This window comes from Microbacterium sp. SA156 (genome assembly GCF_049065455.1).
Classification (GTDB): domain Bacteria; phylum Actinomycetota; class Actinomycetes; order Actinomycetales; family Microbacteriaceae; genus Microbacterium; species Microbacterium barkeri.
Genome location: NZ_JBAKGU010000017.1, coordinates 1 through 55,356 on the forward strand (window position 1 = coordinate 1; position 55,356 = coordinate 55,356).

The window sequence follows — 55,356 nt, forward strand, 5'->3', positions numbered from 1 at the left end:
ACCGAAACCGACAACGGCGTCCTGCTCTGCTGGTGGCACCACCACCACCTCGACACCTCCGGCTGGAACATCCACATGCACCACGGCGTGCCCTACATCGTCCCGCCCCGCTGGATCGACCGCGACTGCACACCCCGCCCCGCACAAGGCTCCGCCACCCGCATACGCACCCGCCTCCGCCGCACCCTCACCCGCATCCGCACCTGACCCACCTGACCCACCACGGCATGGCGCGAGCCGCCGCGGCCGCCGACGAGAGTGTCGGGGACCGCGGGCGCGAGCGCTGAGGCGGGTCAGTCGATGCCGAGGTCGCGGCGCAGCCGCGCGACGTGCCCGGTCGCCTTGACGTTGTAGAGGGCCTTCTCGATGACGCCCTCTTCGTCGAGCACGAACGTCGAGCGGATGACTCCCTCGATGATCCGGCCGTAGCTGTTCTTCTCGCCCCACGTGCCGTACGCATCGTGCACCGCGTGGTCGGGGTCGCTCAGCAGGTCGAAGGTCAGGCCGTCGCGCTCACGGAAGCGGCGCAGCTTCTCGGGCTCGTCGCGCGAGACGCCGACCACCGTGTACCCGGCGCTCTGCAGCGAGCCGAGGCTGTCGCGGAAGTCGCACGCCTGCTTGGCGCATCCGACCGTGAGCGCCTCCGGGTAGAAGTAGAGGACGACCTTCCGCCCGCGGAGGTCGGAGAGCGAGACGCTCTTCTCATCCTGGTCGAGCAGCGTGAAGGCAGGAGCGACGGTACCGGGTTCGAGGCGCGAAGTCATAGGCTTCCCAGCCTAAGCGGCGCCGGCCGGGCGGCCGCTCTGAGCAAGCCAGGCGTCAGACGGACGCCCGGCGCGTCCAACCGCGCGCAGGCGGCCCGGATCGCCCGCGAGAAGGGGTGGATCTGAGCGGCCTGTCCTAGAACAGGTCCTCGAGCTCGACGCGCTCACCCGTCGCATCGGCGATCGCGAGACGCGCGGCGAACCAGCCGGCCATCCCGTGCACGCCCGGGCCGGGAGGGGTCGACGCCGACGCGAGGTAGACGCCCTTCATCGGGGTGCGCCACGGCGAGGTGGAGAGGACGGGGCGGCCGATCAGCTGCCGGAAGGTCACGGCGCCGCCGGCGAAGTCGCCGCCCACGGCCGACGGGTTGTACACGGCGAACTCGGTGGCGGTCGTGGCGTGCGACGCGAGGATGCGGTCGCGGAAGCCGGGTGCGAAGCGCTCGATCTGCCGCGTCACCGTCTCGGTCGCGTCGACGCTCGACCCCGGCGGCACGTGGATGTACGTCCACAGCACGCTCTTGCCCTTCGGAGCGCGCGTGGGGTCCAGGATGGACGGCTGGGCGGCGAGCACGAACGGCCGCTCGGGCACGCGCCCGCGGGCGACGGCGTTCTCGCCCGCCTCGATTTCGGCGCGGGTTCCGCCGATGTGCACGGTGGGGGAGAGGTGCACATCGGGGTGCGCCCACGGCACGGGCCCGTCGAGCGCGAAGTCGACCTTCGAGGCCCCCGGCCCGTACCGGAATCGGCGGATGGCCGCGGCCCAGGAGCCGTGCGCGTCGGGATGCGTGAGCGCGAGACGCGGCGAGGTGTCGAGGACGAGGACGTCGCCGCGCGCCGGGTCGCCCCAGTCGAGCGCGGACAGATCGTCGACCCGGCGACCCGTCTCGATCCGGCCGCCGTGCGCGCGCAGATCCTCCGCGAGAGCGTCGGGGATGGCCTGGGCGCCGCCGACGGGGAATCCCCAGCCCCCGGCATGCGCCTGGGAGGCGAGCAGCAGCCCCGCCGCCGATGCGGCGACCGAGGGCAGAGCGGTGTTCGCGTGCGCGATCACGCCCGTGAGGAGCGCGTGCGCCTCCTCGCTGCGGAACGAGTGCCGGCCGAGCGGTGAGCCGAGCTCGAGTGCCCGGAGTCCGAAGCGCACGAAGGTGACCGGATGCCGCGGCACGCGCAGCATCTGATTGCCGGTCACGTCGGCGACTGCGTCGATGTGGCGCGCGAGCGGGCGGAGCATCGCGTTCCACGCCCGGCGGTCGACCCCGAGCCCGTCGGCGGTCCGCGCGATGTCGCGCCAGGCGATCGCGGCGCGGCCGCCGTCGAGCGGATGCGCGTACGACGCGTCGGGCACGAGCCATCCGACCTTCTCGCGCATGCCGAACGCGTCGAAGAAGGGCGAGGTGAACGCGGCCGGATGCACGGCAGAGCACACGTCGTGACGGAACCCCGGCAGCGTGAGCTCGGCCGTGCGGGTTCCGCCGCCGATCCCGGAGTGCGCCTCGATCACGGTGACGTCGAAGCCGGCCCGCGCGAGCGCCACCGCGGCGGAGAGCCCGTTCGGTCCGCTGCCCACCACCGTCGCTCGCCGAGTCGTCATAGGCCCATCCTGCCAGGGGCCCGCGACGGCCGGGCCGCCGAGGTCAGACGAACGCGCTCATCCCGGTGAGGTCGCGGCCGAGCAGCAGCGCCTGGACGCTCTCGGTGCCCTCGTAGGTGTGGATCGCCTCGATGTCGGCGAGATGCTGCATGACGACGTTCTCGAGGAGGATGCCGTTCCCACCGAGCATGTCGCGCGCCGTCCGGGCGACATCGCGCGCCGTCCGCGTGCAGTGGTACTTCGCGAGCGACGCCTGCGTCGCGCGCATGCCGCCGGCCGCCTCGAGGTCGGCGAGGCGGCGCAGGAACAGCTGCATCGACGTGAGCTGGGCGAGCATCTGCGTCAGGCGCTCCTGCACCATCTGGAAGCGCGCGAGCGGGCGGCCGAACTGCTCGCGCTGCGTCGCGTACGAGAGGGCGGCCTCGAAGCAGGCTGTCGCGTGCCCGAGCGCCGACCAGGCGACCCCCGAGCGGGTCGCGAAGAGCACCGTCGTCGCGTCCTTGAACGAGTGCGCGCCCGGGAGCACGGCGTCGGCCGGCACCCGCACGTCGTCGAGGCGGATGTGCGCCTGATGGATGGCGCGCAGCGCGACCTTGCCCGCGATGACGTCGGCGGCATAGCCCGGCGCGTCCTGCTCCACGAGGAAGCACCGGACCGCGCCATGGTCGGGGTCGCCTTCGTCATCCACGCGCGCCCAGACGAACGTGATGCCGCCCGATGCGCCGTTGCCGATCCACTTCTTGGCGCCGCGCAGCACCCACCCGTCGCCGTCTCGACGCGCGACGGTCTCGAGCGACGTCGAATCCGATCCGTGATCGGGCTCCGTCAGCGCGAAGGAGCCGAGCACCTCGCCCGTCTGCAGCGGCCCGAGCCAGCGCTCCTGCTGCGCCTCGCTGCCGAACAGCGCGAGCGTGCGGAGGGCGAGCCCGCCCTGGACGGCGAGGATCGTTCCGAGCGAGCCGTCGTGCCGAGACATCTCCATGTTGACCAGCCCCGCGGCCAGCGGCGACAGGCGGGGGATGGCCGGATGATCGATGCCGTCCGCGTAGAGGCCGGCGGCTCCCAGCTCAGGCAGGACCTCGAGCGGATACTCCGCGCGCTCCCACGCCTCGCGCATGCGGGGAGCGAGGCGCTGCCCGATCTCGCGCGCGCGGGACCAGACCTCGCGGTCTTCGCCCGAGACATCCGAGAACACCGCGTAGTAGTCGATGTCCAGAACCTTCGCGACGTCGTACGTCGACACCTTCTCGCCGGGGAGGAGCTCCGTTGCCATGGCGACAGGCTAGGCAGGGGCCCCGCCCGGGATCATCTAAGCTGGAGGAAGTCTTCAAAAAGGAGCAGAGATGTTCATCGTCGCTTTGGTTCTCTTCCTCGGCGGGCTGGCGCTGTTCGGCGTCGCCTTCATGGTGCCGGCGTTCCAGGCCCTGGTGTTCGCGGCGGGCATCCTGCTCGTGTGCCTCGCCATGGCCCTGCCCATGCACACCAAGGCGAGGTAGCACCGCCCTCCCTCCGCGTGCAGGCGGCTCCGGATGATCCGGGGCCGCCTTCTTCATGCCCGCTCGCGCCGCTCACCGGGAGGCCCGCAGGGAGCGGTCACCGCGCGGTAGTAGGCTTGAGCATCGGTCGAGATCTCTCGACGTCGAGACGTTTCCACGCGTCTTGTCCCGTGGCCCCATCGAAGGAATGCAACGTGGATCTGTACGAGTACCAGGCTCGAGACCTTTTTGAGAAGTACGAGGTGCCGGTGCTCGCCGGCATCGTCGCGGACACCCCCGAGGAGGTGAAGGCGGCAGCCGAGAAGATCGGCGGCGTCGTGGTGGTCAAGGCCCAGGTCAAGACCGGCGGGCGCGGGAAGGCCGGCGGCGTCAAGGTCGCGAAGACCCCCGACGAGGCATACGAGGCCGCGAAGGCCATCCTCGGCCTCGACATCAAGGGCCACATCGTCAAGCGCGTGATGGTCGCGCAGGGCGCCGACATCGCGCGCGAGTTCTACTTCTCGGTCCTCCTCGACCGCGCCAACCGCTCCTACCTGTCGCTCGCGAGCGTCGAGGGCGGCATGGAGATCGAGCAGCTCGCCGTCGAGAAGCCCGAGGCGCTCGCGCGCGTCGAGGTGAACCCGCTGCGCGGTATCGACAAGGAGAAGGCCGTCGAGATCGCCCGCGCGGGCGGCTGGGACGAGGAGCTCGTCGAGAAGGTCGCCGACGTGTTCGTCAAGCTCTACGAGGTCTACAAGACCGAGGGTGCGACGCTCGTCGAGGTGAACCCGCTCGTGCTCACCGGCGCCGGCGACATCGTCGCCCTCGACGGCAAGGTCTCGCTCGACGACAACGCGAGCGAGGTGCGCCACCCCGAGCACGAGGAGCTCGAGGACAAGGAGGCGGCCGACCCGCTCGAGGCGAAGGCCAAGGCCAACGGCCTCAACTACGTCAAGCTCGACGGCCAGGTCGGCATCATCGGCAACGGCGCGGGCCTCGTCATGTCGACGCTCGACGTCGTCGCGTACGCGGGCGAGAAGCACGGCGGCGTGAAGCCCGCCAACTTCCTCGACATCGGCGGCGGCGCGAACGCGCAGGTCATGGCCAACGGCCTCGACGTCATCCTCGGCGACGAGCAGGTCAAGAGCGTCTTCGTCAACGTCTTCGGCGGCATCACGTCGTGCGTCGCCGTGGCGGAGGGCATCGTGAAGGCCCTCGAGATCCTCGGGGACCACGCCACCAAGCCGCTCGTGGTGCGCCTCGACGGCAACCAGGTCGAAGAGGGCCGCGCGATCCTGCAGGGGGCCAACCACCCGCTGGTCACGCTCGCGGCCGGCATGGACGAGGGCGCCGACAAGGCCGCCGAGCTGGCGAACGCCTGAGCCGGGAAAGGGACTAGAGACATGTCGATCTACCTCAACAAGGACTCCAAGGTCATCGTCCAGGGCATCACGGGCGGCGAGGGCACCAAGCACACCGCCCTCATGCTCAAGGCCGGCACGAACATCGTCGGCGGCGTGAACGCCCGCAAGGCAGGCACCACCGTCACGCACGAGAAGCCCGGCGAGGGCGAGGTCGAGCTCCCCGTCTTCGGATCGGTCGCCGAGGCGATCGAGAAGACCGGCGCCGACGTGTCGATCGCGTTCGTGCCGCCCGCGTTCACGAAGGACGCGATGGTCGAGGCCATCGACGCCGAGATCCCCCTCCTCGTCGTGATCACCGAGGGCGTGCCCGTCGGCGACACCGCGGAGGCGTGGGCGTACGCGATCGAGAAGGGCAACAAGACCCGCATCATCGGCCCGAACTGCCCCGGCATCATCACGCCGGGCGAGTCGCTCGTCGGCATCACGCCCGCGAACATCACGGGCAAGGGCCCGATCGGCCTCGTCTCGAAGTCGGGCACGCTGACCTACCAGATGATGTTCGAGCTGCGCGACCTCGGCTTCTCGACGGCCATCGGCATCGGCGGCGACCCCGTCATCGGCACGACGCACATCGACGCCCTCGAGGCGTTCGAGGCCGACCCCGAGACGAAGGCGATCGTCATGATCGGCGAGATCGGCGGCGACGCCGAGGAGCGCGCGGCCGAGTTCATCAAGGCGAACGTCACGAAGCCGGTCGTCGGCTACGTCGCGGGCTTCACCGCCCCCGAGGGCAAGACGATGGGCCACGCGGGCGCGATCGTGTCCGGCTCGGCCGGCACCGCGCAGGCGAAGAAGGAGGCCCTCGAGGCCGCCGGCGTCAAGGTCGGGAAGACCCCGAGCGAGACGGCCGCCCTCATGCGCGAGATCATCGAGTCCCTCTAAGACTCAGCGAGCGCAGCGAGCCGCCTCCGGTCGTTGAGCGAGCGCAGCGAGTCGAAACGCAGCGAGTCGAAACGCAGCGAGTCGAAACGCAGCGAGTCGAAACGCAGCGAGTCGAAACGCAGCGAGTCGAAACGCAGCGAGCCGCCCCCGGGATCATCCCGGGGGCGGCTCGCTGCATTCAGTCGTCGACGCGGTTGCCCTGCGCGTCCCAGTGCTCGGCGACCTTCTTCGAGGGCTGCACGCGCGGCGGCTCGCCGGGCATCTTCGGGAACTCGGGCGGGAACGGCAGCTCGCCGAGGCCGTCGGCGAGGTCGCGCTCCCACCACTCGAGGAGCGTGTCGATGCGGGCGGGCGCATCGCCGAACGCGGCCCACGGGTCGCCGACCTCCTCGAGGCGCCGGGGCACGGTGCGCACGGTGAGCGCGAGCGGATCGACGTCGTCGAGCTCGTCCCAGGAGAGCGGCGTCGACACGGTCGCCTGCGGGAGCGCCCGCGGGCTGTAGGCGCCCGCCATCGTGCGGTCGCGGTTGGCCTGGTTGAAGTCGATGAAGACGCGCTCCCCGCGCTCCTCCTTCCACCAGCTCATCGTCACGCGCGACGGATGGCGCCGCTCGAGTTCGCGCCCCGCGGCGATCACCGCGTGGCGCACCTCGAGGAACTCCCACCGCGGCTCGATGGGGCAGAAGAGGTGGATCCCGCGGCTGCCGCTCGTCTTGATCCACGACGTGAGGCCGGCTTCGTCGAGCACCTCGCGCATCGCGTGCGCCGCGAAGACGACGTCGGCGAAGTCGGTGCCCGGCTGCGGGTCGAGGTCGATCCGCAGCTCGATGGGATGGTCGGCGTCGCTTGCAAGAGACGCCCACGGGTGGAACACGACGGTGTTCATCTGCGCGGCCCACACGGCCGACGCCGGCTCGGTGAGGACGAGCTGCGGATGGCGCCTGCCGCTGTTGTACGTCACGGGCACCGACTCGACGTAGGCGGGTGCGCCCTTGGGCGGGTTCTTCGAGAAGAAGCTCTCGCCGTCGACGGACCCGGGGAAGCGCTCGAGCGACACCGGCCGATGGCCGCTGTGCGCGAGGAACGGTCCCGACACCGCGATGAGGTACTCCGCGAGGTCGCGCTTGGTCACCCCGGCCTCGGGCCACACGACGCGCCCCGGGCTCGACAGGCTCACCTCGCGGTCGCCATCCGGTCCGGGGATCGTGAGCGTGACGCGCTCGGAGGCCACTGCGCGCCTACTCGCCGAAGCCCGACGCGACGAGGTCGCGGATGGCCGAGATCGCGCGCTCCGCGTCGGGCCCGTCGGCGGTCACGTCGATCGTGTCGCCCTTGCGGGCGCCGAGCGCCATGAGTCCGACGAGGCTGCGCCCGTCGACCGCGGGCTTCGTGGCGGTGCCGATCCGGACGACCGCGTCGAGGCCGCGCAGGGCGCCCGCGAGCGCGGCCGCCGGCCGCGCATGGAGCCCGATCTCGTTCGTCAGCAGGAACGACTCCGAGCGCCCCGTGGGCTTCTCCTCAGCGGGGACGGACTCGCCCTCCACGCCGAGGTGCCGCAGCTTGGCGTCGAGGGCGCGGCGCGCCTCGCGCTCGACCTCGACGAGGTCGCCGCCCGCGCCGGCTCGCGCCACCGCGGCGACGAGGCCCTCCACGAGCGGAGCCGCAGCGAGGCGCACCGGCCCCTCGGCGGCGCCGGCGAGATCGAAGGCGAGCTCGGCGCTGAGGATGGCCGATCCCAGGTCCGTGAAGACGAGAGTGCCGTCGGGCGAGGCGACCGACTCGATCGCCCGCGCGATGAGCGCGGCATCCGTGCCCATCCCGCCCTCCGCCGTTCCGGCCGCGACGGCGATCCGGGGCGCCACAGGGCCGGCCATCTCGCTCGCGAGCGCGACAGCCGCCTCCGCGAGGGCGACGCTGTGCGAGACCACGACGAAGCCGATCATGCCGAGACCTCCTCCGCCGCCGCGGCGAGCGCCTCGAACAGGAGCGCGGTCGAGACCGAACCGGGGTCGAGGTGCCCCGCGCTGCGTTCGCCGAGATAGCTCGCGCGTCCCTTGCGTGCGACGAGCGGCTCGGTCGCGTCGCTTCCCGCGCGCGCAGCCCGTGCGGCCGAGCGCGCGGCGGAGACGAGGTCGGATGCGCCCGCCTCGAACGCGTCGACCGCCGGGGCCATCGCGTCGATCATCGTCTTGTCGCCGGGCTCCGCCTTGCCGCGCGACACGACGCCCTCGAGGCCCGCGCGCAGCGCGGCGGCGAGCGCGGGGCCATCGAGCTCGGCGCCGTCGCCGCCGCTCGCGCCGAAGCGCAGGAAGAAGGTGCCGTACAGCGGGCCGCTCGCACCGCCCACGGTCGAGACGAGCGCCATCCCCACAGCCTTCCCGAACTCGCCGACGGTCGTGGGCGTGGCCGACTCGAGCTTCGCGACGGCCGCCGCGGTGCCGCGCGCCATGTTCGCACCGTGGTCGGCGTCGCCGATCGCGGAGTCGAGCGCCGTCAGCCGCTCCTGCTCGTCGGAGACGCGATCGCGGAAGAGCGCGACCCAGCGTCCGAGCGCTGCGATGTCGAACGCCATCCGATCACCGCCCCCAGCGCAGGCCGGGCGTCTCGACGGGCGCGTCCCACAGACGCAGCATCTCGTCGTCGGCGCGCAGGAGCGTGAGCGAGCACCCCGCCATGTCGAGCGACGTGATGTAGTCGCCCACGAGGGTGCGTGCGACGCGCACGCCCGCCTTCTCGAGCAGCTTCGCGACCTCGCCGTACATGAGGTAGAGCTCGAGAAGCGGGGAGCCGCCCATGCCGTTCAGCATCGCGATCACCGGCCCGCCCGCCGCGTCGAAGTCGTGGAGGATCGGGTCGACGAGCATCTCGGCGATGTCCGGTGCGGGTGCGACCTTCACGCGGCGTCGCCCTGGCTCGCCGTGGATGCCGATGCCGATCTCCATCTCGTCGTCGGGCAGGTCGAACGTGGGCTTGCCCGCCGCGGGCACCGTGCAGCTCGTGAGCGCCATGCCCATCGAGCGTCCCTGCGCCGACACCGCCTCCGCGATCCGCACGACCTCGTCGAGGGGCGCGCCCTCCTCGGCGGCAGCGCCCACGATCTTCTCGAGGAGCACCGTGAGGCCCACCCCGCGGCGCCCGGCCGTGTAGAGCGAGTCCTCCACCGCGACGTCGTCGTGCACGAGGACGGACGCGACCTCCGCCTCCGCGAGCTCGGCCGCCATCTCGAAGTTCATGACATCGCCGGTGTAGTTCTTCACGATGTGCAGCACGCCTGCGCCGCGATCGACCGCGCTCGTGGCCGCCAGCACCTGGTCGGGGGTGGGGGAGGTGAACACCTCGCCCGCGCACGCCGCGTCGAGCATCCCGTAGCCGACGTAGCCGCCGTGCAGCGGCTCATGTCCCGATCCGCCGCCCGACACGAGCGCCACCTTGCCTGCGTCCTTGGGCGTCGCGCGGAGGACGACCCGGTTCTCGTGGTCCACGCGGAGCTGCGGCAGGGCCGCCTCCATGCCGACCAGGGCATCTGTGACGACCGCCGCGGTGTCGCCGATCAGCTTCTTCATCGCCTGCTCCTCCGAGCCCATCCGGACATCCCTGCTCCCTCGCGTCGATGCCAGCGCCAGCCGTGTACGCCTCACTATCGGCAGGACGATCGCGGGGTGTCAAGGGGAGGGGACGGATGTGCATGTGGATGGCCGGAGCCGATGGCCCGACGGGATCGTAGGCTCGGAGCATGCCGCTTCAGGGAGAGTACGCACCGAGCACATCCGAATGGGCACGTCAGCAGGCCGAGGCCTACGAGGCGTCGAACGGCGCCGAGGCCTCCGTCCTGCCGGGCACGTCCTGGCCGATCGTCGTCGTGACGAACGTCGGCGCCCGCAGCGGGAAGCTGCACAAGACGGCCCTCATGCGCGTCGAGCACGAGGGCGTCTACGCGCTCGTCGCCTCGAAGGGCGGGGCGCCGAAGCCGCCCGCGTGGTACTTCAACATCGCCGCGCACCCGCACGTCGAGCTGCAGGACGGCGCCGTGAAGCGCGACTACCTCGCGCGCGAGCTCGACGTCGACAGCGACGAGTACGCCCAGTGGTGGGAGCGCGCCGTCGCGGCGTACCCGCCGTACGCCGAGTACCAGGAGCGCACGGAGCGCCGGATCGCGGTCTTCGTCCTCGAGCCGATCGCGGCGTAGCGCGGCCCCGGCGCGGGTCCGGGGATCTCCCGGGGCCCGCGGGTAGGGTCGTGACGCCATGCATCGGATCCTCATCGCCCTGCTCGCCGCGTTCGACGCGCTCGTGGCGGCGCTGGTCGGCCTCGCCGTCGTCCTCGCGCCGCTGACGCTCCTGTGGACGTTCACGTTCGGCCTGACGGCCGACTGGGCAGGCCTGTGGCCGACGACAGCGCGGATCTGGCAGCTCGGCAACCTCGTCCCGCTGTCTCTCGCGTTCGACGAGGACGCCGTCGTGGCGCTCGGCCTGCCCGACGAGGCGGCCACCTTCACGCTGACCCTCGCTCCGCTTGCGTTCGCGGTCTTCGCGGCGCTCTTCGCGGCCCGCTCCGGCCGTCGCGCCGTCCGCTCGGGCGCCGGAGCGGTGGGCGTCCTCGCGGGCATCGCGATGACCGCGATCATCGCGGCGGTCGTCCTCGCGACCTCGGGGAGCGAGCTCGCACGCGTCGAGGCCTGGCAGGCTGTGCTCCTGCCGACCGCCGTCTACGCGGTCGGGGCGGCCGCCGGCGCGTGGGCCGAGGGCTGGAGCGAGGGCGACGGCGGCCTCGCGGACCTCGTGCACGAGCGGGTCGACGGATGGTCGTCGAAGTGGCGCGAGATCCCCACGCTCGCGGTGCGCGGCGGCGCCGTCGCCCTCGCTGCCGTCGTCGGCGCCGCCGCGCTCGCGGTCGTCGTGGCCGTGCTCGTCCGCGCGGACGCCGTCGTCGCCCTCTTCGAGCAGGCGCAGGTCGACGCCCTCGGCGCGACCGCCGTCGCGCTCGCGCAGGTCGCGTACCTGCCGACGCTCATCGGCTGGGCCGTGTCCTGGATCGCGGGGCCGGGCTTCGCGGTCGGCGCGGCGACCACGGTCTCCCCGGCCGGCACGCAGCTCGGCGTCGTGCCCGGCATCCCGATGCTCGGCCTCCTCCCGGAGCAGGGCTCGGGATGGCTGCTGCTCGTCGCGCTCCTGCCCGTCGCGGCGGGCGCGCTGGCCGGGTGGCACGTGCGCTCGGCGCTCGCGGCGGAGTGGGAGATCGAACGCCCCGAGGACGAGGACCATCCCTCGCCGCACGAGCCGGTGTCGCCTCGGGTCGTGCTCGCGATCGCCATCGCCGCCATCGCGGGAGCCGGGGCGGCCGGCATCGCGGCTCTCTCATCGGGATCCATCGGCCCTGGGCGGCTCGCGACCGTCGGCCCCGATCCCGGTCCGGTCGCCCTCGCGGTGGGCCTCGAGGTGCTCGTCGGCGCGGCCATCCTGCTCCTCTCGCCCCGCCCGCACGGGCATGCCGCCGGGACGGCGGACGGGGCGGCCGTGCTCGCCGACGGGGACGAACTCGCGCGCCGGTAGACTGGCCGCGTGCTCTCGGTCGCCGTCCTCATCTCTGGCACCGGTTCGAATCTCCGCGCCCTCCTCGAAGCCGCGAGCGAACCCGGATTCCCCGCTCGGATCGTCGCCGTCGGCGCCGACCGCGACGCGGCGGGCCTCGCCCACGCCGAGGAGTTCGGCATCCCGACCTTCACGGTCCCGTATCGCGACCATCCGTCGCGCGAGGCCTGGGGCGCCGCGCTGGCCGAGGAGCTGCGCCGCATCGGCGCGGATCTCATCGTGCTGAGCGGCCTCATGCGCCTGCTGCCCTCCGCGCTCGTCGACGAGTTCGCGCCGCGCATGATCAACACGCACCCCGCTTTCCTCCCCGAGTTCCCGGGCGCGCACGGCGTGCGCGACGCGCTCGCCGCGGGCGTCGAGGAGACCGGGGCGAGCGTCATCATCGTCGACAACGGCGTGGACAGCGGGCCGATCCTCGCGCAGGAGCGCGTGCCCGTGCTCCCGGGCGACGACGAGGCCGCGCTGCACGAGCGCATCAAGCCCGTCGAGCGCCGCCTGCTCATCGACGTCGTCCGCGGGATCGCCGCGGGCGAGATCGATCTCGAGAACCCCTCGCGCTGACCCGAACCCCGAACCCCGACAAGGAGTCCTCATGGCCGGCCCCCGCCACGACCACTCGCTCTACCGCGACCGCGATGTCGTCCCGATCCGGCGCGCGCTCGTGTCGGTCAGCGACAAGACCGACCTCCTGAAGCTCGCCGAGGCGCTCGCGGCCGCGGGCGTCGAGATCGTCTCGACGGGCTCGACCGCGTCGACCATCCGCGACGCCGGCTTCGATGTGACCGACGTCGCGAGCGTGACGGGCTTCCCCGAGTCGCTCGACGGACGCGTGAAGACGCTGCACCCGGGCGTGCACGCGGGTCTCCTCGCCGACCTCCGCCTCGAGCACCACGAGCAGCAGCTCGGCGATCTCGGCATCTCGCCGTTCGAGCTCGTCGTGGTGAACCTCTACCCGTTCGTGGAGACCGTCCGCTCGGGCGCCGCGGGCGACGACGTCGTCGAGCAGATCGACATCGGAGGGCCCGCGATGGTCCGCGCGTCGGCGAAGAACTTCGCGAACGTCGCGATCGTCGTCTCGCCGGAGTCGTACCCGGCGATCATCGACGCGGTCGCCGCGGGCGGCACGACGCTCGGCCAGCGCCGGGAGCTCGCGGCGCGCGCCTTCGCGCACACCGCCGGCTACGACGCCGCTGTGGCGGCGTGGTTCGCCGAGGGCACGCTCGGCGAGGGCGCCGACCTGCCGGAGCACCTCACGATCAAGGCCGAGAAGCTCGGCGACCTGCGCTACGGCGAGAACTCCCACCAGCGCGCCGCCATCTACTCGCGCGTGGACGGCCACGGGATCGCGCAGGCGACGCAGCTCCAGGGCAAGGAGATGTCGTACAACAACTACGTCGACGCCGACGCCGCCCTCCGCGCCGCCTACGACTACGTGAACCCCGCGGTCGCGATCATCAAGCACGCGAACCCGTGCGGCATCGCGCTGTCGGCGCCGAACGCGCTCGACCCGATCGCGAGCGCCCACCTGCGCGCGCACGAGTGCGACCCGCTCTCGGCCTTCGGTGGCGTCATCGCCGCGAACCGACCGGTCACGCTCAAGATGGCCGAGAACCTCCGCGACATCTTCACGGAGGTCATCGTCGCCCCCGACTTCGAGCCCGCCGCGCTCGAGGTGTTCAAGACGAAGAAGAACCTGCGCCTCCTCAAGCTGCCCGCCGACTGGCGCCAGGAGACGATGGACGTGCGCCTCGTCTCGGGCGGCCTGCTCCTGCAGGACTCCGACCGGTTCCCCGACGACATCCAGTCCGTCGCGCAGAGCTGGCAGCTCGTGTCGGGCGAGCGCCCGTCCGACGAGGAGATGAGCGACTTCATCTTCGCGTGGAAGACGTGCCGCGCCGTGAAGTCGAACGCGATCGTGCTCGCCAAGGACGCCGCGACTGTCGGCGTGGGCATGGGCCAGGTCAACCGGGTGGACTCGTGCAAGCTCGCCGTCGAGCGCGCGGGCGGGCGCGCGGCGGGATCGATCGCCGCGTCGGACGCGTTCTTCCCGTTCTCGGACGGACCCGAGGTGCTCATCAACGCGGGTGTGCGCGCGATCATCCAGCCCGGAGGCTCGGTGCGCGACGACGAGACGATCGAGCTCGCCCGCGCCAACGGCGTGACGATGTTCTTCACCGGCGAGCGTCACTTCTTCCACTGACACGCGGCTTCCGGCCCTAGCGAGCCGACCTCGGCACCATCCCGAGGTCGGCTCGCGCCGTTCTCGCCGTCCCCACCGCCGTGTCCGAAAACCGCCAGCCCGCGCCCTCGGAGCGTGACAGGCTGGAGCCATGACGACGAGCATGACCTTCGACGAGCGGTACCGCGCGATCTCGTCGCGCGACACCCGCTTCGACGGCCAGTTCGTCACCGCCGTCCGCTCGACCGGGATCTACTGCCGGCCGAGCTGCCCCGCGCGGACGCCGAAGCCGGCGAACGTGACGTTCTTCGCGACGAGCGCCGCCGCGCACGAGGCCGGCTACCGCGCGTGCAAGCGCTGCCTCCCGGAGGCGGCGCCCGGATCGCCGGACTGGAATCTGCGGGGCGACGTCGTGGCGCGCGCGATGCGCCTCATCGCCGACGGCGTCGTCGAGCGCGAGGGCGTCACGGGCCTCGCGGGGCGGCTCGGGTACTCGTCGCGCCACCTGTCGCGGCTGCTCGCCGACGAGCTGGGCGCGGGCCCGCTCGCACTCGCGCGCGCCCAGCGGGCCCACACCGCGCGGCTGCTGCTCGTCGGCACCGATCTGCCGGCCGCCGACGTCGCCTTCTCCGCGGGGTTCGCGAGCGTGCGCCAGTTCAACGAGACCGTGCGCGAGGTGTTCGGGCTGACGCCGACCGAGCTGCGCGCGACGCGGCGCGGTCGCACGGCCTCGGCCGGCATCTCGCTCGCCCTGCCGGTCCGCGAGCCCTTCGACCACGCCGGGCTGTTCGCCTGGATGTCCGTGCGCGCGCTCCCCGGCGTCGAGGCCGGCGACGAGGCGTCGTTCGCGCGCACCGTGCGCCTGCCCGCCGGGGCCGGATGGTTCCGGCTGCGCCTCGACGGGCGCCTGCGGCTCGACGCGCAGCTGCAGAGCCTCGCGGACCTCGCGACGCTCGTCGCCCGCGTGCGGCGTCTGTTCGACCTCGACGCGGACCCGCTCGCGATCGACGCGGCGCTCGGCGCGCACCCCGAGCTCGCGGGGCTCGTGGCGGCGACCCCGGGCATCCGCCTGCCGGGTGCCGCCGACCCGCACGAGATGCTCATCCGCGCGATGATCGGCCAGCAGATCTCCGTGTCGGCCGCGCGCACCCATCTCACGCGTCTCGTCGAGGCGCTCGGCGAGGACGTCGAGATCGCGGGGGAACGGCGGCGTCTCTTCCCGCGGATGGCGACGATCGCGGAGCGCGGAGCCGACGTGCTCCGCGGCCCCGCGGCCCGCATCCGTGCGATCACCGAGGCGGCTGCCGCGCTCGCGTCGGGGGATCTCGCCCTCAGCGCGGGCGATGACGCCCACGCCCAGCGGGAGCGCCTCCTCGCGCTGCGGGGCGTGGGGGAGTGGACGGCCGACTACGTGCGGATGCGCGTGCTCGGCGACTCCGACATCATCCTGCCCGGCGACGTCGCGCTCCGCGCGGGTGCGGCCGCCGCGGGACTGCCCGCCGCACCGCGCGAGCTCGTCGCGTGGGCGGCGCGCGTCGCGCCCTGGCGCTCCTACCTCTCGATGCACCTGTGGCGCGCGGCCCTGGCCGCGCAGCCCGCCCGATCCCGCAAGGAGACCCCGTCATGACCGCTCGCCTCCAGACCGTCGCGACGCCCGACGGCCCGTTCACCCTGATCGCCGACGCCGACGGCGCCGTGCTCGCCTCGGGCTGGACGCCGGACGCCTCGCTGGTGCTCGCGCGCATCCACCCGCGCCTGCGTCCCGCCGAGCTGCGCGAGGAGCCCACCGCGGCAGGCGACGCCGTCGCCGCGTACTACGAGGGCGACCTCGCGGCCATCCGCGCGGTGGCCGTGCGGCAGCAGGGCACCGTGCTCCAGCAGGCGGGCTGGGCGGCGCTGCGCGACATCGCGCCCGGGGAGCCGCTCACGTACACGGGCTTCGCCGCGGCGCTCGGCTCGCCGCGCGCCGTGCGGGCCGCCGCGTCGATCTGCGCGCGCAACGCCCCCGCGCTGTTCGTCCCGTGTCACCGGGTGCTCCGCGGCGACGGCTCCCTGGGCGGCTTCGCGTGGGGCGTCGACGTCAAGCGGTCGCTCCTCGCGCGCGAGCGCGCGGGCGCCGCTGCGGGCGCACCCGCAGCCGATGTCGAAGCGTTACCCGTGCCGTGACGGGCGTCGGGGGCGCCGCGTAGCGTGGCGGTCATGGGCTCCGAGATCCTCATCACCCCCGACGAGCTGGCCGAGCTGACCGCGCGCGATGAGCGCGTCCGCATCCTCGATGTGCGCTGGCGCCTCGACCGGCCGGACGGTCGCCCCGAGTACCTCGAGGGGCACATCCCCGGCGCGGTCTACGTCGATCTCGAGAGGGAGCTGTCGGGGCACGGGGCGGCGTCCGACGGACGACACCCTCTGCCCGACACCCCCGCACTCGAGCGGGCCGCCCGACGCTGGGGGCTGGACGACGGCGACACGGTCGTCGTGTACGACGATCTCAAGTCGCTGTCCGCTGCGCGTGCGTGGTGGCTGCTGACCGACGCGGGCGTGCAGGACGTGCGGATCCTCGACGGCGCCCTGCGCGGCTGGGTCGCGTCGGGTCACGCGCTCGAGCGCGGCGACGTCGTGCCCGCTCCCGGCTCGATCACGCTCACAGCGGGGCGGCTGCCGCAGCTCTCGATCGATGCGGCCGCCGTGCTCGCGCGCGATGGCGTGCTCATCGACGTGCGCGCGCCCGAGCGCTACCGGGGCGAGGTCGAGCCGATCGATCCGCGCGCGGGGCACGTGCCGGGCGCGCGGAACCTGTTCGCGGGCGACACGGTCGACGAGAGCGGGCGTCTCCTGCCTCCCGACGCACTGCGCGCGCGGTTCGAGGCCGTCGGCGCGCGGCCTGATCAGCCCGTCGGCGTGTACTGCGGCTCGGGGGTCACGGCCTCGCACGCCTTCGTCGCGCTCACGGTCGCGGGCTTCGCGCCGCGCCTCTTCGCGGGGTCCTGGAGTGCATGGAGCAACACCGCGCGCCCCGTCGCGATCGGTTCCGATCGATTTGGCGGGGAAGACGCGAAATCCCTTTCCTGAAGGCCGAGGTGTGGATAGGCTGAAAGGCTGACCCCCGCTCGGGTGGTCGGAAAGCCATCTCCCGGCCCGCTCTCCCGCGGGCCCCTCGAGGATCATGTCTCGCCCCACCACATCTCCCCAGAATCCGTCGACCCTCCGCTCCCTCCTCCGTCTCCTCCCGTTCGCGAAGCCGGTTCTCCCGCGCCTCGTGCTCGGCGGGCTCAGCGCGCTCACCGCGGCGGTGCTGGCCCTGCTCATCCCGATCGTGCTCGAGTGGGTCGTCGGCGGCCCGATCGCCTCCGGCGTCGTCTCCGCGATCGTCTGGGGCGCCGCCGCCGTGCTCGCGCTCGGCCTCGCCGAGGCCGCGATGGTGTGGCTGCGTCGGTGGTTCATCCTCGGCCCGGCCACGAGCGTCGAGTACGACATCCGCACGCGCTTCTACAACCGCCTCCAGCGTCTCCCCGTCGAGTTCCACGACCGCTGGCAGGGCGGTCAGCTCCTGAGCCGCATGATGCAGGACATCGGCCTCATCCGACGATGGATGGCTTTCGGCCTCGTCATGCTCGTCGTGAACGTCCTCACCATCCTCATCGGCGCCGTGCTGCTGTTCCAGTGGCACTGGGCGCTCGCGGTCGTGTTCATCGCGTCGGGTGTGCCGGTGTGGTACCAGGGGTTCCGGTTCGAGCAGACCTACGGCGTGCTCAGCCGGCAGAGCCAGGACCAGCAGGGCGACCTCGCCACGAGCGTCGAGGAGAGCGTGCACGGCATCCGCGTGCTCAAGGCCTTCGGCCGCGGGCCGCACGCCCTGCGTCGCTTCACGCGCCAGGCGGAGAACCTCCGCGAGACCGAGATGCGCAAGGCCGGGGCGATCGCGCGCATCGACTTCTGGCTCGTCGCGGCGCCCGAGCTCGCCTTCGCGATCTCGCTCGTGCTCGGCATCTGGCTGGCCTCGACGGATCAGATCTCGGTCTCGCAGCTGTTCGCGTACTTCGCGATGGCGACCGTGCTGCGCTGGCCGCTCGAGTCGATCGGCTTCCTCTTCTCGTTCCTCCTCGACGCGCGCACCGCGGCGGATCGCGTGTTCGAGGTGTTCGACGCGGTCGACACGATCGTGGATCCCGAGGCGCCGGCGACTCTCGCCGACCCCCAGGGCGCCCTCGTGTTCGAGGATGCGCACTTCCGCTACCAGGACGCGGGGGCCGACGAGCCCGACCTGCTGAACGGCATCGACCTCGCGCTGCGGCCGGGGGAGACCATGGCGCTCGTCGGGCTCACCGGCTCGGGGAAGACAACGCTCACGACGCTGCCGACGCGGCTCTACGACGTCACCGGCGGCCGGGTCACGCTCGACGGCGTCGACGTGCGCGACCTCTCGCTCGTCGAGCTGCGCGCGCACATCGCGACCGCGTTCGAAGACGCGACGCTCTTCTCGGCATCGGTGCGCGAGAACGTCCTCCTCGGGCGCGACGACCTCGACATCCACTCGCCCGAGGCCGACCGCGTCCTCCAGGAAGCGCTCGACGTCGCGCAGGCGGAGTTCGTGGCGCACCTGCCAGAGGGGGCAGAGACGATGATCGGCGAGGAGGGCATGAGCCTGTCGGGCGGCCAGCGGCAGCGCCTCGCGCTCGCGCGGGCCGTCGCCGCGCGCCCGACCGTCATCGTCATGGACGACCCGCTGTCGGCGCTCGACGTCGACACGGAGGAGCGCGTCCAGGTGGGCCTGCGCCGTGTGCTCCAGGGCACGACGGCGCTCATCGTCGCGCACCGTCCGTCGACGGTCGCGCTCGCCGACCGCGTCGCCCTGCTCGAGGGCGGGCGCATCACCGCGGTCGGCGCCCACACCGAGCTCATGGCGACGTCCGCGCACTACCGCAGCGTCATCTCGAGCTTCGAGAAGGAGGACTCGGAGGACAGCGCGCGGCGCATGGATCCCGAGCACGGATTCGACGTCGTCACCGGCGCCATCCCGATCGTCGGGGGCGCCGCGGGCGAGCACGACCAGAACGACGAGGGGGCGCTCCGATGAGCAGCACGGTCCACGGCACAGCGGGAGAGGACCGCTCCGAGTTCACGCGCGAGGAGAACCGCGCGATCCGTCGGCGCTCGTGGCGGCTCCTCCTGTCGCTGCTCGCGCCGCTGAAGTGGCAGGTCGTGCTCGTCGCGTCCGTCGTCGTCGCGCAGACCGGTGTGCGCGTGCTCGGACCCGCGCTCATCGGCCTCGGCATCGACAGCGCGCTGCCCGCCGTGCTGGACCGCGCCGACTGGGGCCCGGCGTGGTTCGTCGGCACGGCCTACATCGTCACGGCGCTCGGCGGGGCGGCGCTGCTCGCCTGGTACGACATGCTCGCCGCCCGGGTGACGCAGAACGTGCTGCTCGACCTGCGCACGCGCGTCTTCCGGCACACCCAGCGCCTGAGCCTCGAGTTCCACGAGACCTACACGTCGGGCCGCATCATCTCCCGGCAGACGAGCGATCTCGACACGATCCGCGAGCTGCTGAACGGCGGGCTCAACCAGCTCGTGCACGGCGTCCTCTACGGGGCGTTCACGTTCATCGCCCTCGCGCTCGTCGACTGGCGATCGTCGCTCGTGCTCGTCGCGGCATTCGTCCCGCTCGCGCTGCTCATGCGCTGGTTCTACGTGAACTCGCAGCGCGCGTACCGCGTCTCGCGGGTCGTCAGCGCGAAGCTCATCGTCAAGTTCGTCGAGACGATGACCGGCATCCGGGCCGGCAAGGCCTTCCGCACCGAGCCGCGCAACGAGGTGGAGTTCGGCGGCCTCGCGAAGGAGTACCGCGAGGTCAACATGCGCTCGATCCGCCTGTTCGGCACGTTCGAGCCCGGGCTCATGGCGATCTCGGCGTGCGCCATCGGCGCCGTCGTGCTGTGGGGCGGAGTGCGCGCGACGACAGGCGAGTTCACGGCGGGCCTGCTGCTGAGCGCGGTGCTCTACGTGCGCAACTTCTTCAGCCCGCTGCAGGAGGTCGCGATGTTCCTGAACTCGTTCCAGGCGGCATCCGCGGCGCTCGAGAAGGTCTCGGGCGTGCTGGAGGAGGAGCTGACGGTGCCCGACCCGGTGCGTCCGGTCCGACTCGAGGAGGCGCGGGGCCACCTCCGCTTCGACCGCGTGACGTTCGGCTACGCGAGCGGGCGGACCATCCTGCCCTCGTTCGACCTCGACATCCCCGCCGGCCAGACCGTCGCCCTCGTCGGGACGACCGGCGCCGGCAAGTCGACCCTCGCGAAGCTGCTGTCGCGCTTCTACGACCCGACCGCGGGCAGCGTGACGCTCGACGGGATCGACCTGCGCGAGCTCGACGGGCGCGACCTGCGCCGCGCGATCGTCATGGTGACGCAGGAGGCGTACCTCTTCAGCGGCACGGTCGCCGACAACATCGCGCTCGGGCGGCCCGACGCGACGCTCGACGAGATCAAGGAGGCGGCGCGGGCTGTGGGCGCCGACGCGTTCATCGAGACGCTCCCCGACGGCTACGACACCGACGTCAACAAGCGCGGAGGGCGCGTGTCGGCCGGGCAGCGCCAGCTCATCTCGTTCGCGCGCGCCTTCCTCGCCGACCCGGCCGTGCTCATCCTCGACGAGGCGACGGCGTCTCTCGACATCCCGTCGGAGCGGATGATCCAGGACGCGCTGCAGACGCTGCTCGCCGACCGGACGGCGATCATCATCGCGCACCGGCTGTCGACCGTCGCGATCGCCGATCGCGTGCTCGTCATGGAGCAGGGCCGCATCGTCGAGGACGACACTCCCGACGCGCTCATCGCCGGCACGGGCCGCTTCGCGCAGCTCCATGCCGCGTGGAAGGGCTCGCTCGTCTGACGCGGGTCTGCGCGAAAGGGAATCGCCCCGGACGGATGTCCGGGGCGATTCTCATGAGGAGGGCGACGGGGTCTCGATGGGGGAGGGGTATTCGAGGCCCCGCCGCCGGCCAGGTGTCGGCACCGCGGCGGGTGACGCGGTGCTGAGGTTCTCGGGTTCGTCCGCGGCAGGGCCGCGGGGCGCCTAGAGGCGGATCTCTGCGATCACTTCACCGTACTCGGTCTCGCCCACGGGCGTGAAGCCGACACGGTGGAAGAACGCCTCGGGGCCGCCTTCGCCCGCCTCGTAGATCACGTTGAGGCGGTCGAACTCGCGCTTGCGGGCCTCGTCGAGGAGACCCTCGACCGCGAACCGCCCCACGCCGCGGCCCTGGTCGTCGGCGTCGACGTTGATGCGCCACAGCACCGACTGGAAGTACTCGGGCTTGGCGTCGCGGTCGAAGTTGGCGCTGACGAAGCCGACCACGTCGGAGTCGTCGAGCACCACGCGCTGCCAGGTCGTCTTCGGGTTGAGGACGGAGGCGGCGATGCCGTAGGAGACGGGCGCGAGGAACTGCTCCTGTCCCGGCTTGAGCGACAGGTTGTTCACCTGGACGATGGTGTCGGCCGAGAGCTCGACGAGGCGCAGTTCGGTCATATCGACAGGCTAGCGCGCAATCAGGCGTGCACCCACACCTCGGTGCCCGTCTGCGCGAAGTAGTACACGCGCTCGGCGGCGGCGATCGTCATGTTCACGCAGCCGTGGCTCATGTACGCGCCGGCCCCGAAGTTGCTGTGCCAGTAGGTGCCGTGGAAGCCCTGGTCGCCGTTGAAGTAGGTGACCCAGGGGACGTCGGCCGTGCAGTAGTCGAAGCTCCCGCCGGGCACGTAGTTGCCCTCCGCGTCGCACGAGCCCATGTCCTGGATGGTGAGCTGCCCGTAGACCGTGAACCGGCCCTCCTGGGTGTCGTGCCCGGGCTTGCCCAGCGCGATCGCGTAGGTGTCGACGACCTTGTCGTTCTCGTAGAGGATGGTCGTCCCGGCGCTCTTGTCGACCTCGATCCAGCGGTGGAGGAGCGTGGTCTCGAACGGGATCTCCTTGACCGGCAGCTGGTACACGCCGTTGCCGGCGGCGAGCTGCTCGGCGAACTTCTCCGCGATGCCGTCGGTCGACTCGAGGCCCCAGCCGTTCTGGCCCTCCTGGATCGTGCGGAGGTGGTCTCCCGCGGAGTTCGTGACGATCTCCTCGTTCACGACCTCGCGGTTCACCTTCTCGGGCAGAGAGGCGACCGTGTCTGCGACGGCGGCCGCGACCGCCTGCTGGTCCACGGAGAGGGCGATCTCCTCGCCCTCGCTGCTCACCTGCACCCACGAGGCCGCCTGCGCGGGGTCGATGCCGACGACCTTCTCGTCCTCGACGTAGAAGCCCGCATCGTGGATGAGCCCGTTCAGGGCCTCGGCCTGGGCCTGCGCCTCGGCGGTCGTGATGTCGGCCTCGACCTCGCTGGCCTGCGCTTCGACCGAGACGTCGCCGCCCGCGCTGAGCGCGCGCGAGATGTCGGCCGCGAGCGCGTCCACGTCGATCCCGGAGCCCGCCTTCGCGTCCACGACGGAGTAGGTGCCGGCGCCCTCGTCGTACGTGACCTCGGCGTTGACGGGCGCCGTGAAGATGCCGGGGATCTCGGCCTCGACGGCCGCGAGCGCGGTGTCGACGTCGACCGCCACGTCGACCGGGACGGCGCCCGGGTTCCAGGCGCCCACGTTCCAGAGCGGATGGTCGCCGAACGCCTTCTCTGCGACCGCCTGCGCGTCGACGGAGGCGCCGAGCTCCGCGCCCGTGAAGGTCGCCTCGCCCGCCGCGGTCGTGATCGTGACCTCGGTGTCGGCGATGCCCGCGGCGATCGCCTCGCCGGCCGCGCCAGGGGTCTGCCAGCCGATGTCGGCGCCGGCGGCCTCGACCCCGGGGGCGATGAGGATGGCCGAGCACGCCCCCGCGCCCGCGAGCAGCAGGGCGGCGGGGATGCCGATCCAGAGGCCGAGGCGGCGCTTGCGCGGCTCGGGCTCCGCGGGCGCCCACTCGACGGGTGCGGCAGCGGCCGCGGCGGCGTCGCCGGCGTCGTCTGCCCCCGGTGCGGGCTTGGTCGCGAGATCGGTCATCTTCTACCCCCAGATGCGCGCCGATGTGCACGGCGTGGTCCGAATCTTCATCGTAAGGGCGAGAACCCTACCTCAGGGCACATCGGAATCACGATGTGGGCACGATCGCGCCGACCCGGATGCCGTCATCCTCCCAGCGACTCACCAGCTCCGCGAGGCGTGCGCGGTACGCCGGCCAGGTCCGCTCGGGATCACGGGCCGTCGACCACGCGATCTCGGCGGCCGACGCGATGCGGGGGAAGACCAGCCGCTCGATGTCCTGCCGGTCGCGCACGGTCTCCGTCCACAGGGGCGCCTCCACGCCGCGGATGGCGCGCGCGGGCAGACCGGGCACGACGTCGTCGGGCTCCCAGCGGTACGAGCGCTCGATGCTCGTGGGGCCGTTGGCCCACGTGAGCCCGATCGGGGTGCGCTCGTCGTACTTCATGTCGAGATAGACCGCGTCGGCGGGCGAGAGGATGAGGCCGCCGCGGGCGGCGAAGGCGCGCGCCTTCGCGTCGTGCCCGTCCGTCGGCACGAGGAAGCCCCAGTACTGCCCGATCGCGTCGTCCGGAAGCGGAGCGCTCGCCGCCTCGTGCCACGCGATAGGCGTCTTGCCGGCGTCGGCGACGATGCGCGCCGCGCGCGCGGTGAGCGCCGCGTAGTCCTCCGGCGCCGTCCCGAGGGCCTCGTCTCCGCCGATGTGGACGAACGGGCCCGGCGTGATCGCGCAGAGCTCGCCGAGCACGTCGACGAGGAACGCGTCGACCTCGGCGTCGAGCGGCCGCAGGGAGGAGAACCCGACCGCGAGGCCCGTGTACGGGACGCCCGGCTCGGGGAGCGCGCCGCCGAGCCGACGCGTGGTCTCCCGGACCTCGTCGCTCACGACGGGCTGCGCCATGAGCTCGGGATGCGCGAGCCCGACCGCGTGGGTGTGTCCGGGGAGGTCGATCTCGGGCACGACCGTCACGTGGCGTGCCGCGGCGTGGGCGAGGATCGCCTGCCAGTCGTCCTGCGTGTAGAACCCGCCCGCGTCGCCTCCTGTCGCGGTCGCGGAGCCGCGTGCGACGAGGTCGGGCCGTGACCGCAGGGCGATCCGCCATCCCTGATCGTCGGTCAGGTGGAGGTGGAGGTGGTTGAGCTTCAGGTCGGCGAGCCGGTCGATGAACCAGGCGACGGTCGGCACGGGGTGGAAGTGCCGCGCGACATCGAGCATGGCCCCGCGGTAGGGGAAGCGCGGGGAATCCTCGATCTCGACGGCGCGGATGACCCAGCTCCCCGTGTCGTCGCACTCGACGAGCTGGGCGAGCGTGGCCGCGGCGTAGGCGGCGCCCGCCTCGTCGCTCGAGCGCACGGCGATGCCGTCCGCGTCGACGCGGAGCGCGTAGCCCTCCCGCGGGATGGTCGGATCGTCGGCGTGCCGGATGGCGGAGCGCGCGCGGCCGATCGCCTCGTCCCGCGTCCGTGCCGCGAGCTGCAGGGGAGACCCGGGGCCCGGCGTCACACGTCGCGGCCAGGGGATGAGCGGGAGCGGCATGAGGGGACGGTAGCAGGGAGCCGCGCTCCCGCGCGCGTGGCGTAACGAATATGTAAACTTCCCTGCGTAAATCGATCGCAGGGCTTGCGCCGCCTCGTATTCGTAAATACAACTTACAAATATGAGCGAGCCGCAGACCGTCCCCGCACCGCGCCGCGCCGTCCGCGCGAAGGTGCTGCCCGAGCACGCGCGGGCGCACAACCGCGCGCTCGTCCTGCAGGCGCTCTTCCACGAGGGGGCGATGAGCCGCGCGGATCTCGCGCGCGCCACGGGACTCACGCGCGTCACGACGTCCGACCTCGCGGGTGAGCTCATCGGCGAGGGCGTCGTCGTCGAGCAGGGCGTGCAGACGCGGACGGGCCCCGGCAAGCCGGCCACGCTCGTCGACATCGACCGCGAGGGCCTGCAGATCGTCGCGATCGACCTCTCCGCCGCCGACGAGTACCGCGGGGCCCTCCTCGACCTCACGGGCGCCGTCGTCGCGCGCGCCGCCGTGCCGCGACCGGCCGACGGCGAGGCCGACGCCGCGCGCGCGGCCGTGCTTGAGCTCGCGTCGGCGGTGGCACGCGAGGCGACCTCCCGCCTTCTCGGCGTCGGCGTGGGCGCCCCGGGCGTCATCACGTCGGACGGCGTCGTGCTGACGGCGCCGAACGTCGGCTGGGCGGGCATGCCCCTGCGCGCGCTGCTCGCCGAGGAGCTCGGCATCCCCGTCGTCGTCGCGAACGATGCGAACGCCGCCGCGCTCGCCGAGTACACCCTGGGCGGCGCGAGCGACGACCTCATGCTCGTGCGGATCGGCCGCGGTGTCGGCTCGGGGCTGCTCGTGCGCGGCGAGCTGACGCGCGGAAGCCGGGACGCCGCCGGCGAGATCGGGCACGTCACGGTGGGCACCGACGGCGGCCCGCGCTGCGCATGCGGACGCGACGGCTGCCTCGAGGCGTGGCTCGCCGTGCCGGCGCTGCAGGCCCGCATCGCCGAGGGCGACCGCGACAGCGTGCTCCGGGACGCGGGGGAGCGGCTCGGCATCGCGCTCGCGCCCGTCGTCGGCACCCTCGACATCGACGACATCGTCCTGTCGGGGCCGGTCGACCTCCTCGACGGCCCGCTGCGCGACGCGGCGGTCGAGACCCTGCGCGCGCGCACGCTCGAGCCCTTCACGACGCACGCGCGCGTGCGCCTGTCCGCCCAGGGCGACGACGTCGTGCTGCGCGGCGCCTTCGCCATGGTCCTGGATGCCCGACTCGGCATCCGCTGACCCCCACCCCCACCCATCCGAGTGAAGGAAACCCCCATGAACAGGAAGCTCATCGGCGCGAGCGCCGTCCTCGGCGCTCTCGCCCTCGCGGGCTGCTCCGGCAATGCCGCCGGCGGCGACGCGGCCGGCGGCGGCGCAGCCGACGGCGCGGAGCTGCGCGTCTGGCTCGTCGGCGAGGACACGCCCCAGGAGGCGCGCGACTACCTCGTCGAGACGTTCGAGGCCGAGAACGAGGGCGCGACCCTCGTCATCGAGGAGCAGCAGTGGACCGGCATCGTCGACCTGCTGACCACCGCCATGTCGGGCTCCGACAGCCCCGACATCGTCGAGATGGGCAACACGCAGGCCGCGGCGTTCACGTCGGCCGGCGCGTTCGCCGATCTCACCGACATGTACGAGGAGCTCGGCGGCGACGACCTGCTGCCCGGCTTCGTCGAGGCCGGCTCGTTCGACGGCGCGTTCTACGCGGCGCCGTACTACTCGGGCTCGCGCGTCGTCTTCTACAACACGGCCATGTTCGAGGAGGCGGGCATCGAGGTGCCGACCACGCTCGACGAGTACGTCGCGGCGGCTGAGCGGCTCGCCGAGACGACGGGCGTCTCGGGCGTCTGGTACCCCGGCAAGGACTGGTACAACGCGCTCCCGTTCATCTGGGAGAACGGCGGCGAGATCGCCGTGCTCGAGGGGGAGCAGTGGGACGCGCAGCTCTCGAGCCCCGAGTCCATCGCGGGCCTCGAGCAGGTGCAGGCGCTCATGGCGACCTCGCAGGCGCCGAAGGACGGCGACGAGACCGACGCCTGGGTGCCGTTCCGCGAGGAGCAGGCCGCCATGCTGTCGGCGCCGAGCTGGGCCTACTGGTCGATCGTGGCCGACGAGGATCAGGCGGAGACGGCGCTCGCGGACTCCCTCGGCTCGTTCGCGCTGCCCGGGAAGGACGGCGGAGCCGCCCAGGTCTTCGCGGGCGGGTCGAACATCGCGATCCCCGCGGCCTCCGACAACCAGGAGCTCGCGAAGAGCGCTCTGCGGATCATGCTCAGCGAGGAGTACCAGTCGATCCTCGCGGAGGCGGGCCTCGTGCCGGCTCTGCAGTCGCTCGGGGGCGATGTCGCGGCCGCGACGCCTGAGCTCGCCGCCGTGATCGCGGAGGCCGCGGCGAACGCGAAGCTCACCCCGGCCTCGCCCAAGTGGGCCGATGTCGAGGCCGCGCAGCTGCTGCAGGACTTCTTCGTCCAGATCGCGAGCGGCGGCGACATCCCGTCGCTCGCGGAGGAGCTCGACGCCGACATCGAGGCCATCCTCAACGGCTGACCCGCACATGGCCACCCTCACCGCGCCGCGCGCGCACGACCTCGCGCCGCCGCCGTCGCCCCCGCGACGGCGGCGCCGCGAGACGTTCCTGCGCGGACCCGCCCTGCTGCTCGTGCCCGCCGGCGCCGTCATCGCGGCGCTCACGGCCTGGCCGCTCGTCCAGCTCATCGTCATGTCGTTCCAGGAGTTCGGGCGCGCGCAGATCTTCGGCGCACCGCCCGAGTTCGTGGGGCTGGACAACTACGTCCGCGTGCTCTCCGACCCCGGATTCTGGGCCGTCCTCGCCCGGAGCGTCGCCTTCTGCGCGGTCAACGTCGTCCTCACGATGGTGCTCGGTGTCGGCGTCGCCCTGCTCATGACGCGCCTCGGCCGCTTCCTGAAGGGGCTCGTCTCGATCGGCCTGCTCCTCGCCTGGGCGATGCCGCCGATCTCGGCGACCACGGTGTGGGGATGGATCTTCGACACCCGCGCGGGCCTCGTGAACCACGTCCTCACCGCGCTCACGCCGCTCGACATGCGAGGGCACTCGTGGCTCATCGAGCCGATCGGGTTCTTCTTCGTCGCGACCGTCATCGTGACGTGGATGGCCGTGCCCTTCGTCGCCTTCACGACGTTCGCCGCGCTCACCCAGGTGCCGGGCGAGGTGCTCGAGGCCGCGAGCCTCGACGGGGCCACGGGCGCGCAGCGGTTCCGCCTCGTCACGGTCCCGTACATCCGCAGCGTCCTCGTCGTGCTGCTCATCCTGCAGGTGATCTGGGACATGCGCGTGTTCACCCAGATCTACGCGCTGCAGACGATCGGCGGCCTCCGCGCGGAGACCGACACGATCGGCGTCTACATCTACGCGACCGCGACGGCCGGCGGCGATCAGGGTGCGGCCGGGGCGATCTCGGTCATCCTCGTCGTCTTCATGATGGCGGTCGCGGGGTACTACGTCGTCGCGACCCTGCGCGAGGAGGAGTCGAGAGCATGAGCAGTCGTCCCCGCTCGCGCGTCGCCCGCGCGGGCCTGAACGCCCTCGCGGTCGTCGTCTTCCTCGCGAGCGCGTTCCCCGTGTACTGGATGGTGAACTCGGCGCTGCTGCCGAACGCCGTCGTGACCTCGTCCGAGCCGCACTGGTGGCCCGACCGGTTCACGCTCGCGAACTTCGTCGAGGTCGTGACGGAGCCCAGCGGCAGCATCGCCTTCCTCCCCGCGCTCGCGATGAGCGTCGGCGTGACGCTCGCGGCGGTCGTCTTCGCGCTCCTGTTCGCGTTCCTCGCGGCCCTCGCGCTCAGCCGCTTCCGCTTCCGCAGCCGACGCGCCCTCATCGTCGCGGTGCTCGCGATCCAGATGATCCCCGCAGAGGCGCTCATCATCTCGACCTACCGCGTGCTCGACGGATGGCAGCTGCTCAACTCGGCCGTGGGGCTCGCGCTCGTCTACATCGCGATGGTGCTGCCGTTCACGATCTGGACCCTCCGCGGGTTCGTGAACGGCGTGCCGATCGAGCTCGAGGAGGCCGCGCGCGTCGACGGCTGCACGCGGATGGGCGCCTTCTGGCGGGTGACCTTCCCGCTGCTCGGCCCCGGCCTCGCCGCGACGGGAGTTTTCGCCTTCATCCAGGCATGGAACGAGTTCGTCTACGCCCTCGTCATCATGACGCGCCCCGAGGCGCGCACGCTGCCCGTCTGGCTGCGCGCCTTCGTGCAGGCCACCAAGGTGACCGACTGGGCCGCCATCATGGCGGGCTCGACCCTGTGCGCGATCCCCGTGGTCGTCTTCTTCCTCATCGTGCAGGGGCGGATGGCCCAGGGCATGGTCGCGGGGGCGGTCAAGGGATGACCGGGGTGCGGATCGGTCTCGACGTGGGAGGGTCGAAGACCGACGCCCTGGCGGTCGCCGCGGACGGCTCGATCCTCGCGCGCCGGCGCAGCCCGACCGAGCGCGGCGACGTCGGCGTGGTCGACTCGATCGTCGCGGCCGTGAAGGCCGTGTCGACTCGGGCCGGGTCCTCATCGATCACCTCGATCGGGATCGGCATCCCCGGTCAGACCGACGGGCGGACCGTGCGGCACGCCGTGAACCTCGACGTCCGGGAGCTGCCCCTCGCCGACGCGGTGGAGGCGCGGTGCGGGGTTCCGGTGGCGGTCGAGAACGACGTCAAGGCCGCGGCTCTCGGCGCGCATGCGCTCGCGCCCGCCGCCGGCCCGCTCGCGCTGCTCAACCTCGGCACCGGCATCGCCGCGGGCGTCGTCGTCGACGGCCGCCTCTGGCGCGGCGCGGGCGGCGCGGCCGGCGAGATCGGCCACGTGCCGATCGATCCGGCCGGCCCCGTGTGCGCGTGCGGGCAGACCGGCTGCATCGAGGCGCTCGCGGGCGGCCGCGCGCTCGCCGCCCGCTGGGCGCGGCCCGGAGCGTTCCCCGTCCGCGACCTGCTCGATGCCGCCGACGAGGGCCATCCGCTCGCGCTGCGTCTGCGGGCGGACTTCGTGCGCGGCGCCGCCGCGGCCATCCGCCTGCTCGCGCTCGCGGTCGACCCGCGCCGCATCGTGCTCGCGGGCGGACTCGCGGCGCTCGGCGACCGGATGGCCGACATCGTGTCGGAGGAGCTGCGGCGGTCGTCGGCCGCATCGGGCTTCCTCCGCTCCCTGCACCTGGGTGAGAGGATCGAGGTGCTGCCGGCAGGGTCGCCGGCCGCGGCGCTCGGCGCCTCGCTCATCGACGCCCCCGTCCCCGTCTGAGAGAAGGTCACCGCATGGCCGAAGTCATCATCGTCCCCGACGCCCCCGCGGGCGGCGCCATCGTCGCCGATGAGATCGCGCGACTCATCCGTCGGCGGCCCGACGCCGTGCTCGGTCTCGCGACCGGATCGACGCCGCTGCCCGTCTACGAGGCGCTCCGCACGCGCCTGTCGGGCGTCGACGTCTCGCAGGTGCGCGGCTTCGCGCTCGACGAGTACGTCGGCATCGACCCGGCGCACCCCGAGTCGTACCGGTCGGTGATCTCGCGCGAGGTCGTCGAGCCGCTCGGATTCGACCCCGCGCGGATCCGCACACCCGACGGGTCGCTCGAGGGCATCGAGCACGCGGGCGATGCGTACGAGGCGGCGATCGAGGAGGCCGGGGGCGTCGACCTGCAGATCCTCGGCATCGGCACCGACGGCCATATCGGCTTCAACGAGCCGGGATCGTCGTTCGCGTCGCGGACGCGCGTGAAGACCCTCACACGGCAGACGCGCGAGGACAACGCGCGGTTCTTCGACTCGATCGACGACGTCCCCATGCACTGCATCACGCAGGGGCTCGGCACGATCCTGCGGGCGCGCCACCTCGTGCTCCTCGCGTTCGGCGCGGGCAAGGCCGAGGCGGTCGCGGGCGCCGTCGAGGGCCCCGTCAGCGCCTCGCTGCCGGGGTCGGCGATCCAGCTCCACCCGCACGTCACGGTCGTCGTCGACGAGGCGGCGGCGTCGCGGCTGCGCGACGCCGACTACTACCGCTACGCGTGGGACAACAAGCCCGACTGGCAGGGCATCTGACGATGACGGCGTTCGAGCTCGCGGTGCAGGACGCCGCGGGCGTGACGGTCGCGGCGCACGTGAGGGCCGACCGCATCGAGCTCGCGACCGCGCTCGCGCTGGGCGGGCTCACGCCGTCCGCCGGGCTCATCGAGCTCGCGGTCGCGTCGGGCATTCCCGTGCACGTCCTCGTCCGTCCGCGCGCGGGCGGCTTCGCCTATGACGCCGACGACCGCGCCCTCATGACGGCGGACGTGCGCGCGGCGATCCGAGCGGGCGCCGCGGGCGTCGTCGTCGGGGGCCTCGTGCAGGGCCGCGTCGACGCCGACCTCGTGCGGGCGGCGCGCGACGCGGCCGAGGGCAGGGAGGTGACGTTCCACCGCGCGTTCGATGCGCTCGGCGACAGGGCGCGCGCCGTGGACGAGCTCGCCGAGCTCGGCGTCACCCGCGTGCTCACGTCGGGAGGCGCGTCGCGCGCCTCGGACGCCCTCGACGAACTCCGCGCGCTCGTGCGCCGCGCGGACGGCGCCATCCAGATCATGGCGGGCGGCGGTGTCGATGCCGGCAACGCGGCGGACGTCGCCGCGACGGGCGTCGACGCGGTCCATGCGTCCGCCAAGCGCGCCGTCGTCGACGCCGTGCCGGTCGCTCTGGGATCCGGCGCTGGCGCGGGCGCCGTCGCCTACGAGACCGCCGACGAGAGCGCGGCCCTGGCCATCCGCTCAGCCCTCGGCCGGGCCTGACCGGCCGAGCGGGATCACGGCGCGAAGACCTTGCCGGGGTTGAGGATCCCGCGCGGGTCGAACACCCGGGCGATGTCGCGCTGCAGGCGCCACTGGTCGTCGCCGAGCTCGTCGGCGAGCCAGCGGCGCTTGAGGAGACCCACGCCGTGCTCGCCCGTGAGCGTGCCGCCGAGGCGCAGAGCCGAGCGGAAGAGGTCGTCGGCGGCGGCCCACACGTGCGCGGGGACCTCCTCGCCGTCGAAGACGAAGTTCGGGTGCAGGTTCCCGTCGCCCGCGTGCGCCACCGTGGGGACCACGACGCCGTGTTCGCGCTCGACGCGGGCGATCTCGTCGAACATCTCGGGCAGACGGCTGCGCGGCACCGAGACGTCCTCGATGAGCGAGGTGCCGAGGGCCGCCATCGCGGGGTGCATCGCGCGGCGGAAGGCGAGGAGGCGCTCGCCCTCGTCGGCGTCGTCGGTCATCGCGACCTCGCCGCCCGCGTCGCGCAGCACGCGCGCGATCGCCTCGGCCTCCGCGCGGGCGCCCGGGCCATCCGTCTGGATCGTGAGCTGCGCCGAGCCCGGCGCCGCCTCGGCGACCCGCAGCAGCGCGCTGATCGCGGCGACCGCGGCGGCGTCGAGGAGCTCCATGATCGCCGGCTGCACGCCGGCCGCGGTGACCGCGGCAGACGCCCGCGCGGCGGCGCGCACGGACGGGAAGAACGCCGAGAGCGTGCACACGTCGCCGGGCACGAGGCGGCGCAGCTTGAGCGTCGCCCCCACCACGACGCCGAGCGTGCCCTCCGACCCGATGAGGAGCGACGTGAGGTCGTAGCCCGTCACGCCCTTCACGCTGCGGTGCCCGGTGCGGATGAGCCGACCGTCGGCGAGGACGACGTCGAGGCCCAGGACCGCGTCCCGGACGACGCCGTACTTCGCGCAGAGCAGGCCGCCCGCACCCGTGGCGATGTTGCCCCCGACGGTCGAGATCGCGCGGCTCGCCGGGTCAGGTGCCCACCACAGCCCGTGCGGGGCGAGCGCCGCGCCGAGGTCGCCGTTGAGGATGCCGGGCTCGACCACGGCGAGCAGATCGTCGGGGGAGATCTCGAGGATCCGGGTCATCCGCCGCACGGACAGGGCGATCTCGCCCGGCCCCGCGTTCGCCGCGCCCGCGAGACCGGTGCCGGCGCCGCGCGTGACGACGGGCGTGCGGGTCTCGTGCGCGATGCGCAGCACCGTCTGCACGTCGGCGACGGACTCGGCGTGGACGACCGCGAGCGGCGGGCCGTCGGAGCGGAAGCCCGAGCGGTCGGCGCGCGCTTCCTCGAGGGATGCTGCGTGCGTGTCGACCCGCTCGCCGAGGGCATCCTGCAGCCGGGCGAGCGCGTCGGCCATCACAGCTCGCGGCGGTTGTGGAGGAGGCCGATCACGACCGCGGCCACGCCGAACGCGATGCCGCCCCTCGCGAGGCCGAGATCCCACAGCGCGATGGTCGCCGCGAGGAAGACCGCGAGCTCGACGACCGCGCGCACGAAGGGGTGCACGGCGAACACGGCCTTGGGCGAGACGAACAGGGCCCAGACGAGGATCGCGAGCGCGGGAGCCGCGATGCCGACCACGATGCTCCACGGGAACGCCCACGCGACGAACCCCCAGACCGCGAGGGCCGCGATCGCCAGCAGCTCCGAGAGGAAGCGGAGCGCGTCGAGGACCGTGATGCGGCGCGGCGAGACGCCGGGGGTCGCGGGGGCAGCGGAGTCGGGCATGGACTCCAGTCTAGAACCGCCCGCGCCCGCGGCTCTCAGGCGTCGGCGCCGGGCTCGGCGCCCTCGATCGTCGTGTCGGGCTCGCCGGAGACGGCCTCGCGGATGAGACCGTCGAACTGCTCGTCCCCCAGCTGGATTCCCGCGTCGTCGAGGCGCCGGCGGAGCATCCGCCGCAGCTCCTCCTCCGACGCGCGGCCGGTCGCGAGGTCGCCCTGCACCTGCACGAGGATGCCGCGGACGCGCTCGTCGGAGGTCGTGTCGTGCGTGTCCTCGCGCGGCTCGGTCTGCAGGCCCCTGTCGTCCTCGGGGCCCGCGGGCCCGACACCCGCGATGTCGTTCTGGTCGCCCTCCTCGGGCGACGCGGGCGCCGTGCCCTCGACGTCGACGAGGTCGGCGGCCCCGCTGTCGGCGCCGCCGCGCCCTGCCGGCACCTCGTGCGCCGCGCGGTCGTGCTGGTCGGAGGTCATCGGATGCCCTCCTCGTCGTCCGCGATGAAGACATCCTCTTCGCCCAGGTACCCGTCGTCGACCTCGCGCTCGTCGTCCGGGAGCACGGGATGATCGGCCGCGGTCTCGGGCAGCGGTCCTCGGTCGTCCGCGAGGTCGGCCGGGTCGCGGTCGTCCTCGAGCGCATCGAGGTCTGCATCCGCCGGGACCTCGTGCCGCGTGGGCGCCGGCTCGATGGGCCGGGTCTGGATGTCGGGGTCGGTTCCTTCGACGTGAGCCATGTCGTCCTCCTCGCTCGGTGTCTCCAGAGTGCCGCGCGGCGCGTCCGCCCGCCAGGGGTTGACAGCGTCTCGGCCCTGGCCGATAGGGCGCGTGCCGGAGGGTGTCAACCCGCTGGCCCTGTCGCGCGCAGACAGGGGAGGGTGGGGCCATCGAGAGAGGACACCCGATGACGCCCGTCGCGCCCGAGCCGCTGTGGATCCGCACCGGTCCGCCCATCCCCGTCGACCGCGAGCACGTGCTCCACCCGGACGTCGTCGTGGCGGGTGCGGGGCTGACCGGACTCGCGACCGCGGTGGCGCTCGCGCGCGCCGGGCGGCGCGTCGCGGTGTGCGAGGCGCGCACGGTCGGCGCCGTCGCGACGGGCAACACGACCGCGAAGCTGTCGCTCCTGCAGGGCTCGGTGTACGGAGAGATCCGCGCGCACGCCGGCGTCGAGGCGCTGCGCGCCTACGCCGCCGCTCAGCGCGCGGGAGCCGACTGGCTGCGTGCGATCGCGGACTCCGTCGACGGCGCCCTGCGCGACGAGCCGGCGTTCACCTTCTCGACCACCGACGAGGGCGATGCGGCGCTCGAGCGCGAGGCCGAGGCGCTCGAGGCCTCCGGCGTCGACGCGGTCTGGGGGCCCACCGAGCAGACCGGCCTGCCCTTCGCCGTCTCGCGCGCGCTGCGCATGGAGGGGCAGGCGGCCCTGCACCCGCGCCGCGTCCTCGCGGCGCTCGCGGCCGAGCTGCGCAGCCGCGGCGGCACGATCGTCGAGGGATGCCGCGTCACGGGCCTCGAGGACGCTCCCGACGGCGTGGGCGTCGCGACGACGCGCGGCGTGCTCGCCGCGGCTCATCTCGTCGTCGCGACGGGTTCGCCCGCGATCGACCGCGCCGGGTTCTTCGCGCGGCTCGAGCCGTCGCGCTCGGTCGTCGGCGCCTACGCCGTGGACGGCGCCCTGCCGGACGGCATGCACCTCTCGGTCGACCCGCAGGCCCGATCGCTGCGCACCGCCGACGACGGAGCGGGCGGGCGCCTCCTGCTCGTCGGCGGTGGCGGGTTCCGCACCGGCCGCGGCGACGCGGGCGCCATGCTCGCCGACATCGACGCGTGGACCGCCGAGGCCTTCCCCGGGGCCCGCCGCGTCACGTGGTGGGCGGCGCAGGACTACCGCACGATCACCCGGCTGCCCTTCGCGGGCGCCGAGCCCGGAACGGACGGGCGGGTCCTCACGGCGACCGGATACGACAAGTGGGGCATGGCGAACGGGGCGGCGGCCGCGCTCGCGATGGCGGGCGAGATCCTCGGCGAGCGCCCGAGCTGGGTCGATGGGCTGCGCTCGCCGCAGGTGGGCGTGCGGGACGCCGCGACCGCGGTCGGCGCGAACGCACGCGTGGCGAAGGAGATGGCGAGCGGATGGACGAAGGCGCTCGTGAGCCGCGATGCCGAGCCGCCCGCGGAAGGCGAGGGGCGCGTGGAGACCCGCGGCGCGCATCCGGTCGCGGTCTCGCGCGTGGACGGGCGACTGTGCGCGGTCTCGGGCGTCTGCACCCACCTCGGCGGCATCCTGCAGTGGAACCCGGCCGAGCGCTCGTGGGACTGCCCGCTGCACGCATCGCGCTTCGATCCCGAGGGCCGCGTGCTCGAGGGCCCCGCGACGCAGGACCTCGCCCGGATGGACGACGCGCCGGCTCGATAGGGTGGCCCCGAGACCGTCCGCGTCCGACGCGCCCGCACCCGGCGCGCCGCGGTCGGCCGAAGGGGGTAGTGCATGGACGGAATCGTCGACACGGCCGGGAGCATCGGCATCGTCGTCGCCGTCGTGATCGTGGTCGTCGTCCTCGCGGTGGCGGCGCTCATCGGAACGCTCGTGCTGCGCGCGTGGTACAAGGTCGCGCGCGCCGACGAGGCGCTCATCATCGTCGGCAAGAAGCAGAAGGCGAAGGACGGCACCTCGTCGAACGTCGCGGTGATCCGCGGCGGCGGCGCGATCGTCAACCCGATCACGCAGCGTGCGGAGACGCTCTCGCTGCGGGCGCGGCAGATCATGGTCAAGCCGACCGCGCAGTCGATCCAGGGCGTGACGGTCGACGTCACGGGGGTCGCGCTCGTGAAGATCGGCTCCACGCCGGAGGCGATCGCGAGCGCCGCCGAGCGCTTCGTCTCGCAGGACGACGCGATCGAGGTCTTCACGACCGAGCAGCTCGAGGGCGCTCTGCGCGGCGTCGTCGCGACGCTCACGGTCGAGCAGCTCATGCGCGACCGCCAGGAGCTGTCCGACCAGATCGCGACGCTCATCAAGAGCGACCTGGAGGACCAGGGCCTCGTGCTCGACAGCTTCCAGATCCAGGGCATCACCGACCAGAACGGCTACATCGACGCCCTGGGCGCCGAGGAGGTCTCCAAGGTCAAGCGCCAGGCCGAGATCGCCCGGATCAACGCCGAGCGCGAGATCAAGGCGCGCGAGATCGCGACGAGCGAGGAGACGCTCATCGAGCAGACCGCGTTCGACCGCAACACCGCGTCGGCCGCGGCGGAGGTCGGCCAGGCGCGCGCCGAGGCCGAGCAGGCGGAGGCCCTCGCGCGGGCGAAGGCTCAGCAGGGCGTCCTCATGCAGGAGGCCGAGAACAAGCAGGCCGAGCTCGACGCCGACGTCAAGCGCGTCGCCGACGCGGCGCTCTACGAGCGGCAGAAGCGGGCCGACGCCGACGCGTACGCGCGGGTCAAGGAAGCCGAGGCCGAGGCTCTCATCGCCGAGCAGGAGGCGCGGGCGATCCGGATCAAGGCCGAGGCCGACGCCGAGGCCGTCCGCCTCGAGGGCGACGCGCGGGCGGCGGCCATCGAGGCCGAGGCGGCGGCGCTCGCGAAGAACCAGGACGCGTTCCTCGCCCAGCGCGCGCTCGACGCGCTCGTGCCGATGATGACGGAGTTCGCGAAGGGCTACGCGAACGTCGGCTCCGTCACGGTGCTCTCGGGCGGCGGTGCGGATGGCGCGAGCGCGCACCTCGCGGGGGAGACCGCGGCCGGGATGCGGTCGATGTTCGACAGCGTCCGCGCGGCGACCGGCGTCGACCTGTCGGCCGTCATCCAGGGACACGCGGTCGGACGCGGGATGGCCGCGGGCCAGCGCGCCGACGACGCCGCGTCGACCGAGCCCGCTGCGGCGCCCGCCGCGGAGCACACGGCCGCGTCGGCGACGTCGCCGGAGGCGGGAGGCGCCCCCGCGCCATCCGACGCTCCCGCCTGACCCGCTCATCGGACAGCAGAGGGGCCCGTCACCGCGGTGACGGGCCCCTCTGCTGTCCAGACGGCTCAGGCGCGCCGGTACTGCGACGCCATGGGGCAGTCGAAGGGGTCGCGCGCGGCCAGGCCCACGCGGTTGAGGTAGGCGATGACGATGCCGTACGAGCGCAGCAGACTCGTCTCGGTGTACGGCACGTCGTTCGTCGCGCAGAAGTCGCGGACGATCTCGCGCGCCTTGGCGAGGTGGGGGCGCGGCATGCTCGGGAAGAGGTGGTGCTCGACCTGGTAGTTGAGCCCGCCCATGAGCCAGGTGGCCCACCATCCGCCCGCGATGTTGCGCGAGGTGCGGACCTGCTTCGAGAAGAAGTCGAGCTTCGCGTCGGGCGCGATGACGGGCATGCCCTTGTGGTTCGGCGCGAAGGACGCGCCCATGTACACGCCGAAGACCGCGAGCTGCACGCCGAGGAAGGCGAAGGCCATCCCCACCGGGAGCAGGAGGAAGAGCGGCGTCAGGAGGAGCGCGAAGCGCAGCGCGATGATGCCGAGCTCGGTCCAGCGGCCCTTGACCGGGCCGCGCGACAGCAGGTGCTTCAGGCTCAGGTAGTGCAGGTTGAGGCCCTCGAGCGTGAGGAGCGGGAAGAACAGCCAGCCCTGCCGCTGCGTGATGAGGCGGCGCAGGCCCCTCGCCCCGGCGGCGTCCTCCTCGACGAACGAGATCGTGTCGATCTCGATGTCGGGGTCCTTGCCGACGCGGTTCGGATTCGCGTGGTGACGGCTGTGCTTGGCGTCCCACCACGCGTAGCTCATGCCGATGCTGCCGGCGAGGATGCGGGCGAGGCGGTCGTTCGCGGGGCCGCTCGCGAGGATCTGGCGGTGCGCGGCCTCGTGCGCGAGGAACGCCACCTGCGTGAAGATGACGCCGAGCGCGCCCGCGATGAGCAACTGGAACCAGCTGTCGCCGAGGAGCAGGAAACCGGCGATCGCGCCGCCGAGGGCGACGAGGATCCCGGCGCCGACGAGGGCGTAGAAGACGCGGGCGCGGCGCAGCAGCCCCGTCTCGCGCACGACCTGCGACACCTTCGAGTACGCCTTGGCCATCGGAGGGAACGTCTCTGTTCCGGAGTAGGTCTGGCGCACAGCGCCGAGACGGGAGGCCACGGGTGCGGTCTGGGTGAGGGAGATGGACTTCTCCTGTCGTGTCGGCAGCCGTTCGGCTCCTGGAGCCAAGGGCGGATGCCGATCGCTGGTCTCAGGCTAGCCCTCGCCGTATGCGGCGTCGCGCATACGGAGGGACGTGCCAGGGGATGCGCCGGAGATGCCCAGGGGGCGGCCCGCCGGAATGCGCGGGCGCCGCGCGTCGTTGCGCACGTCATCCCCTCGGCGTGGGCCGCGCCAGGGAGAGAGGACACCGATGGACGGACTCGAGATCACCGTGCTCCTGGGCGCCGCCGTGCTCGTCGGAGCGCTCGTCGCTCCGCGGCTGCGCGTCGCGGTTCCGCTGCTGCTGCTCGCGTTCGGACTCGTGCTCGGCTTCGTGCCCGAGCTGCGCGAGGTGCAGCTGCCGCCCGAGACGGTGCTCCTGCTCTTCCTGCCGGTCATGCTCTTCTGGGAGAGCCTCACGACCTCGCTCCGGGCCATCCGGCGCGACCTGCGCGGCATCGTGCTGATGAGCACGCTCCTCGTCGTCGCGACCGCGTTCGCGGTCGCGGGCGCCGCGCACGTGATGGGCCTGCCGTGGGAGATCGCCCTCATCCTCGGCGCCGCGGTCGCCCCTCCCGACGCGACGGCGGTCGCCGCGCTCGGGCGGACCCTGCCGCACCGGAACTTCATGGTGCTGAAGGCCGAGAGCCTCACGAACGACGGCACCGCCCTCGTCATCTCGTCGGTCGCCGTCGGCGTCGCGGTCGGGGGTCAGTACACGCCGTGGACCATCACGGGCCTCGTCGTGCTGTCGTACGCGGGCGGGGTCGTGGCCGGCCTCGCGGTGGCCGGCGTCGCCTACCTGCTCATGCGCCGCCTGCGCGACGCGCTGACGATCAACATCGCGCTCCTTTTCACGCCGTTCGCGGCCTTCCTCGTCGCCGAGCTCGTCCACGCGTCGGGCGTGCTCGCGGTCGTCGTGGCGGGGCTCATCGCGGCCTGGGTCGCGCCACGCACGACGACAGCCGCCTCACGGCGCCAGACCGAGGCCGCGTGGCCGCTCGGGACGTTCCTCCTCAACGGCGCGCTGTTCGTGCTCATCGGGCTCGAGGTGCAGCATGTCGCGCACACGATCGACGCGCGCGAGGTCGGCCGGCTCCTGGGCGTCACGGTCGTCGTCTGGCTCGTGGCGCTCGTCGTCCGGTTCGCGTTCCAGATGACCACGGTCACGATGATCCGCCTGCTCGATCGCCGTCCGTCGCAGCGCGAGCGGCGGATGAGCCATCGCGCGCGGGTGGTCAGCACGGTGGCGGGCTTCCGGGGCGCCGTCTCGCTCGCGATCGCGCTGTCCGTTCCGCTCGCGACCGCGAACGGCTCCGCGCTCGCGGGGCGCGAGGACATCGTGTTCGTCACGGCGGGCGTCATCGTGCTCACCCTGCTCGTGCAGGGGCCGCTCCTCCCTGTCGTCGTGCGCTGGGCGCGCCTTCCGGAGGACCGGGCGAGCGACGAGGAGTACGAGCTCGCGCAGCGGGCCATCACGGGTGCGGCGCTCGCGTCGCTCGACGAGCTCGCGGCCGCGCACGCGGTGAGCGACGAGGTGCGCGACCGCATCCGCGACGACGTCTCGGAGGCGCTCGAGCTCGCGAACGCGCAGCGTCAGGCGCGCGAGCAGGAGCGCGTCGACCGCGAGGTGGCCGTGCTCGAGGGGATGCTCGGCCCGTCCGACGACGCCGAGCGCGCCGCCGAGGCTGCGGCGATCGAGGTGCTCACGATGTCGCCGATCACGCGGCACGAGGAGCACACGCGTCTCCGGCTCGCGCTGCTCGCGCGCAAGCGGGAGGTGCTCTACGGTCTCCGGGCCGACGGCTCGGTCGACGACGGCGTCGTGAACCGCATCCAGGCGCGGCTCGACCTCGAGGAGCTGCGGCTCACGGGCATCGAGCCCGTCGCCTGACCCCGGTCGCGCCATCGAGAGCTGATCCCCTCGACGCGGAGGCGATGCGGGAGCATCCTTGTCGCATCCGACGCAGTCAGGAGGCGGGCATGATCATCTCGACGCCCCGTGAGGACGACCCCGACCCGCAGGTCGCGGCCATGTACGCGCACGACCTCGAGGCGGACGGCCTCGTGTTCAGCCATACCCGCGCGATGGCCATGAACCCCGCGGCGCACGCGGCGTTCGAGGCGCTCGTGCGCGCCGTCGTCCCGTCGATCGGGCTCCGCGTCTACGAGCTCGCGACCCTCGCCGCGGCTGCCGCGATCGGGTCGGTGCACTGCCTCCTCGCGCACGGCAGGAAGACGCTCGACGCAGGCCTCCTCGACGAGGACGGGCTCGCACTCGTGCTCCGCGATCCCGAGGCTGCGGGCCTCGATGAGCGCGACGTCGCCGTGATGGCGTTCGCGGCGCGCCTGTCGCAGGACGCGGCCTCGATGACGGACGACGACTCGGCGCGGCTGCGGGCCGTCGGCTTCTCCGACCAGCAGATCGTCGACATCGCGCTCGCCGCAGGGGCGCGCAACCTCTTCAGTCGCACGCTCCAGGCGCTCGCGGTGCCGATCGAGGACGTGCCGCGGCTGAGCCCGCAGCTGTCGCAGGCCCTGCGCGAGGCCGCCGAGAGACGCGGGGCCGCCGCATGACGACCATCACCGCTGTGCTGGGCGACATCACGGAGCAGGAGGTGGACGTCGTCGTCAACGCGGCGAGCAGGGCGATGCGCGGAGGCGGCGGTGTCGACGGCGCCATCCACCGCGCGGGCGGCCCCGAGATCCTCCGCGCGTGCATCGCGCGGTTCCGGCACGGGCTCGCGACGGGCGACGCGGGGTGGACGACCGCCGGTCGCCTGCCTGCGCGGTGGGTCGTGCACACCGTCGGCCCGAACCATGCGGCGGGCGAGCGCGACCGCACGCTCCTGGAGTCCTGCTATCGGCGAGCACTCGCGGTCGCGGACGAGCTCGGTGCGCGCAGCGTCGCCTTCCCGCTCATCAGCGCGGGCATCTACGGATGGCCTCTGGACGATGCGATCGCGGCTGCCGTGGAGACGGTCGCGGCGGCGCGCGCGCGGGTCGAGGAGGTGCGCATCGTCGCGCGCGACGCGGAGACGCACGCGCGGGTCGCCGCGGCGATCGAGACGCTCGGCCGGCCTCCGCGCGGCTGAGCGCGCGGCGCGGCCGTTCGCCGGGCGACATCCCGAGGAGGCACCCTGCGGGCGAGGCGGAGCCGGCCCCGAGAGCCCTGCCGGCGCCCGCCGCCGACGAGAGGGAACCCCGTGCCCATCCGCCAGTCCGAGCATCCGCTGCCCGATCACTTCCTCGTCCACATCTCGGACACGCACCTCGTCGTGCCGGGGGAGCGCCTGTGCGGCGTCGCCGAGGCGAGCGAGCGCCTGCGCGAGCTGCTCGGCTCGCTGGCCGGGACGGGCATCCGCCCCGAGGCGCTCGTGTTCACGGGCGATCTGGCCGACCGGGGCGAGCCCGAGGCGTACGTCGAGCTGCGCGACATCGTGGAGCGCGCTGCCGCGGAGATGGACGCGCGGATCGTGTGGGTCATGGGCAATCACGACGACCGCGCGACGCTGCGGCGCACGCTCCTCGACGCCGCGCCGACGACCGAGCCGCTGGACCGCGTCGAGTGGCTCGGCGGGCTGCGGCTCGTCGTCCTGGACTCGACTGTGCCGGGGCACGCGCACGGCGAGCTCGAGCCGGGACAGCTCGCCTGGCTGGCCGACGTGCTCGCGACACCCGCGCCCGAGGGGACGATCCTCGCGATGCACCACCCGCCCGTCCCGTGCCTGCAGGACCTCGCCGTCACGGTCGAGCTGCGCGACCAGGCGGCCCTCGCCGACGTCCTGCGCGGCACGGATGTGCGGGCCATCCTCGCGGGGCACCTGCACTACAGCACGACCGCGGGGTTCGAGGGCATCCCCGTGTCGGTCGCCTCGTCGACCTGCTACACGCAGGACCTCTTCACGCCCGGCCGCGGGACGCGCGGAAGGGATGCAGCGCAGAGCGTCAACTTCGTCCACGTCTACGAGCGCACGGTGATGCACACGGTGGTGCCGGCCGCCGGCGCGGCGACGGTGGGGCGCTTCGTCGACGAGGCGGCGACCGCGCGCCGCCTCGAGGAGGAGGGCGTGGTGATCCCGCCGTCCGCGAACCCGGACGCCCCCGAGTGGGCGCGGCGCGCCGTCCCGTCGCCGGTCGTGAGCGAGCCCGCGGCGCCGTTCCCGCTGCCGATGGCCCGGTGACGCGACACGCGTTCCTGTCGAGCGTCCGGCGCGGGTACCGTCGAAGGGTGGGGAGAAGGAGCGCATCGTGAGCCAATCGCCGGAGACCAGCGTGGACCAGGGCCGGGAGGGGCGCGCGAAGCGGTACGCGACGCTCGACGAGGCCTTCCAGAAGCACGGGACGCCTCCCGAGAACCAGGCGGTCATCCGCCGCATCGTGGACGGCTCCGACGTCACGGGCTTCGTCGGGTACCGCACGTACTTCAAGATCGAGCGCCGCGGCAGCGCCGCACTCGAGGTGCACGCGGGCTACACGAACGGCTTCCGATCTGAGTCCGACGCCGCCCGCCTCGCGGGCGACCTCGAGCGCTGGCCGAGCCGCCGCTTCCACGGCTCGTGGGGTGTCACGCACCCTGTGACGCACGCCGTGCGCGTCGCGCCGGCGCGCTCGAGCGCGCCGCGCCGCGAGACGGTCCGCAAGCCCGTCGTGCCCGAGCGCGTGGCCGACGTCTGCCCGACCTGCTTCATGGAGATGCCGCTCACGGGCGTCTGCCCGAACTGCGGCTGAGGCGGATCACTTGCCGCTTCCGGCCGCTTGACGGCGGCGGATGGCGGCCGTTCGCGACCAGGACCGGTTCCGGATGTCGGCGGTGCATGGTTCGCTGGGGTCATGGACACGGTCACCTCCGCAGACGGCACCCCCATCGCGTTCCGCACCCTCGGCGACGGGCCCACGGTCGTCATCGTCAACGGCGCGCTCTCGACCGCGGCGGACGCCTCGGGCCTCGCCGAGGCGCTCGCGGCCTCCGGCCTGCGGGCCGTCACCTGGGACCGACGCGCGCGCGGTGACAGTGGCGACGCACGCGACTCCGCCCCCGAGCGCGAGAGCGAGGACCTCGCGGCCGTGATCGAGGCCGCGGGCGGCGACGCCGCGGTGCTGGGGCACTCGTCGGGGGCCGTGCTCGCGCTTTTCGCGGCGTCGCTGGGGGTGCCCATCCGCCGGCTGTTCCTCTCAGAGCCCCCGCTCCACGCAGGAGAGCCGGCGCCGCACGACCTCCCCGATCGCCTCCAGGCGCTCGTCGACGACGGCGCCCTCGAGGACGCGGTCGCGACATTCCAGGTCGAGGGCGTCGGGCTTCCGCGCGAGATGGTCGAGGGGATGCGGGCGCGGGGCGCACTCACGCTCCTTGCGCCGCTCGCGCAGTCGACCGTCTACGACGCGCGGCTCGTCCGGGACGCGGGAGGGCCGACCGCCGCGATGCTCGAGGTCGGGCAGCCGATCGTGATCCTGCGCGGGGAGCAGACGTTCCCCGTGCTCGTCGAGGCGGCCGACCGCCTCGCGGCCGCGCGCCCCGACGCCGAGCTCGTCGTGGTGCCGGAGTCCGTCATGCACCGCCCCGATCCCGCGGCGACCGCGCGCATCGTCGCCGAGCGGATGGGCTGACCGCCCCCCGCGCCCGGCTCAGCCGCCCGCGACGGTTGACGCGTTCACTCCAGGTGACGCAGGAACCGGCCGGGGGAGTCGAGGAACGATCGCCACGTCCGCACGAGGTCGAGGTCGTCGTACGCGCATCGACGGATGCCCCACGAGCCGAGCTCGAGCAGGTCGGCTCCGGGGAATGCGGCGAGCACCGGCGAGTGCGTCGAGAGGACGATCTGCGAGCCGTCTGCGACGAGTTCGCGCAGCAGCCCGAGAAGCGCGAGGCAGCCAGAGACGGAGAGAGCGGATTCCGGCTCGTCGAGCACCCACAGCCCGCGGATGCGCAGGTGCTCGGAGACCAGGTCGAGGAACGACTCGCCGTGGCTGCGCTCGTGAAGCGGGGCGCCCATCCCGATGTCCTCGAGGTACGTGTAGAACCCGTGCATGGTCTCCGCCCGCAGGAAGAAGCCCTTCCTCGGCGCACCGGCCCCGCGCACGAGCTGCAGGTGGTCGCCGAGGTCGGACTCCGACGCGCGCGTGGCGTGCTGGGCGCCGCTCGAGCCTCCCTCTGCGTTGAGGCCGTATGCCGTGGCGAGAGCCTCGACCAGGGTCGACTTGCCGACGCCGTTCTCGCCCGTGAGCACCGTCACGGCGCCGAGGTCCAGTCCCTCCTCGAGCACCTGCCGGACGGGAACGAGCGTGGCGGGCCAGCGCCGCAGATCGGCGGGCGCGAGCGGGTGCGCCTCGATTCTGCGCACGGGGAGGGCCCGGCGGGAGAGAGGGGGCGCATCCACACGGCGACCCTAGCCTGCCCCGCGCCCCGCTCCGGACACGCGGCATGTCTCACTTGTGCAGCCTTACGGGCCGCGATTGCCTGCAAATTCGAGACATGCCAGGGAGGGGCCTCCGGAGGGGGCTCGGCAGGAGAGGCGCGGGCTCGCGTGATAAGGTCTTCCTCTGGAAGCGTGTCCGAGAGGCCTAAGGAGCTTGGCTGGAATCCAAGTATGCGGGGTAACTCGCATCGCAGGTTCAAATCCTGTCGCTTCCGCAGAAGAGGCCCCGTCCGGTTCGCCGGACGGGGCCTCTGACATGCCAGCGGGAGCTACACGCCGCGGACGTCGGCGTACAGCGCGCGGGTGCGGTCGGCGATCGCGGTCCACGAGAACTCGCGCTCGGCGCGCTCGCGCCCTGCGGCCCCCAGCGCACGCGCGCGATCGGGGTCGGACACCATCTCGGTGAGCGCCGCGGCGAGGTCGCCGACGAAGCGCTCGGGGTCGATCGGGGTGCCCGTTCCGTCGTCCACCTGCTCGATCGGGACGATCGCTCCCGTCACGCCGTCCGCGACGACCTCGGGGATGCCGCCGGTGCCAGTGCCGACGACCGGCGCACCGCAGGCCATGGCCTCGAGGTTCACGATGCCGAGCGGCTCGTACACCGAGGGGCAGACGAACGTCGTGGCCGCGCTCAGCAGGGCGCACAGCTCGGGGCGGGGCAGGTGGCGGTCGATCCAGACGACGCCGTCGCGCTCGGCGCGCAGCTCGGCGACGAGGCCCTCGACCTCGGCCATGATCTCGGCCGTGTCGGGAGCGCCCGCGCACAGCACGAGCTGCACCTCGGGCGGCAGAGCGCGCGCTGCGCGAAGCAGGTACGGCAGCCCCTTCTGCCGCGTGATGCGGCCGACGAACACGATCGAGGGGCGGTCGGGGTCGACGCCCAGGGCGCGCACGGTGTCGGGGTCGTCGACGCGCTGCCAGCCGTCGAGGTCGATGCCGTTGTAGACGACCTTCACGCGCTCGGGCTCGAGCTCGGGGTACACCCGCAGCAGGTCGCGGCGCATGCCCTCGCTGACCGCGACGACCGCGTCGGCCGACGTGAGGGCCTCGCGCTCGATCCAGCTCGACAGGCGATAGCCGCCGCCGAGCTGCTCGGCCTTCCACGGGCGCAGCGGCTCGAGGCTGTGGGCGGTGGCCACGTGCGGGATGCCGTGGAGCATCTTCGCGACGTGTCCGGCGAAGTTCGCGTACCAGGTATGCGAGTGGACGAGGTCGGCGCCCTCGACATCGCGGGCGATGAGGAGGTCGGTGCCCATGGTCTGCAGGGCTCCGTTCGCGCCCGAGAGCTCGGCGGGCGTCCCGTACGAGAAGACGCCCTCCTCGTCGCGCGGAGCGCCGAACGCGCGCACGACGACGTCGAGATCTCGGCGGAGCGCTCTGACGAGCTCGGCGACGTGCACGCCGGCACCGCCGTACACCTCGGGCGGGTACTCGCGGGAGAGGAGATCGACTCGCATGCAGTCAACCTAGCGCCGCTGGAGGCCGCGCGGGGAACAGGTCGAGAATTGCACATTTCTCCCCGCGATTCGAGCCTGCCTTTCTCCTCCGGTTCTCACTAGGGTGAGGCCATGTCCAAGTACTTCGGCATCGTGCTCGCAGGCGGAGAAGGCAAGCGGCTGATGCCGCTCACGGAGGACCGGGCGAAACCGGCCGTGCCCTTCGGCGGACAGTACCGCCTCATCGACTTCGCGCTGTCGAACCTCATCAACTCGGGGCTGCGGCAGATCGTCGTGCTCACGCAGTACAAGTCGCACAGCCTCGACCGCCACATCTCGCAGCTGTGGCGCATGAACGGCCTGCTCGGCTCCTACATCGCGTCCGTGCCCGCGCAGCAGCGGCTCGGGAAGCGCTGGTACCAGGGCTCGGCGGACGCGATCCTGCAGAGCCTCAACCTCGTGTACGACGAGCGCCCGGACTACATCGTCGTGGTCGGCGCCGACCACGTCTACCGGATGGACTTCGACCAGATGATCGAGGCGCACATCGCCTCGGGCGCCGAGGCGACCGTCGCGGCCATCCGCCAGCCGATCTCGCTCGCCGACCAGTTCGGCGTCATCGACATCGACCCCGAGAACCCGAGCCGCATCCGCGAGTTCCTCGAGAAGCCGTCGAACCCGCAGGGCCTGCCCGACTCGCCGCGCGAGGTGCTCGCCTCGATGGGCAACTACGTCTTCACGGCCGAGGCGCTCATCGAGGAGGTGCTGCGCGACGGCGAGCGCGCCGACTCGAAGCACGACATGGGCGGCGACATCATCCCGGCCTTCGTCGAGCGCGGCACGGCCGGCGTGTACGACATGAAGCAGAACACCGTGCCCGGCGCCTCGGCGCGCGACCGCTACTACTGGCGCGACGTGGGGACGATCGACTCGTACTTCGAGGCGCACCAGGACCTCATCTCGGTGCTCCCGGTGTTCAACCTCTACAACCAGGAGTGGCCGATCTTCACGCAGCAGGTGAACCTGCCGCCGGCGAAGTTCACGCGCGACGCCCGGGGCACGCTGAGCACCGTGATCGACTCGATCGTCGCGGGCGGCACCGTGATCTCGGGCGCGCACATCGAGCGCAGCGTGCTCGGCTCGGGCGGCATCGTCGAGTCGGGCGCGCACGTGAGCGACTCGATCGTGTTCGAGAACGCGCGGATCAAGCCGGGGGCGACCGTGCGCCGCGCGATCCTCGACAAGAACGTCGTCGTCGAGGCGGGCGCGTCGATCGGCCTCTCGCGCGAGGCGGATGCCGCGCGCGGCTTCGCGATCACGCCGAGCGGCATCACCCTCGTCGGAAAGGGCGCGACGGTCACCGCGTCCTGACGGCGCGAGCGCTCAGAGCGCGTCCTCCACACGAGGGCGCACGACGAGCGATCGCGGCAGCGCGCTCGCGCGCGCCCGCTCAGCCGCGCCCGGCAGGAGCGCGCGCCGGATGCGGCGCAGGGCGGCCGCGGCGGTCTCGGCCGGGAGCTCGTCGGATGCCCGCGCGTACGACGCGCGCTCGACCGCGCCCACGAGCAGCGCGATATCCGCCTCGGGAGCTCCGCACTGCGTCACGAGACGCCGGCCGAGCGCACGGGGCGACTCGCTCGCGCGCACGTCGACGCCCGCGTCGATCGCGGTGTCGACGAGCTCGAGCCACACGGCGCGCGACCGGGCCGCTCCCGAGGCGTTCAGTCGCCGCGACCGCCGCGCGCTCCGCACGACGAAGGGGAGCGCGACGACGAGCAGAGCGAGGATGGCGATGCCGATCGCGCCGAGGGCGCCGCGCGGATCCCACGCGGCGACCTCGGCGCCGTCCGCGCCGCCCGCACCCGGATCCGCCGAGGGGCGCGCGCTCGCGGTCGGCGTGGGCGCGTCGCTCGGGCGCTCGTCCTCCTCGACCGGCGTCTGACCGCCGTCGCTCGTCTGCGGAAGGAAGTTCGTGGGCACGCCCAGGGAGGCCGTGGGCTCGAACGGCACCCAGCCGATGCCGTCGAGATGCGCCTCGGGCCACGCGTGGAGCTGTGCGCTCGTGACCGAGTACGTCACCGACCCGTCGTCCGCCGGCGGGCCCGTCGCCGTTCCCGGCAGGTAGCCGACCACGACGCGCGTGGGGATGCCGAGGGTGCGCGCCATGACGGCGAACGACGACGCGAAGTGCACGCAGTAGCCCGCGCGCACCTCGAGGAAGTCGGCGATCGCGTCGACCCCCGAGCCGTCGAACCCCTCCGCGACGGGCGCCTCGAGCGAGTACCGGAACGCGCCGCCGCGGAACCAGCCCTGCAGGGCGCGCAGGGCGTCGTAGGGGGTCTGCGCGTCGGCCGTCACCTCCGCAGCGAGCTCGCCGATCACGGCGGGCAGCTCGGGCAGCGCGAGCGCCTGCTCCGGCGCCTCGCCGATCGCCGCGGCCTGCGCCTGCTCCCGCGTCGGGTCGGGCCGCTCCCACGTCACCGTGTACTCGGCGCCGAGGGAGGACGCCGAGTTCGTCACGAGCGTGCGGTTCGCGGTGAGCATCGACCACGCGTCGTCGACGCCCTCGAGCTCGACGGCCGCGTACGGCACCGGCAGGTAGCCGCCGGTGAGCCGCGTGATGTCGACGGACGCCGTGCCGCGCTCGCGCTCGACCGCGATCTCCTCGACCGGCGGCAGCCCGCCGCCGACCGCGGTGAGCGCGCCGGTGTCGGGCGTCCACACCTCCCCGTCGAAGGACGACAGGGTCGCGACGCGCAGGTACGGAGCCGCGCCGGCCGCCGTCCTGACCTGCAGCACCTCGGTCTGGGCGGGCTGGCGCAGGCTGGCGCCGAGATCGAGGTCGGCGTCGATCGTCGTCGTGGGGCCGAAGCCGGATCCGGGGCGCGCGACGGGCTGCGGGAGCAGGGGCGGGATGGCCATGGCGGCGACGACCGCGACAGCGCCGACGATCGCGGCGACGACGGACGCGGACGCCGTGTGCCCGACGCCCGTCCGCGGATCGCGCGCGCGGGTGTCGGCGCGCAGCATGAGGAGGATCGACACCGCGAGCGGAACGAAGAAGACCGCCTCCACGCGCTGCGGCACGACGAGCGACGGGATGAGCGACACCGTGATGAACCCCACCGCCGCGAGGAGGGGAAGCCGTGCGGTGAGGGCGACGTGCGACATGGCGATCGCGAGGAGGCCGACCGCGACCGTGATCACCCACGCGAGTCCGCTCGACGGCCGCAGCGGCGCGACGCCGTGGAGCACCTCATCCCACACGGCGCCGAGGAGCGCCTCGACCGCGCGCGGCGTCTGCGGCGAGGGGACGACGAAGTACCGCGGCACCGAGGCGGGCAGGAGGATCATCGCGCACGCGATCCACACGGCCGCCTCGGCGAGGAACGCCCAGGCGCGGTGACGCGTGCGGCGGACCGCGTAGCCGGCGGCGCACACGACTGCGACCGTGAACACCGTCTGGGGGAGCCAGATCGGGACGACGACCCTCGTCAGCGGGAGGGCGGATGCGAGGACGGCGATCGCCGTCCACAGGGCGAGCACGGGATCGGCGGGACGACGGCGGCGCTCGGCCCCGCGCGCCCGCAGCTCAGCGGCGTCCATATCGCGCTCCCGGGTTCACGGCGCGCTGCCATGCGTCCTCGACGTCCGCCTCGAGCGCGACAGAGCGCCATCCGGCGCGACGGGCCTCGTCGAGCGCGTCGCGCTGCGGGGCGGATGCGAACAGGAGGGGGAGCGCGCCGCGATGCGCCGTGCGGGCGAGCACCGCGGCGTCGGATGGCTCGAGGCGCCCCGCGATGAGCACGAGCGGCCCCGTGGTCACGCCCGCGAGCACCTCGTCGAGATGCGGCAGGGTGTCGGCGGAGCGCGTCCCGATCGTCGTGAAGGCGCGCAGGAGCTCGGCGCGCTCGTCGCCCTGGGCCGCGCCGCGCTGGCCGAGCGACGCGAGCGGCGCGCCGTCGCCGTCGATGACCCGGACGATGTAGCCGTCGGCCGCGAGGCGCCACGCGGCCGAGACGCACAGCGAGACCGCGGCCTCGAACGCGCTGTCGCCGCCGGGCGACGCGGCGGAGGGCGACCAGCGCGACGTGCCCCGGTCGAGCACGACGACTGCCTGCGGCGACGCCTCCTGCTCCTCCTCCCGCACCATGAACTCCCCGAGCCGCGCGGAGGCGCGCCAGTGGATGCGGCGCATCGAGTCCCCTGGAGCGTACGGGCGGGGGATGAGGTTGTCGCTGCCCTGGCCGCGCCGCTCGGCGCTCGCGAGCGCGACGCCCGAGTCGCCCGCGAGGCGGGGCAGAGGCGAGAGCGGGACGATGCGCGGCGTCACGGTGACGGGCGTCATCCCGCCCAGACGTCGCGTGCGGCGCGCGATGCCGAACGGGTCGTGCTCGACGACCGTGAGCGGCCCGAGAGTCCACGCGCCTCGGCGGACTCCCGTGACCGCGTACGTCAGCTCGAGCGCTCCGGACGCGCCGCGGCTCGGCAGGAGCGACGCGGGCAGCGCGCCGGTCGCATCGCCCGCGAAGCCGCCCGGCAGCTCGTCGGCCCACGTCCCGCCCGGCGTGGGCAGCGGGGACCGCCCCGAGATCCGCAGCGCGACCGTGCTCTCCTCGCCGACCGCGACGGTCTCAGGGCGGAGCGTCCGGATCACGCGCTCGGGGCTCCGGCGCAGGTACAGCGAGAGCGCGCACGCCGCCACGAGCGCGAAGAGGAGCATCGCGTACGCGAGGGCCTCCGTCGACCCCACCGCGTGCGCCGCGACGAAGAGCGCGGCGCCGAGAGCGAGCGCCCCGGCGCCGCGCACGGTGAGCGGGTGGCGGCGCATCGCGCTCAGCGCGCCGTCGCGAGCGGGACCCGGACGGCGTGCACGATGCGCTCGAGGATCGCGGGGATCGCGTCCGCCTCGCCGCGGTGCGCGGCGGCCGCGCGCGTCGGGATGAGACGGTGCGCGAACACGGGCGTGAGCAGTGCCATGAGATCGTCCGGGATGACGTAGTCGCGCCCGTCGAGCGCGGCGCGCACCTTGGCCGCGCGGACCAGCTGGATGGTCGCCCGCGGGCTCGCGCCCAGACGGAGGTCGGGATGGCGGCGCGTGGCCTGCGCGAGCGCGACCGCGTACTGCTCGACGACGGGCGCGACGTGCACGGCGCGCGCCCACGCGATGAGCGCCGCGACCGTCTCGACGTCGACGACCGCCGTGAGCGCGTCGAGCGGATTCGCGGTGTCGCGCTGGCGCAGCATGAGCGCCTCGGCCTCGGCATCCGGGTAGCCCATCGAGATGCGCATCATGAAGCGGTCGCGCTGGGCCTCGGGGAGCGCGTACGTGCCCTCCATCTCGAGCGGGTTCTGGGTCGCGACCACGAGGAACGGGCGCGGCAGCCGATGGGTCCGCCCATCGACCGTGACCTGCGCCTCCTCCATCGCCTCGAGCAGGGCCGACTGCGTCTTGGGGGAGGAGCGGTTGATCTCATCGGCGATGACGACGTTGGCGAACACGGCGCCCGATTTGAACTCGAACTCGCGGCTCACCGGGTCGAAGACCGACACGCCCGTGACGTCGCTGGGCAGGAGATCCGGCGTGAACTGGATCCGTCGCACGCTCGCCGCGATCGAGGCGGCGAGGGCGCGCGCGAGCTGCGTCTTGCCGACGCCCGGCACATCCTCGATGAGCAGGTGACCCTCGGCCAGGAGCGAGATGAGGGCGCTGTCCACGGCCTCGGGCTTGCCGTCGATCACGCTCGAGATCGCGCGCGCGATCCCGTTCGCCGCCTCGAGGAATCTCTCGGCCGTCATGGTCTCTGGCACAGGCCACCTCGCATTCGGGGTTAGACTATCTGCAGCTCTCCGCGTGGCGGCACCCAGGCCAACTCCCCCAGGACGGAAACGTAGCAAGGGTAACCGGGCTCTGTCGGGTGCGCGGAGAGCCTTTTCATGCCCAGGCGGGAATCCGCCCGTCGTCCTGCCGCGTCGAAGGTGTTCGACCTAGGGTGGATGACGTGGCGAGAAGCATCTACATCACGTCGGCCGAGGGGCATTCCGGCAAGTCCACGGTGGCGCTCGGCGTCCTGGATGCGCTGAGCAGGGCGACCCCGCGCGTGGGGGTCTTCCGTCCGATCGCCCGGTCGTCCGCCGAGCGCGACTACGTCCTCGAGATGCTGCTCGACCACGACGGCGTCGACCTCGCGTACGAGGAGTGCGTCGCGGTCACCTACGACGACGTCCGCGCCGACCCCGACGCCGCGCTCGCGCGGATCGTCGAGCGCTTCAAGGCCGTCGAGGCGAAGTGCGACGCGGTCGTCGTCCTCGGGAGTGACTACACCGACGTCGGCAGCCCCGCGGAGCTCGCCTACAACGCGCGCGTCGCGGTGAACCTCGGCACGCCCGTTCTGCTCGTCCTCGGCGGACGCGCGCAGCAGGGCCACACCGAGCAGCTCGGGACGACGTCGCCGCGCACGCCAGAGGAGGTCGCGCAGATCGCCGCGCTCGCGGTGTCGGAGCTCGTGCGCGAGCGCGCCGAGCTGCTCGCGACGATCGTGAACAGGGCCGACGGCGCCCGCCGGGACGAGATCCTCGCAGCGGTCGGCGCGGTCACCCCGTCGGCTCCGGTCTGGGCGATCCCCGAGGACCGGATGCTCGTGGCCCCGTCGATGGGCGACGTGCTGCGCGCGGTCGACGGCCGGCTCGTGAACGGCGACGAGGCGCTGCTCACGCGCGAGGCGCTCGGCGTGGTCATCGCCGCGATGTCGATGGAGAACGTGCTCCCGCGGCTCACCGAGGGCGCCTGCCTCATCGTGCCCGGCGACCGGAGCGAGGTCCTCCTCGCGGCGCTCCTCGCGAACGCCTCGGGCACGTTCCCGTCGATCGCGGGGATCATCCTCAACGGGCCCTTCGAGGTGCCGGAGGCCGTGTCGCGCCTGCTCGAGGGCCTCGGCTCGCGCCTTCCCGTCATCCGCGCGGACGGCGACACCTACACCACCGCCGTGCGGGTCATGAGCGCCCGCGGGCGCCTCGCCGCGGGCTCGCCGCAGCGCTACAACCTCGCGCTGTCGCTGTTCGAGAGCAGCGTCGACGTCGAGGAGCTCACCCGCGTGCTCGGGGTCGCGCGGGCGACCGTCGTCACGCCGCTCATGTTCGAGTACACCCTGCTCGAGCGGGCCCGCGCCGACCGCCGCCACATCGTCCTGCCCGAGGGCGACGACGACCGCGTGCTGCGCGCGGCGGGCATCCTGCTCCAGCGCGGCGTGGCCGAGCTCACGATCCTCGGCGAGCCGTTCGAGGTCCGCGCCCGCGCGATCGAGCTCGGCGTGGACATCCGCGAGGCGCACGTCCTGAGCCCGTTCGACCCCGTGCACGTGCACAAGTTCGCGACCGAGTACGCGCGGCTGCGGGCGCACAAGGGCGTGACCTACGAGCGCGCGGCCGACACCGTCACCGACGTCAGCTACTTCGGCACGATGATGGTGCACATGGGGCTCGCCGACGGCATGGTCTCGGGCGCCGCGCACACGACGGCACACACCATCCGCCCGGCATTCGAGGTCATCAAGACCGAGCCCGGCGTCTCGGTGGTCTCGAGCGTCTTCCTCATGGCGCTCGCCGACCGCGTGCTCGTCTACGGCGACTGCGCGGTGATCCCCGATCCGACGAGCGAGCAGCTCGCCGACATCGCGATCACCTCGGCGCAGACCGCGCGCCAGTTCGGCGTCGAGCCGCGCGTCGCGATGCTGTCGTACTCGACGGGGGAGTCGGGCACGGGCGCGGATGTCGACAAGGTGCGCGAGGCGACGCGGCTCGCGCGCGAGCGCGCGCCCGAGCTGCCGATCGAGGGCCCGATCCAGTACGACGCGGCGGCCGACGCCGCGGTCGCGAAGGCGAAGCTCCCGGGCTCGGAGGTCGCCGGGCGCGCGACGGTCTTCGTCTTCCCCGACCTCAACACGGGCAACAACACCTACAAGGCCGTGCAGCGGTCGGCGGGCGCCGTCGCGATCGGGCCGGTCCTGCAGGGCCTGAACAAGCCGATCAACGACCTGTCGCGCGGCGCGCTCGTCGAGGACATCGTCAACACCGTCGCGATCACGGCCATCCAGGCGCAGGGGGAGCAGCGATGACCGCGCGGAGCGTCCTCGTCGTCAACAGCGGGTCGTCGTCGTTCAAGTACCAGCTCATCGACATGGCCGCCGAGCGGGTGCTCGCCTCGGGGCTCGTCGAGCGGATCGGGCAGACGCAGGGCGCCGCAGCCCACACGGTCCGCTTCGCGGCCGGTCCCGGAGAGCCCGCGCCGGCGATCGCCGACGAGACGCACCGCCGTGAGACGGAGATCCCCGACCACACCGCCGGGTTCCGCGTGATGCTCGACGCGTTCGCCGCGCACGGCCCCGCGCTCGACGCCGACGCGCTCGCCGCCGTCGGGCACCGCGTCGTGCACGGCGGCGCGCGGTTCTTCGAGCCGACCGTCGTGAACGACCTCGTCGAGATCAACATCGACGAGCTCTCGGTGCTCGCCCCCCTGCACAACCCCGGCGCGCTGCAGGGCATCCGCGCCGCGCGCGCGGCGTTCCCGCACGTGCCGCACGTCGCGGTGTTCGACACCGCGTTCCACCAGACCCTTCCGCCCGCCGCGTACACCTACGCGATCGACCGCGAGATCGCGCAGGCGCATCGCGTCCGCCGCTACGGGTTCCACGGCACGAGCCACAAGTACGTCTCGGAGGCGGCGGCGCGCCATGTCGGACGACCGCTCGCGGAGCTGCGCCAGATCGTGTTCCACCTCGGCAACGGCGCGTCCGTCACCGCCGTCGACGGCGGCCGGTCGGTCGAGACCTCGATGGGCATGACGCCGCTCGAGGGCCTCGTGATGGGCACCCGGTCGGGCGACATCGACCCGGCGGTGCTCTTCCAGCTCGCGCGCAGGGCCGACCTGACGATCGCCGACCTCGACCGGCTCCTCAACACGCGAAGCGGCCTCAAGGGCCTCGCCGGGGTCTCGGACATGCGCGACGTGCAGGAGCGCAGGGCGGCGGGAGACGAGGCAGCCCAGCTCGCGTTCGACGTGTACATCCACCGGCTCCGCGCGTACGCGGGCGCGTATCTCGCGCAGCTCGGCGGGGTCGACGTCATCTCGTTCACGGCCGGGGTGGGGGAGAACTCCCCGGATGTCCGCGCTGCGGCGCTCGCCACGCTCGGGTTCGCGGGGGTGGAGATCGACGCGGCGCGGAACGCCGGGGCTCCGCGCGGCGAGATCGCGGTCATCTCGACCGACGCGTCGCGCGTGGCCGTCCTCGTCGTGCCGACCGACGAGGAGCTCGAGATCGCCCGCCAGTCCCTCGCCGCGGCGAGCTGACCGCCACTACGCTG

General features: G+C 73.1%; 50 protein-coding genes, 1 tRNA gene, 1 other RNA gene and 1 pseudogene. 33 read left to right on the forward strand and 20 right to left on the reverse strand.

The window, feature by feature from the left end:
• Nucleotides 1-207, forward strand: a pseudogene (locus tag ACOWU6_RS14310) (HNH endonuclease); the annotation flags it as partial.
• Nucleotides 208-293: 86 nt separating this feature from the next.
• Here the strand turns inward: ACOWU6_RS14310 and bcp are convergent.
• The 3 genes from bcp to ACOWU6_RS14325 all read right to left on the reverse strand — a co-directional run bounded on the left by bcp (nt 294) and on the right by ACOWU6_RS14325 (nt 3,631).
• Entirely contained in the window at nt 294-764 is a 471-nt protein-coding gene (bcp, locus tag ACOWU6_RS14315) for a thioredoxin-dependent thiol peroxidase (protein ID WP_282980312.1), read from the reverse strand.
• A 136-nt stretch (nt 765-900) separates the two neighbouring features.
• Nucleotides 901-2,358 (reverse strand): NAD(P)/FAD-dependent oxidoreductase, encoded by a 1,458-nt coding sequence (locus tag ACOWU6_RS14320; RefSeq protein ID WP_324014162.1) that lies wholly within the window; start codon nt 2,356-2,358, stop codon nt 901-903.
• A gap of 43 nt (nt 2,359-2,401) precedes the next feature.
• Nucleotides 2,402-3,631 (reverse strand): acyl-CoA dehydrogenase family protein, encoded by a 1,230-nt coding sequence (locus ACOWU6_RS14325; RefSeq protein ID WP_421076101.1) that lies wholly within the window; start codon nt 3,629-3,631, stop codon nt 2,402-2,404.
• Nucleotides 3,632-3,701: 70 nt separating this feature from the next.
• Here ACOWU6_RS14325 and ACOWU6_RS14330 point away from each other — a divergent pair, with 70 nt between their 5' ends.
• The 3 genes from ACOWU6_RS14330 (at nt 3,702) to sucD (ending at nt 6,139) form a co-directional block, all read left to right on the forward strand.
• Nucleotides 3,702-3,854, forward strand: a complete 153-nt coding sequence (locus tag ACOWU6_RS14330) for a hypothetical protein (RefSeq protein ID WP_271174534.1) — start codon at nt 3,702-3,704, stop codon at nt 3,852-3,854.
• Between the two features lie 194 nt (nt 3,855-4,048).
• A complete protein-coding gene (sucC, locus tag ACOWU6_RS14335) occupies nt 4,049-5,215 on the forward strand; it encodes an ADP-forming succinate--CoA ligase subunit beta (protein WP_271174533.1) in 1,167 nt (388 codons plus the stop codon).
• 21 nt (nt 5,216-5,236) lie between these two features.
• Entirely contained in the window at nt 5,237-6,139 is a 903-nt protein-coding gene (sucD, locus tag ACOWU6_RS14340) for a succinate--CoA ligase subunit alpha (RefSeq protein ID WP_271174532.1), read from the forward strand.
• 178 nt (nt 6,140-6,317) lie between these two features.
• Here the strand turns inward: sucD and ligD are convergent, their stop codons facing one another.
• Genes ligD through dhaK form a run of 4 tightly spaced genes read right to left on the reverse strand, consistent with a single transcriptional unit; the run spans nt 6,318 to nt 9,702 of the window.
• Entirely contained in the window at nt 6,318-7,370 is a 1,053-nt protein-coding gene (gene ligD, locus ACOWU6_RS14345) for a non-homologous end-joining DNA ligase (RefSeq protein ID WP_421076102.1), read from the reverse strand.
• A 7-nt stretch (nt 7,371-7,377) separates the two neighbouring features.
• The gene (dhaM, locus tag ACOWU6_RS14350) at nt 7,378-8,082 is read right to left on the reverse strand and encodes a dihydroxyacetone kinase phosphoryl donor subunit DhaM (RefSeq protein WP_421076103.1); all 705 of its coding nucleotides are present in this window, start codon (nt 8,080-8,082) and stop codon (nt 7,378-7,380) included.
• A complete protein-coding gene (gene dhaL, locus ACOWU6_RS14355; RefSeq protein ID WP_421076104.1) occupies nt 8,079-8,711 on the reverse strand; it encodes a dihydroxyacetone kinase subunit DhaL in 633 nt (210 codons plus the stop codon). The genes dhaM and dhaL overlap by 4 nt, the downstream gene beginning before the upstream one ends.
• 4 nt (nt 8,712-8,715) lie before the next feature.
• Entirely contained in the window at nt 8,716-9,702 is a 987-nt protein-coding gene (gene dhaK / locus ACOWU6_RS14360) for a dihydroxyacetone kinase subunit DhaK (protein WP_282980300.1), read from the reverse strand.
• A gap of 170 nt (nt 9,703-9,872) precedes the next feature.
• Between dhaK and ACOWU6_RS14365 the strand changes: the two genes are divergently transcribed.
• The 9 genes from ACOWU6_RS14365 (at nt 9,873) to ACOWU6_RS14405 (ending at nt 20,791) form a co-directional block, all read left to right on the forward strand.
• Nucleotides 9,873-10,325, forward strand: a complete 453-nt coding sequence (locus tag ACOWU6_RS14365) for a nitroreductase family deazaflavin-dependent oxidoreductase (protein WP_282980299.1) — start codon at nt 9,873-9,875, stop codon at nt 10,323-10,325.
• A 58-nt stretch (nt 10,326-10,383) separates the two neighbouring features.
• A complete protein-coding gene (locus ACOWU6_RS14370; RefSeq protein ID WP_421076105.1) occupies nt 10,384-11,688 on the forward strand; it encodes a DUF6350 family protein in 1,305 nt (434 codons plus the stop codon).
• A 9-nt stretch (nt 11,689-11,697) separates the two neighbouring features.
• Entirely contained in the window at nt 11,698-12,288 is a 591-nt protein-coding gene (gene purN, locus ACOWU6_RS14375) for a phosphoribosylglycinamide formyltransferase (protein WP_271174525.1), read from the forward strand.
• A gap of 31 nt (nt 12,289-12,319) precedes the next feature.
• Complete coding sequence (gene purH / locus ACOWU6_RS14380; protein ID WP_271174524.1) at nt 12,320-13,927, forward strand: bifunctional phosphoribosylaminoimidazolecarboxamide formyltransferase/IMP cyclohydrolase; 1,608 nt, start codon at nt 12,320-12,322, stop codon at nt 13,925-13,927.
• Nucleotides 13,928-14,057: 130 nt separating this feature from the next.
• Nucleotides 14,058-15,533, forward strand: a complete 1,476-nt coding sequence (locus ACOWU6_RS14385; RefSeq protein ID WP_421076106.1) for an AlkA N-terminal domain-containing protein — start codon at nt 14,058-14,060, stop codon at nt 15,531-15,533.
• Nucleotides 15,530-16,072 (forward strand): methylated-DNA--[protein]-cysteine S-methyltransferase, encoded by a 543-nt coding sequence (locus tag ACOWU6_RS14390; RefSeq protein ID WP_271174522.1) that lies wholly within the window; start codon nt 15,530-15,532, stop codon nt 16,070-16,072. Before ACOWU6_RS14385 ends, ACOWU6_RS14390 begins: the two co-directional genes overlap by 4 nt.
• Nucleotides 16,073-16,105: 33 nt before the next feature.
• The gene (locus tag ACOWU6_RS14395) at nt 16,106-16,975 is read left to right on the forward strand and encodes a sulfurtransferase (RefSeq protein ID WP_282980293.1); all 870 of its coding nucleotides are present in this window, start codon (nt 16,106-16,108) and stop codon (nt 16,973-16,975) included.
• Nucleotides 16,976-17,069: 94 nt separating this feature from the next.
• Nucleotides 17,070-18,980 (forward strand): ABC transporter ATP-binding protein, encoded by a 1,911-nt coding sequence (locus ACOWU6_RS14400; protein ID WP_421076107.1) that lies wholly within the window; start codon nt 17,070-17,072, stop codon nt 18,978-18,980.
• The gene (locus ACOWU6_RS14405) at nt 18,977-20,791 is read left to right on the forward strand and encodes an ABC transporter ATP-binding protein (RefSeq protein ID WP_421076108.1); all 1,815 of its coding nucleotides are present in this window, start codon (nt 18,977-18,979) and stop codon (nt 20,789-20,791) included. Before ACOWU6_RS14400 ends, ACOWU6_RS14405 begins: the two co-directional genes overlap by 4 nt.
• Nucleotides 20,792-20,974: 183 nt before the next feature.
• On the opposite strand, the gene ACOWU6_RS14410 is transcribed toward ACOWU6_RS14405, so the two are convergent.
• The 3 genes from ACOWU6_RS14410 to ACOWU6_RS14420 all read right to left on the reverse strand — a co-directional run bounded on the left by ACOWU6_RS14410 (nt 20,975) and on the right by ACOWU6_RS14420 (nt 24,442).
• Entirely contained in the window at nt 20,975-21,427 is a 453-nt protein-coding gene (locus ACOWU6_RS14410; RefSeq protein ID WP_271174518.1) for a GNAT family N-acetyltransferase, read from the reverse strand.
• 20 nt (nt 21,428-21,447) lie between these two features.
• Nucleotides 21,448-22,926 carry a L,D-transpeptidase family protein gene (locus ACOWU6_RS14415; RefSeq protein ID WP_421076109.1) on the reverse strand — a complete coding sequence of 493 codons (1,479 nt, stop codon included), beginning with the start codon at nt 22,924-22,926 and terminating at the stop codon, nt 21,448-21,450.
• 88 nt (nt 22,927-23,014) lie between these two features.
• Nucleotides 23,015-24,442: a family 20 glycosylhydrolase gene (locus ACOWU6_RS14420; RefSeq protein WP_421076110.1), complete on the reverse strand. Its 1,428-nt coding sequence runs from the start codon at nt 24,440-24,442 to the stop codon at nt 23,015-23,017.
• 121 nt (nt 24,443-24,563) lie between these two features.
• Between ACOWU6_RS14420 and ACOWU6_RS14425 the strand changes: the two genes are divergently transcribed.
• Genes ACOWU6_RS14425 through ACOWU6_RS14455 form a run of 7 tightly spaced genes read left to right on the forward strand, consistent with a single transcriptional unit; the run spans nt 24,564 to nt 31,244 of the window.
• Nucleotides 24,564-25,697 (forward strand): ROK family transcriptional regulator, encoded by a 1,134-nt coding sequence (locus ACOWU6_RS14425; protein ID WP_421076111.1) that lies wholly within the window; start codon nt 24,564-24,566, stop codon nt 25,695-25,697.
• A gap of 36 nt (nt 25,698-25,733) precedes the next feature.
• Nucleotides 25,734-27,005: an extracellular solute-binding protein gene (locus ACOWU6_RS14430; RefSeq protein ID WP_324014175.1), complete on the forward strand. Its 1,272-nt coding sequence runs from the start codon at nt 25,734-25,736 to the stop codon at nt 27,003-27,005.
• 7 nt (nt 27,006-27,012) lie between these two features.
• A complete protein-coding gene (locus tag ACOWU6_RS14435; RefSeq protein WP_271174513.1) occupies nt 27,013-27,978 on the forward strand; it encodes a carbohydrate ABC transporter permease in 966 nt (321 codons plus the stop codon).
• Nucleotides 27,975-28,829, forward strand: coding sequence for a carbohydrate ABC transporter permease (locus ACOWU6_RS14440; RefSeq protein ID WP_421076112.1), 855 nt, complete (start codon nt 27,975-27,977; stop codon nt 28,827-28,829). Before ACOWU6_RS14435 ends, ACOWU6_RS14440 begins: the two co-directional genes overlap by 4 nt.
• A 5-nt stretch (nt 28,830-28,834) precedes the next feature.
• Nucleotides 28,835-29,728 (forward strand): ROK family protein, encoded by an 894-nt coding sequence (locus ACOWU6_RS14445; protein WP_421076113.1) that lies wholly within the window; start codon nt 28,835-28,837, stop codon nt 29,726-29,728.
• 14 nt (nt 29,729-29,742) lie between these two features.
• Nucleotides 29,743-30,522 (forward strand): glucosamine-6-phosphate deaminase, encoded by a 780-nt coding sequence (locus tag ACOWU6_RS14450; protein WP_271174511.1) that lies wholly within the window; start codon nt 29,743-29,745, stop codon nt 30,520-30,522.
• 2 nt (nt 30,523-30,524) lie between these two features.
• Complete coding sequence (locus ACOWU6_RS14455; RefSeq protein WP_421076114.1) at nt 30,525-31,244, forward strand: copper homeostasis protein CutC; 720 nt, start codon at nt 30,525-30,527, stop codon at nt 31,242-31,244.
• Between the two features lie 14 nt (nt 31,245-31,258).
• Here the strand turns inward: ACOWU6_RS14455 and ACOWU6_RS14460 are convergent, their stop codons facing one another.
• From ACOWU6_RS14460 to ACOWU6_RS14475, 4 genes are read right to left on the reverse strand one after another with little or no spacing between them, the layout of a single operon-like run.
• Nucleotides 31,259-32,620: an FAD-binding oxidoreductase gene (locus ACOWU6_RS14460; protein ID WP_421076115.1), complete on the reverse strand. Its 1,362-nt coding sequence runs from the start codon at nt 32,618-32,620 to the stop codon at nt 31,259-31,261.
• A complete protein-coding gene (locus tag ACOWU6_RS14465; protein WP_421076116.1) occupies nt 32,620-32,991 on the reverse strand; it encodes a YrdB family protein in 372 nt (123 codons plus the stop codon). The genes ACOWU6_RS14460 and ACOWU6_RS14465 overlap by 1 nt, the downstream gene beginning before the upstream one ends.
• A gap of 35 nt (nt 32,992-33,026) precedes the next feature.
• Nucleotides 33,027-33,458: a hypothetical protein gene (locus ACOWU6_RS14470; RefSeq protein ID WP_421076117.1), complete on the reverse strand. Its 432-nt coding sequence runs from the start codon at nt 33,456-33,458 to the stop codon at nt 33,027-33,029.
• A complete protein-coding gene (locus tag ACOWU6_RS14475) occupies nt 33,455-33,718 on the reverse strand; it encodes a hypothetical protein (protein ID WP_271174506.1) in 264 nt (87 codons plus the stop codon). Before ACOWU6_RS14475 ends, ACOWU6_RS14470 begins: the two co-directional genes overlap by 4 nt.
• A gap of 167 nt (nt 33,719-33,885) precedes the next feature.
• Here ACOWU6_RS14475 and ACOWU6_RS14480 point away from each other — a divergent pair, with 167 nt between their 5' ends.
• Together ACOWU6_RS14480 and ACOWU6_RS14485 are read left to right on the forward strand one after the other, a co-directional pair.
• Nucleotides 33,886-35,400: an FAD-dependent oxidoreductase gene (locus ACOWU6_RS14480; RefSeq protein WP_421076118.1), complete on the forward strand. Its 1,515-nt coding sequence runs from the start codon at nt 33,886-33,888 to the stop codon at nt 35,398-35,400.
• Nucleotides 35,401-35,472: 72 nt separating this feature from the next.
• Nucleotides 35,473-36,948: an SPFH domain-containing protein gene (locus tag ACOWU6_RS14485; RefSeq protein ID WP_421076119.1), complete on the forward strand. Its 1,476-nt coding sequence runs from the start codon at nt 35,473-35,475 to the stop codon at nt 36,946-36,948.
• Between the two features lie 65 nt (nt 36,949-37,013).
• On the opposite strand, the gene ACOWU6_RS14490 is transcribed toward ACOWU6_RS14485, so the two are convergent.
• On the reverse strand, nt 37,014-38,042 hold the full coding sequence (locus tag ACOWU6_RS14490) for a fatty acid desaturase family protein (RefSeq protein ID WP_421076120.1): 1,029 nt from the start codon (nt 38,040-38,042) through the stop codon (nt 37,014-37,016).
• Between the two features lie 313 nt (nt 38,043-38,355).
• Between ACOWU6_RS14490 and ACOWU6_RS14495 the strand changes: the two genes are divergently transcribed.
• The 6 genes from ACOWU6_RS14495 to ACOWU6_RS14520 all read left to right on the forward strand — a co-directional run bounded on the left by ACOWU6_RS14495 (nt 38,356) and on the right by ACOWU6_RS14520 (nt 43,751).
• Nucleotides 38,356-40,038, forward strand: a complete 1,683-nt coding sequence (locus ACOWU6_RS14495; protein WP_421076121.1) for a Na+/H+ antiporter — start codon at nt 38,356-38,358, stop codon at nt 40,036-40,038.
• Nucleotides 40,039-40,127: 89 nt separating this feature from the next.
• The gene (locus ACOWU6_RS14500) at nt 40,128-40,721 is read left to right on the forward strand and encodes a carboxymuconolactone decarboxylase family protein (RefSeq protein WP_421076122.1); all 594 of its coding nucleotides are present in this window, start codon (nt 40,128-40,130) and stop codon (nt 40,719-40,721) included.
• Entirely contained in the window at nt 40,718-41,239 is a 522-nt protein-coding gene (locus tag ACOWU6_RS14505; protein ID WP_421076123.1) for an O-acetyl-ADP-ribose deacetylase, read from the forward strand. The genes ACOWU6_RS14500 and ACOWU6_RS14505 overlap by 4 nt, the downstream gene beginning before the upstream one ends.
• 111 nt (nt 41,240-41,350) lie before the next feature.
• Nucleotides 41,351-42,328, forward strand: a complete 978-nt coding sequence (locus ACOWU6_RS14510) for a phosphodiesterase (RefSeq protein ID WP_421076124.1) — start codon at nt 41,351-41,353, stop codon at nt 42,326-42,328.
• 67 nt (nt 42,329-42,395) lie between these two features.
• On the forward strand, nt 42,396-42,875 hold the full coding sequence (locus tag ACOWU6_RS14515; protein ID WP_271174498.1) for a hypothetical protein: 480 nt from the start codon (nt 42,396-42,398) through the stop codon (nt 42,873-42,875).
• Between the two features lie 102 nt (nt 42,876-42,977).
• Nucleotides 42,978-43,751 (forward strand): alpha/beta fold hydrolase, encoded by a 774-nt coding sequence (locus ACOWU6_RS14520; protein WP_421076125.1) that lies wholly within the window; start codon nt 42,978-42,980, stop codon nt 43,749-43,751.
• A gap of 44 nt (nt 43,752-43,795) precedes the next feature.
• Here ACOWU6_RS14520 and ACOWU6_RS14525 read toward each other — a convergent pair whose 3' ends face one another.
• Complete coding sequence (locus ACOWU6_RS14525) at nt 43,796-44,521, reverse strand: AAA family ATPase (RefSeq protein WP_421076126.1); 726 nt, start codon at nt 44,519-44,521, stop codon at nt 43,796-43,798.
• A 165-nt stretch (nt 44,522-44,686) separates the two neighbouring features.
• Between ACOWU6_RS14525 and ACOWU6_RS14530 the strand changes: the two genes are divergently transcribed.
• Nucleotides 44,687-44,775, forward strand: a tRNA-Ser gene (locus ACOWU6_RS14530).
• 54 nt (nt 44,776-44,829) lie between these two features.
• On the opposite strand, the gene glgA is transcribed toward ACOWU6_RS14530, so the two are convergent.
• Nucleotides 44,830-46,017 carry a glycogen synthase gene (gene glgA, locus ACOWU6_RS14535; RefSeq protein WP_421076127.1) on the reverse strand — a complete coding sequence of 396 codons (1,188 nt, stop codon included), beginning with the start codon at nt 46,015-46,017 and terminating at the stop codon, nt 44,830-44,832.
• A 111-nt stretch (nt 46,018-46,128) separates the two neighbouring features.
• On the opposite strand from glgA, the gene glgC reads away from it, so the two are divergent.
• Entirely contained in the window at nt 46,129-47,367 is a 1,239-nt protein-coding gene (glgC, locus tag ACOWU6_RS14540; protein ID WP_282980264.1) for a glucose-1-phosphate adenylyltransferase, read from the forward strand.
• A 12-nt stretch (nt 47,368-47,379) separates the two neighbouring features.
• Here the strand turns inward: glgC and ACOWU6_RS14545 are convergent, their stop codons facing one another.
• From ACOWU6_RS14545 to ACOWU6_RS14555, 3 genes are read right to left on the reverse strand one after another with little or no spacing between them, the layout of a single operon-like run.
• Entirely contained in the window at nt 47,380-49,602 is a 2,223-nt protein-coding gene (locus ACOWU6_RS14545) for a transglutaminaseTgpA domain-containing protein (RefSeq protein WP_421076128.1), read from the reverse strand.
• Nucleotides 49,589-50,827, reverse strand: coding sequence for a DUF58 domain-containing protein (locus ACOWU6_RS14550; protein ID WP_421076129.1), 1,239 nt, complete (start codon nt 50,825-50,827; stop codon nt 49,589-49,591). The genes ACOWU6_RS14545 and ACOWU6_RS14550 overlap by 14 nt, the downstream gene beginning before the upstream one ends.
• 5 nt (nt 50,828-50,832) lie before the next feature.
• Entirely contained in the window at nt 50,833-51,795 is a 963-nt protein-coding gene (locus ACOWU6_RS14555) for an AAA family ATPase (RefSeq protein WP_271174492.1), read from the reverse strand.
• Between the two features lie 42 nt (nt 51,796-51,837).
• On the opposite strand from ACOWU6_RS14555, the gene ffs reads away from it, so the two are divergent.
• The 3 genes from ffs (at nt 51,838) to ACOWU6_RS14570 (ending at nt 55,342) form a co-directional block, all read left to right on the forward strand.
• Nucleotides 51,838-51,934: signal recognition particle sRNA small type (gene ffs / locus ACOWU6_RS14560), an RNA gene on the forward strand.
• Nucleotides 51,935-51,998: 64 nt separating this feature from the next.
• The gene (pta, locus tag ACOWU6_RS14565; RefSeq protein ID WP_421076130.1) at nt 51,999-54,110 is read left to right on the forward strand and encodes a phosphate acetyltransferase; all 2,112 of its coding nucleotides are present in this window, start codon (nt 51,999-52,001) and stop codon (nt 54,108-54,110) included.
• On the forward strand, nt 54,107-55,342 hold the full coding sequence (locus ACOWU6_RS14570) for an acetate kinase (protein ID WP_421076131.1): 1,236 nt from the start codon (nt 54,107-54,109) through the stop codon (nt 55,340-55,342). Before pta ends, ACOWU6_RS14570 begins: the two co-directional genes overlap by 4 nt.
• Nucleotides 55,343-55,356 lie beyond the last annotated feature (14 nt).

What these genes read in the sequence shown, in the direction of transcription:
- ACOWU6_RS14460 (WP_421076115.1), bottom strand. Translation starts at nt 32,620, where the DNA reads ATGGCCGACGCGCTCGCCCGGCTGCAGGATGCCCTCGGCGAGCGGGTC.
- ACOWU6_RS14490 (WP_421076120.1), bottom strand. Translation starts at nt 38,042, where the DNA reads ATGGCCAAGGCGTACTCGAAGGTGTCGCAGGTCGTGCGCGAGACGGGG.
- ACOWU6_RS14450 (WP_271174511.1), top strand. Translation starts at nt 29,743, where the DNA reads ATGGCCGAAGTCATCATCGTCCCCGACGCCCCCGCGGGCGGCGCCATC.
- ACOWU6_RS14405 (WP_421076108.1), top strand. Translation starts at nt 18,977, where the DNA reads ATGAGCAGCACGGTCCACGGCACAGCGGGAGAGGACCGCTCCGAGTTC.
- ACOWU6_RS14495 (WP_421076121.1), top strand. Translation starts at nt 38,356, where the DNA reads ATGGACGGACTCGAGATCACCGTGCTCCTGGGCGCCGCCGTGCTCGTC.
- ACOWU6_RS14415 (WP_421076109.1), bottom strand. Translation starts at nt 22,926, where the DNA reads ATGACCGATCTCGCGACCAAGCCCGCACCGGGGGCAGACGACGCCGGC.
- purH (WP_271174524.1), top strand. Translation starts at nt 12,320, where the DNA reads ATGGCCGGCCCCCGCCACGACCACTCGCTCTACCGCGACCGCGATGTC.
- ACOWU6_RS14480 (WP_421076118.1), top strand. Translation starts at nt 33,886, where the DNA reads ATGACGCCCGTCGCGCCCGAGCCGCTGTGGATCCGCACCGGTCCGCCC.
- glgA (WP_421076127.1), bottom strand. Translation starts at nt 46,017, where the DNA reads ATGCGAGTCGATCTCCTCTCCCGCGAGTACCCGCCCGAGGTGTACGGC.
- ACOWU6_RS14470 (WP_421076117.1), bottom strand. Translation starts at nt 33,458, where the DNA reads ATGACCTCCGACCAGCACGACCGCGCGGCGCACGAGGTGCCGGCAGGG.
- ACOWU6_RS14505 (WP_421076123.1), top strand. Translation starts at nt 40,718, where the DNA reads ATGACGACCATCACCGCTGTGCTGGGCGACATCACGGAGCAGGAGGTG.
- ACOWU6_RS14555 (WP_271174492.1), bottom strand. Translation starts at nt 51,795, where the DNA reads ATGACGGCCGAGAGATTCCTCGAGGCGGCGAACGGGATCGCGCGCGCG.
- dhaM (WP_421076103.1), bottom strand. Translation starts at nt 8,082, where the DNA reads ATGATCGGCTTCGTCGTGGTCTCGCACAGCGTCGCCCTCGCGGAGGCG.
- ACOWU6_RS14400 (WP_421076107.1), top strand. Translation starts at nt 17,070, where the DNA reads ATGTCTCGCCCCACCACATCTCCCCAGAATCCGTCGACCCTCCGCTCC.
- ACOWU6_RS14365 (WP_282980299.1), top strand. Translation starts at nt 9,873, where the DNA reads ATGCCGCTTCAGGGAGAGTACGCACCGAGCACATCCGAATGGGCACGT.
- dhaL (WP_421076104.1), bottom strand. Translation starts at nt 8,711, where the DNA reads ATGGCGTTCGACATCGCAGCGCTCGGACGCTGGGTCGCGCTCTTCCGC.
- bcp (WP_282980312.1), bottom strand. Translation starts at nt 764, where the DNA reads ATGACTTCGCGCCTCGAACCCGGTACCGTCGCTCCTGCCTTCACGCTG.
- ACOWU6_RS14455 (WP_421076114.1), top strand. Translation starts at nt 30,525, where the DNA reads ATGACGGCGTTCGAGCTCGCGGTGCAGGACGCCGCGGGCGTGACGGTC.
- ACOWU6_RS14420 (WP_421076110.1), bottom strand. Translation starts at nt 24,442, where the DNA reads ATGCCGCTCCCGCTCATCCCCTGGCCGCGACGTGTGACGCCGGGCCCC.
- glgC (WP_282980264.1), top strand. Translation starts at nt 46,129, where the DNA reads ATGTCCAAGTACTTCGGCATCGTGCTCGCAGGCGGAGAAGGCAAGCGG.
- ACOWU6_RS14520 (WP_421076125.1), top strand. Translation starts at nt 42,978, where the DNA reads ATGGACACGGTCACCTCCGCAGACGGCACCCCCATCGCGTTCCGCACC.
- ACOWU6_RS14325 (WP_421076101.1), bottom strand. Translation starts at nt 3,631, where the DNA reads ATGGCAACGGAGCTCCTCCCCGGCGAGAAGGTGTCGACGTACGACGTC.
- ACOWU6_RS14440 (WP_421076112.1), top strand. Translation starts at nt 27,975, where the DNA reads ATGAGCAGTCGTCCCCGCTCGCGCGTCGCCCGCGCGGGCCTGAACGCC.
- ACOWU6_RS14370 (WP_421076105.1), top strand. Translation starts at nt 10,384, where the DNA reads ATGCATCGGATCCTCATCGCCCTGCTCGCCGCGTTCGACGCGCTCGTG.
- dhaK (WP_282980300.1), bottom strand. Translation starts at nt 9,702, where the DNA reads ATGAAGAAGCTGATCGGCGACACCGCGGCGGTCGTCACAGATGCCCTG.
- ACOWU6_RS14485 (WP_421076119.1), top strand. Translation starts at nt 35,473, where the DNA reads ATGGACGGAATCGTCGACACGGCCGGGAGCATCGGCATCGTCGTCGCC.
- ACOWU6_RS14475 (WP_271174506.1), bottom strand. Translation starts at nt 33,718, where the DNA reads ATGGCTCACGTCGAAGGAACCGACCCCGACATCCAGACCCGGCCCATC.
- ACOWU6_RS14425 (WP_421076111.1), top strand. Translation starts at nt 24,564, where the DNA reads ATGAGCGAGCCGCAGACCGTCCCCGCACCGCGCCGCGCCGTCCGCGCG.
- ACOWU6_RS14545 (WP_421076128.1), bottom strand. Translation starts at nt 49,602, where the DNA reads ATGGACGCCGCTGAGCTGCGGGCGCGCGGGGCCGAGCGCCGCCGTCGT.
- ACOWU6_RS14435 (WP_271174513.1), top strand. Translation starts at nt 27,013, where the DNA reads ATGGCCACCCTCACCGCGCCGCGCGCGCACGACCTCGCGCCGCCGCCG.
- ACOWU6_RS14330 (WP_271174534.1), top strand. Translation starts at nt 3,702, where the DNA reads ATGTTCATCGTCGCTTTGGTTCTCTTCCTCGGCGGGCTGGCGCTGTTC.
- ACOWU6_RS14550 (WP_421076129.1), bottom strand. Translation starts at nt 50,827, where the DNA reads ATGCGCCGCCACCCGCTCACCGTGCGCGGCGCCGGGGCGCTCGCTCTC.
- ACOWU6_RS14410 (WP_271174518.1), bottom strand. Translation starts at nt 21,427, where the DNA reads ATGACCGAACTGCGCCTCGTCGAGCTCTCGGCCGACACCATCGTCCAG.
- ACOWU6_RS14500 (WP_421076122.1), top strand. Translation starts at nt 40,128, where the DNA reads ATGATCATCTCGACGCCCCGTGAGGACGACCCCGACCCGCAGGTCGCG.
- ACOWU6_RS14395 (WP_282980293.1), top strand. Translation starts at nt 16,106, where the DNA reads ATGGGCTCCGAGATCCTCATCACCCCCGACGAGCTGGCCGAGCTGACC.
- ACOWU6_RS14465 (WP_421076116.1), bottom strand. Translation starts at nt 32,991, where the DNA reads ATGCCCGACTCCGCTGCCCCCGCGACCCCCGGCGTCTCGCCGCGCCGC.
- ACOWU6_RS14430 (WP_324014175.1), top strand. Translation starts at nt 25,734, where the DNA reads ATGAACAGGAAGCTCATCGGCGCGAGCGCCGTCCTCGGCGCTCTCGCC.
- ACOWU6_RS14570 (WP_421076131.1), top strand. Translation starts at nt 54,107, where the DNA reads ATGACCGCGCGGAGCGTCCTCGTCGTCAACAGCGGGTCGTCGTCGTTC.
- ACOWU6_RS14320 (WP_324014162.1), bottom strand. Translation starts at nt 2,358, where the DNA reads ATGACGACTCGGCGAGCGACGGTGGTGGGCAGCGGACCGAACGGGCTC.
- ACOWU6_RS14385 (WP_421076106.1), top strand. Translation starts at nt 14,058, where the DNA reads ATGACGACGAGCATGACCTTCGACGAGCGGTACCGCGCGATCTCGTCG.
- sucD (WP_271174532.1), top strand. Translation starts at nt 5,237, where the DNA reads ATGTCGATCTACCTCAACAAGGACTCCAAGGTCATCGTCCAGGGCATC.
- ACOWU6_RS14390 (WP_271174522.1), top strand. Translation starts at nt 15,530, where the DNA reads ATGACCGCTCGCCTCCAGACCGTCGCGACGCCCGACGGCCCGTTCACC.